Raw genomic sequence first — 57,671 nt, 5'->3', positions numbered from 1 at the left:
CCGCAAGCTCGACTGCAACGTGTCAACAAGCCAGTTATTATATCGCTGCATATGTTGATGGAGATATTGGGAAATTTCATCAATCGGTGATGTCACCAGTGAAATATACGCATCCGTTCCTTGCATATCCCCAGTATGGTGGGATACAATCCCATGAATCATTTCCGTAAAAATCTGTTTCACCGGCTTGTCCTGATTTTCATGGAAAATGCTCTCCATTTTCTGAAAGTGACGGTCTAACAGCTGTTGAAAAGCAGCGATAAATAACTCTTCCTTATTTTTATAAAAAAAATAAATCGACGCCGGCTTAATCCCAACTTCATCCGCGATTTTTTTCATCGTTGCCCCATGATATCCATATAAGGCATAGTTTTTCAGAGCGGCACTAATCAATTTTTTATGCAATATATCACCACCTAATGAATGTTAGCTTTGATTATATTCCTTATTTTTCGACATGTCAACAATTTTTTTGATAATTTACGTTAAATAAATTATTTTTACTATAAAAAGAAAGGGGCTGTCCAAAAATTCATTAATTTTGACTTTTTGGACAGCCCCAGTTTTTACTTAGACCATAAGAAGTTTTATTCGATTACCTTTTAACCGCCCGAATCACGGTAAAAAATGTCCGTCACTTTCCTGTAATGGAGTTGATTATGTTTCGCTTTTTTTACTTTTCTCAATGCCAACCACCAAAGAAACACCATAAACGGAATAATGATCATTAACCAAACCTTTTCTTTTAACAAAATATAGTCGTATAAACTGTGCAATAAAATTGGAAAAACTAATGAATAGAACATCCATGGATGATGTTCGTCCTGTTTCATAAACTTTGCTTTTCCAATATAATATCCCATGATTACGCCAAATAATGCATGACTGGATACCGGTAAAATAGCTCTGCCTATCGCATATTTGATGCCATTTCCTAACAAATATAATATGTTTTCAGCTGTAGCAAACCCCAGTGAAATGGACACCCCATAAACAATCCCGTCATAATGCTCATCAAATTCCATAGATTTATAGATAGTAAAATAAATGATAAACCATTTAAAAAACTCTTCTAAAAAACCGGTGGTAAATGCTTTTACGGAATCGAGCGGCAACACTTGCTCTTTTTCCAGTACATATTGTATAAACATAATAGGGAATACCATAATCATGCCAAGTAAAAATATGCGAAATACTTCTTTGAGAGGTTCCTTCTCGTATTCATCTTTTAAGTAAAAATAGGATAGAAGGGCAAAACCAGGTGCAATACCGGCTGAAATGATTGTAAACATGACCCGCCTCATTTCAATTCTTTTTTACCATCGTATCATGAATAAAAAAAATTGAAAATATGTAAAAGACTGTTCACTTGGAGGATTTTATGAAGAAAATAGTTGTTATTCTTACTGGTGGAACGATATCAATGTATGAAGATGCGAATTCAAAATCTGTTAAGCCACATTTATCCAATCCATTATTAGATAAAGCTGATGAAATGGAAAAAATGGCCGATATCATTTTCGAAACTCCATTCAATCTTCCATCACCACATATTACACCAAAAGAGATGTTACAAATAAAGAAAATCATCGATCGTTATCTTGAAAAAGGTGGTGTTGACGGATTTGTCATTACCCACGGAACAGATACTTTGGAAGAGACAGCATACTTCTTAAATTTGACCATTGAAACCGATGTTCCGATCATTATTACCGGTGCAATGCGGTCAAGCAATGAAATTGGTACGGACGGATTTTATAACTTTTTAACATCGATTCGCACGGCGGTTCACGATCAAGCAAAAAGTAAAGGTGTTCTTGTCGTATTAAATGATGAAATCCATACCGCAAAAAATGTAACAAAAACACACACGAGTAATTTATCAACTTTCCAAAGTCCGCAATATGGACCGATAGGCATTGTTACAAAAAAAGAAATTGTTTTCCATTATCAGCCAAAATTGGAATCAAAGCTGACAATTAAAGAGCTGACAAAGCGAGTTGAACTTGTCAAGGCATACGCCGGCATGGATGCATCACTTTTTTACTATCTAAGTCAAATGAATATTGACGGTTTGGTTATCGAAGCACTTGGACAAGGCAATTTACCGCCGATGTGTTTGCCGGGGGTTAAAGCATTATTGGATAAAAAAATTCCAATTGTCCTAGTCTCCCGCTGTTTCAACGGTATTGTCGAGGATATTTATGCATATGAAGGCGGCGGCGTTCAATTAAAACAAATGGGAATCATATTTTCAAACGGATTAAACGGTCAAAAAGCAAGAATCAAATTACAAATAGCTTTAGAAAAAACAAATGATCTTAAAAAAATTGAATCTTGGTTTCATGAATAGTTGTTTTCCTTTACTGATCAAGTCGAAACTATATTTATACAACGTAAACTAAGAGGATAGCATACTTTTCCTATCCTCTTCTCATTATCGTTACTAAGAAAAAGCGATGTTTTGTAAGTTAGTTTTCTTTTGATTTGGTCAATACCACCTATCCAAAAACAAACGCCATTTTTTACACTTAATTTTTCAAAAAGAACTATTGCTTTCGGATCTCTTTTTTTTAAGTAGTTTCTTACAGACAGAGCAGGTCCATTTTCTAAGATATTATGAATTTAATCGTTTTTTTATTTCACTGGCAATTAAGTCCCCGTGAAATCGACCGTTTTCAATAAAAATTTCATTTGCATTGTTTCCGGCAGCAATCACACCGGCAATAAATATACCTTCCACATTAGTTTCCATTGTTTCTTCGTTAAAAAATGGTCGACCGGTTACCGGATCGATGGTTACCCCCATTTTAGTTAGGAAACGATGATCCGGATGGTACCCTGTCATCGCAAAAACAAAATCATTAACTATTTCTTCTCTTTTTCCGTCAACCTCATAGATAACTGAATTTGGAGTTATTTCAATTACATTCGCTTGAAACACCATCGCAATCTTTCCGTTTCTCACCATTGCCTCAAATTCAGGCAACACCCATGGTTTAATATGATTTGAATATTCGGAACCGCGATACAAGACCGTTACTTTCGCTCCTGCTTGCTGAAGTGCCAAAGCCGCATCGACACTTGAGTTTTTACCCCCGATAACAACAACATTTTGGCCAAAGTAAGGATGTGCCTCTTTAAAATAATGGAATACTTTCGATAATTCCTCTCCGGGTATATTCATATCGTTTGGGTGATCATAATACCCGGTTGCGATGATAATAAATTTTGCTTCATATCGATCCTTTGAGGTAGTTACGGTAAAAAGGTCTCCAGTTTTCCCCACCGATTCGACTGCTTCAAACGGTGCAATCCGCAGTTGTTTTATTTTGACCACTTCACGATAATATGCCAAAGCTTGATTGCGAGTCGGTTTGCGGTTTTCCGTAATAAAAGGAACACCGCCAATTTCCAATCGATCACTTGAGCTGAAAAAAGTTTGGTGTGTTGGAAATCGATAAATTGAATGAACAATATTTTCTTTTTCAATAATTAATGGGTTGATCCCAATTTCTTTTAAACGAATAGCTGCAGCTAACCCACAAGGACCGCCGCCAACGATGATGCACTCCTCATAATGCATAGTAAATCCTCCTCAACAAGTTCATCTGATGTGACCGTTAATTTCTTTTAATCTAATGATAGGAGAATAAGGGCATTCTTTCAACATTAATTTAAAGCGAGTTAAGTGGAGGTTTAAACTTAAATTAATGGAATAAGGCAATTCCAGCATCTGGAATTGCCTTATTCAATCAATTTTCGTACTTAAAAAAATACAATAATTAGACCCAACCTCGAAAACGGCATGCTTCTGCTAATTTACGAACACCAACCATATAAGCAGCTAACCGCATATTTATTTTTCTGGTGGCAGCGGTATTGTAAACATTATTGAACGCTCGGACTATAATTTTTTCTAATTTCTCTTCTACTTCTTCTTCTGACCAGTAATATCCTTGATTATTTTGTACCCACTCAAAATAGGAAACGGTCACGCCCCCCGCTGAAGCTAACACATCAGGGACGATTAATTTTCCGCGTTCCGTTAAAATTTTTGTTGCTTCTAAAGTTGTCGGACCATTTGCGGCCTCAACAATAATATTTGCTTTAATACGATGTGCATTTTCTTCGGTGATCTGATTTTCGATTGCAGCCGGAATAAGTATATCGCAATCTAATTCCAGTAATTCCTGATTGGAAATCGTATTTTTAAATAAATTCGTTACCGTTCCAAAACTGTCTCTTTTATCCAGTAAATAATCTATATCCAAACCATCCGGATCATACAACGCACCGTAAGCATCAGAAATCCCGATTACTTTGGCACCGGCATCATGCATGAATTTTGATAAAAAGCCGCCAGCATTACCGAATCCTTGAACGACAACACGGGCTCCTTCTAATTGAAATCCCTGCTTTTTGGCTGCTTCACGGATACAAATCGTAACACCTTTAGCCGTTGCAGAATCTCGTCCATGTGAACCGCCTAAAACTAACGGTTTCCCGGTAATAAATCCCGGTGAGTTAAATTCATCAATCCGGCTATATTCATCCATCATCCACGCCATGATTTGCGAATTAGTAAAAACATCCGGTGCCGGAATATCTTTTGTCGGACCGACCAACTGACTGATCGCTCTTACATAGCCGCGACTTAAAGCTTCCAACTCTCGAAACGACATTGTCCGTGGATCACAAACAATCCCGCCCTTTCCTCCACCATAAGGCAGGTCGACAATCCCACATTTTAAACTCATCCAAATGGACAGTGCCTTGACTTCCCGCTCAGTAACATTAGGATGAAAGCGGATTCCTCCCTTTGTCGGACCGACCGCATCATTATGTTGTGCCCGATAACCGGTAAAAACTTTCGTTGTACCGTCATCCATCCGAACCGGAATCTTTACTGTAATCATCCGGAGAGGTTCTTTTAACAATTCATATACGTCTTCTGAGTAACCTAATTTATCAAGTGCTTCACGTATTATCGTTTGCGTTGATGCTAATACATCATTTTTTTCTTCAGTATCGAAATGCTCTGAACCCTTTTGGGTGGTCATTTGTAAACCTCCTAATACACCGACAAATATTTGTTATTCAAAACTAAGTATACACAGAATTTAATATAATGCAAGGAAAATGACAGGGTTTGCAGGACTAAAGCAACATGAATCGATATGAGTCTCTTTTCATAAGAGACTCATAGATTTTGGAAATGTTTCATCAAGATTTGAATGGCAGATTCATTGATTAAACATCGACCGTATTCTTCAAGAAATGCATATGTGATGGGGGAATTGTCCCCGTATTCAGAGAGGATTGAGGAGATTTGGTCAATTTTTGTTTCATCGTTAATCAGTAAATATAAATAGTAATGATTTTTATAGGTAAAAAGCGAGCCTCCCTGCCAAACCGGATAAATCCGGTGGGCAAATTGGAGCAAGTTTTCTATATCTGTAAAAAGATATAAGAACTCTGCATTTACTTGAGTGGAGTCATTCCAATCTTGAGATTGAAATAGATCATTTTCAAAACTAAAATCATCATCCTCTTTTAACGTGAACGAAATAACCAACCCTTGAGTTTGAAGAGAATATACCTCTGTAATAATTGTCCCTTCCATAAATTGTTCAAATTCCTCATAGGCTTCGTTTATCATATTGAAAAAGAGTTGATGCCATTTTAAAGAATTTTTATCCACATCATCCTCTGAAAGTCCAAGTTCCACCAATTCATCATATGTCAAAAAAATTTTTATTTGGTTTCCATCAATTCGCTCTAACCGCATAAGTTCGGCCTCCTGACTGTTGCAACTCCTATTGTATCGTATGAAAAATTTAATTATTTGTTCTTGGTACAGTCATAATTTCAGGAAACCGCTCCTCATTTATTTTCATGATACAAATTTATATCATATTTATTTTTCATCATTTCAAATACAAGATGGCGTTTTTCCCATCCTTCACCTTTCCATAAATCCGCACTTTTATCAATAATTTCGCAACGCAGCGCATGATATTCCTTTTCATATTTATCCATCTGCTTTTTCAAGACATTCATATATCCAAATAATCCAAACAAGGCGAATAAATAATACCCATTCTGTGAATTTGATACAAAAGTATTGAACATCTCAGCAGCCGAGTATGAATTTGGTTGGTAAACCGATATATATAAATAAATTCCGTACATAATAAATCCAAACACTGTTAACCAAACAACAATCAGATGACGTTTTTCATATTTATCAAACTTTCTTTTTCGCTTAACAACATTTTGCAACATTTCTTTTGTTGCTTCATCGGTCCAATCTTCCAAATTTTTAATAGCATCTTCCACAACAACCCAGCTCCCCCATACATAATATCTATATATTAAAAATATGGGCAAGCTGTACAACATATTCCTTGAGTTTTCCATTAAAAATCAGAGGGATGGAAAAATTCCCTCTGCTTGAACTCTCTATTCAAATTCAACTTGTTCAAAATGATCATCGTCTTTAACCGGATCTTCCTCTGAATGAAGAACATGATAATAGTAGATAAGACCTATCGTAATCGGTAATAGCAAAAAAATAAACGCTAAAATTTTTATTAAAGGATTTTGCATTTTCCTTTTTTTCTTTTTCTTCTTTTTGGCAGCTTCCCGTTTTTTCTTATGATACTCGCTCCGTGACGGCAAATGGGAAGCCATGATCGTCTCTTCTTGTTGTTGTTGAGACAATTTCCTCAATCGTTCTGCCTGATCCTGTTGCACCATTATCAGCCACTCCCTTTAATTAAACATCCCAACCTTTTATTTCTGTTTGGGGAGGTTTTTAAAATAAATAAACAGCCCTAATAAACAATCGATAACAAAGTGCATAAAGAACGAAACGGCCAGATTTCCTGTCCACTCATATATGAAACCGATAAAAAAACTTAATACCATGACATCAAAAAATAAAAATTTATTGAATAAATAACGGAAATGAACGAGTGCAAAAATAACACTTGCCGTGACAAGACCAAATTTCGTTTGCAAGACACCGCGAAACAATAATTCTTCACAAAACGCAACGAGCAGAGTCATGAAAATAATCGGAACAACACCACGATTTGTAAATAATCGTTCATTAATTCCCCCATCATCAAAATACGCTAAGGGTAAAAATTTCATTAGTAAAAAATCAATGAAGACAACAAGCGTCCCTGCTCCTCCGCCAATTATGAGGATGGATTTGATGTTACTGAAATCGAATAATTGAAAGACGTCTAGGAAATCCGGAAAAAGGAAAAAGGCAAGGAGGACCGCAATAAAAAAAATTAGTGCTTGAGAAATGTAAAAATTTAATAAAAGTTCCTGATCGGACAATTGGTCAATCATTTGTTTTTGTCGATTTTTCACTTCATATCTCCATTTCTATCGAAAATAGTTCCGCCAGTCTATGTCGCCAATTAATCGGAAGAACCTGTTTCTTTAGTGCATTTGCTTGTTGATAACATGATAAATCGAGTCCACAATTATCGCAACAATTATCGTGTCTTTCTCTTTTTGTTTCCTGGAAGCTCATCAGCAATCGCTCTCGCCGACAACCTTCATATTCAATCCAATCTGTTATTTCTTGCAGTTTCACCTTTTTAATTGCCAGCCTTTCGTCAATAAATGAACGCAATTTCCTTTTAAAATCATTTTCGTCTTTACTATTTATATAAAACTTCCATAACAGTCGCCATTGTACTTCGGTATAACCTTCAGGGACTGCTGTTTTCTCCGGGACATTCCCGTCTATATTGTTGAGAAAATTTTTCAATCGTTGAATCCGTGAAAAATGGTCGATTTGAATATCGCTTGGATATTCGGATTCTAACAATTGTTGTTGGAGAAAGATATCGTCGTCCGCATAAAGCATAACAGCAATACTTTTTTCTCCATCTCGTCCGGCACGACCAATTTCCTGTAAATAAGATTCGAGATTGATCGGTGGATGAAAATGAATAATATAACGGACATTTTCTTTATTTACACCCATGCCAAATGCACTTGTTGCACACATTATTTTTAATTCATCATATAGAAATTGTTGTTGAAGTAATATCCGCATTTCTTGATCGATCCCGGAATGGTAAGCTGCCGCCGGGCCAAGAGAACGTTCATTCAACTCTTTTGCAACTTCATTTGCCAATTTTTTACTGGAAAAATATAAAATACCGGGGCCTGTTAATTGCTTGACCAGTTCAAACAAATGTTGTTTTTTTGTCTGATAATCTCGGACTTTGATTACTTGTAAAGCGATATTTGGCCGATCTACAGAATTAATATATTCCTCGGCATTTTCCATATGTAAGAACTTTTTAATATCATTTTGAACATCTTCCCGGGCAGTCGCTGTTAGTGCTAAGGTAACAGGATTTCCCAACTCGCGGCGAATCCGTCCCAGTTCAAGGTAATCAGGACGAAAATCATATCCCCACTGGGAAATACAGTGAGCTTCGTCAATAACTAATAAAGAAACTGGAACGGACTTTATTTTTTTAAAAATAAAATCGTTTTGGATTAATTCAGGCGAAATATATATAAATTTGTACTTGTGAACGTTCTGCAAAACCGATCGCCTTTCCTCCCTTGTTAAAAACGAATTGATGGCAACAACCCGTTTTTCACCGCGTATTTTCATCTGCTCAACTTGATCCTGCATGAGTGAAAGCAACGGGGAAATAATTAAGACCATCCCTTTCATTAAGTAACCCGGCAGTTGGTAGCATAATGATTTCCCTGTTCCGGTTGGTAAAAGCGCCAACGTATCCTTTCCGTTCAAAATGGATTGAATAATTTCCTTTTGTCCTTTTCGAAACTGAGTATAAGAAAATTTTTCATATAAAATCTTTTCTAACTCCATTTTCCCACCTATTTTTTCCTAATCATAATTAAACATCATTTTTGTCATTCATTTTGGATAAGACTAAGCGAATTGAAAAATAATCAATATCCGTCAAATAGTCTTTAATCGTTTTTAATTTTCTCGTTTGTAAAAGGTTTACCGCTTCGGTTATTCGTTTTTGTGTTTCTGGTTTTACATAAGTTTCAATTGAAAATGTCGGATCCAGTAAAGCAATTTCAATGATATGGTCTTCAATGGTACTTTTCTTTAGTTTACGAAATTTTGCAATTTCCTCAACGTTCTTTCCATATTTTAAAAATTTATATGTTTCCCAACTTGAACTGGTTAAAGTCCACGGTGACTTTCGATCAGCGAGCAATGAAGAAAGGATTGGAAATTCACCTCTTTCATGCCAAATGGTTTTGATCATAAAATGAAGGCAGCTGCGAAATGCTAATAGGTAATATGTCTCGTCTACAGCAGCTTGTTTGGCAATTTGCGTTGAGGTGTAGCCCGGTTTTTGATAGCCGGTAAATCTCGCTACGATATAATCAGGATTTTCTCGGTTCTGTTCACAAATTTCAAAAATTGTAAAAAGTTCATGATATAAGCGTAGTGATAATTGTTTTTTGTTATAAATTTGCCGCTTCTCTCCAAGCCAACGTTTCACCCAGTTTTGGATTGGATAGTCTCTAACAACCGGAATAAATTTCGTTTCACTATAGGCCCAATTAGTAAGTATTTGAATGAGTAGGGTTAGTCTTTGCCAAAAAAGTTGTTCAATTTTGTGAAATTGCCAACCATTTAAGTGGTCCGGTATCGGATATCCCGACATCAACTCGGAAAGTACTTTTTTGCCTGAATCAGTCAGCGTGACCGTTTTATCGGAAATAACTATTGACCCGGTTTTTTCTAATTTTTTCACTGTATCAATAAAAGCATCAGCGTCCATTTCCGGGTATACTGAGTAAAGATGTTGTAATGAATACCAAACTGCATCTTGTAATGTTTGTGTCGATTTTTTTCCGGTTAACAAATATTGGACAGCTTTAATTGATCGCTCATCTTTAAATTGGTATATACAGTACAAAATTAAAGCATAAAAGTAGTTCACAGGTATCACCACCTTTATTTTACCATGAATTCGTTGCAACGAATGGTTTTCTTTTCTCCAGGTAGATTTTCAACTAATTGTCAATAATCAACAAGGTTGGATCATTTCCAGCTACAAATCTATTGAAAAGTCTTTGCCCGAGTTTTACAATAAAAGATGTCTTCCCTTCGTTCATGTAAAGAGAGACGAATAAATAAAGGAGGCTATAATGGAATGGGCAAATATACAATCGTTGACAAAGAAACATGTATCGCATGTGGTGCCTGTGGTGCTGCTGCTCCAGATATTTATGATTATGATGATGAAGGTATTGCATATGTAATACTTGACGATAATACCGGTACGAGTGAAGTACCTGAAATATTAGAAGACGATATGATGGATGCTTTCGAAGGCTGTCCGACTGATTCCATTCGTGTCAGTGATGAACCTTTTGATGGGGACCCGGACAAATTTGAGTAATGTGTAAAAGGACCGATACTATTCATATCGGTCCCTTTATACTAATGTTTAATATCTATACCTGGTTAAATGCAGACTGTTGTTTTTGAATCCAACTTTGCATCCTGATATATAATCCAAAGAAAACAGCGGATATTAATATTCCTTTTAGTAAATTAAACGGCAAAATCGCTTGAACAACTACTTCATTCGGCAAGTGGAAATTTAAAAAGTAGCCATACATCGGGATAAATACAAAATAATTCAGTACACTCATCACAAGTGCCGTAATCACACTGGCAGTTGCTAAAGCAATGGTTAAGCCTTTTGTCGTTTTAATTTTTAGATAAACAAAATACGTTGGCAAAATAAAACAGATTCCGGTGACAAAATTGGCAATATGACCAACTGGGACACCTGTTTCACTGCCGGTTGAAATTAAATCCAATAAATTTTTAATTAACTCGATTAGTATTCCTGCTGCCGGTCCCATAATCATGGCCCCTATCAACGCAGGAATATCACTAAAATCAATTTTTAACCACGTTGGGAAACCCGGGAGTGGAAAGTTCAGGAGCATTAAAACATACGCGACTCCACTAAGCATTCCAATGGTTACAAAAGCTTTGACATTAAATTTTTTCATTTCTACCTCTCCTTTTTTGTGATTCATCACAAAAGAAAGAAGAAGAATTGGTTTCGATTTCTTCCTCACAATAAAACCCCGAGAAAAATTCCTCGGGGAGATTGTTTAATAGCAGGTTAAATAAACGTCCTGAAATGAAAACAGAACAAACCGAAACCTCCATCTTCTCCCATCCAGACTATACTGTCGGCTTTGGAATCTCACCAAATCCTGTCTAAAAATTAGACTCGCGGGCTTAAAGGATACACCTTATTACCGCCGGTCGGGAATTTCACCCAGCCCCGAAGATGAACCATATTTTTTATTTAATATACTATATAAAAACAAAATTGTAAAGTAGAAAAACCTACATCCTGCGTATTTTTAGTAAAAAGATAAAATGAAATGGATCTAAAACCTCCGAATGGCCGGGCATGCTTTTCTACTGTTCCACCACTAATTGTTGGCCGGGTACAATGATTTCACTCTGTAAATCATTTAATTGTTTTATATCATGAACTGTTGTTTCGTACTTATTGGCAATTCCCCAAAGCGTATCACCGGATTTAACTGTGTACTTATCGGATAGCGTTTTACCCACCTCTACAGCTTTGGTAGGCATTGAACCGGCACTAACATGCTGGCCGATTTCCCCGATACCGAAAATTTTTGTCGGGTCTATGGAGTTCTCTTTCGTTTCCGTCCATTCATTTTGATGTATTTCAAAATGCAAATGGGGGCCCGATGATTCACCAGTACTGCCCATCAATCCGATCTTCTGCCCTTTAGCAACCATTTGTCCTTCTTGAACTTCTCTTTTAAACAAATGGGCATAGACCGTTTCATAACCTGTTTCATGTTTAATAAACACAACATGACCATATGTATCAGAATAATATGATTTACTTACACGACCGTCATCGACAGATAATACCGGAGTCCCTGTTACATCGGCGATATCAATTCCTTTATGTTGACCATTCCTTGTGCCAAATACATCGGTAATAACACCGTCTGCAGGCCAAATCCATGACAGTTCCATCCCCTCGGCCCTTGCGATTGATTGCTTACTTCCGATAATAAGAATGGTGATAATTACCATCATAATTATGCCAAGCAGCAGTCTTTTTATATATTCAACCATTATTTTCCTCCTAAAATTAATCATACCTTCGAACATTCTCAAATAGTGCTTGTCCAAAAAATGACAATAAAACCACATTACATTATTATGATTATTTCACCTAAGTTTATTCGGAAAAAATGAAAAAAATGTGAATGTCGATGGAAAAAATTGTTTTTGAATCATTTAACAATGATTAATATGGCAACTCATTTATGGTGTCACTGCATGTAAATCAATTAAATTTGGCGCAACAGGAACATCAGGCGTGCCATCAACAGAAAGCATCACGGTCTTGAAACGATGAAAAACGTTTTTTCGGATTATTTTTCGACGATCCTTCACGACCTAATGACCCGGCTTTTTCGGTTGCCATCTCCATCTTTGAATTTGCCTAGTCATCTAGATAATCTGGATTAAATAATTTTCCAGCGAAAAAAATGACGAAAAGCAGACCGACGACCTTTGAGGTGGGGGTCTTACTTCCCGTTAAGGTGATAAAGTGAAACTTCCCGGAAATTTATACCCAAAACGTATAAAAAAAGGGCGCCCATACATTCTAACTACTTTTATGATGGGAAAGCCCTTGTATTTAAGTGTAATGCATAAAAACTGGCTGCTAACTGGCCGCCGCCGCTTTTCTATGTTCCGTATGAAACAAGATTTATCGGCAAATATTTACAACTTTCTTTAATTTTCTTGTGGTAAAACGAAAACAAATGTCGTACCTTGGCCGATTTTACTTTTTACATAAATCGTTCCTTGATGGGCATCAATAATGTTTTTAACAATGGCCAGCCCAAGACCGGTTCCGGATCTACCTCTCGTTCTCGCTTTATCGGCTTTATAAAATCGTTCAAAGACAAACGGAAGATCTTCTTCAGGAATGCCGGACCCATTATCGGACACTTCAACTTGGAGCCCTTTTTCGCTATCTTTAACAATGATTCGGACCAGACCGTCTTCATGTGTATGGCGAATTGCATTATCCACTAAATTCGTCAGTACTTGCTCGATACGATCCGGATCAAACGTATAAACTTTTTTCAATGTTTCTACTTGTATTTCTAATCGGACATTACTAACCTTTGCAACCCCCATAAACTTTTTAGAGATTCGCTCAATGAATGGTTTTATTTCAACATTTTCTTTGTACAGGCGCATTTGACCCGATTCTAACCTCGCCAAGTCGAGCAACTCATTAACTAGCCGCCCCATACGCTGAGATTCCTCATTAATAACCGTGGTAATTTCTTTTCGCTCTTGTTCACTGGCGGCAATATCATCCATCAGCGCCTCACTGTACCCTTGCAACATGGCAATAGGGGTTCTTAATTCATGAGAGACATTTGCAATAAAATCTTTCCTGAGTTTATCCAGTTTTCTTTCTTCAGTCATATCACGCAATACTGCAACTGCACCACGAATCGATTGTTCATCAAATTGAGGCGTAACAATAACTGTCCAATATTTCCCTTGAAAAGAAATTTCTCCTGTTTGTTCTGTTTCATTCGCAACCGCATCGTTAATCAGGTTGATTAATTTTTGAGGTATTTTGGAAGTATCATTATTAATTTCTTGTTCTTTTTCCCATGCTTTAATAAATTGTTGTGCCGGCGGATTCGTAACGATGATTTCCCCTGCTTTATTAAAGGTAATCACTCCGTCAGCCATACTGCTTAAAATACTTGATAATTGCTCTTTTTCCTGTTTTAATGCGGTCACATTAATCTTCAATTGTTTCCGCATTTGATTAAATGTTTTCGCCAATTCACCGATCTCATCACGTGTTAAAATCGGTACTTTTACATCAAATTTTCCTTTCGCGACTTCGGCAGCAGATTCACGCATTTTCCGAAGCGGGGCAGTAATTCTCGTTGACAAGAAAAACGCAAAAACGGTTGTTAAGATAAAGGCAATTAAAGCAGACCACATAATAATTTTATTAGTGGCTTTCATTGTATCATTCATGACATCTAATGACTGGTATATAAATACAGCACCTTTTTGATTGGAAAATTTATCCAGCGGTACGCCAATCATTAATGCTTGATCGACATTGCCCGTTTCCGAGGATAATTGTATTTCTTTTTTGACTGTTTTGTTACCAGTGAAAACCTTTTTAAATACAGGATCATTGTAAAAATAGTTTAAAGTAAATTTTTCAGCATCATCTTGTTGTGAATAGTATATATGATCCTCATCGGTAATAATAATTGCGTTTGTTACATCATCCAACAATTCCCAGGCAACTTCCAAACCAAATTCCAAATCGTCATGCCTCTCAAGATTAACCGCAATCCTATAAGCCGTATTCGTCAAAGAATCTGTTGCTCGTTCACCAACAAAATCATTGAAAAATTGAATGATTAAAACTAATAACACAAATAAAACAACGAAAACGAGCAATAATATCGTTGCCCAAAGTTTTAAGACAACACTATTCCATTTCATTCATGAACGACCTCGAACTTATATCCCACGCCCCAAACCGTTACAATCATTTTTGCCGCTTCTTCCGACACTTTACTTAATTTTTCCCGTAAACGCTTGACATGGGTGTCGACGGTGCGCAAGTCCCCGAAAAATTCATAATGCCAAACTTCCTTTAATAATTGCTCTCGGTCAAATACTTTATCAGGGGTTTTGGCCAAAAAATACAGCAAATCATATTCCTTAGGAGTTAAACTTACTTCTTTTCCGTTTGCCAATACACGATGCGCATCATGATCTATTGTTAAATGTGGGAATACCAGGACATTCTTTGCTGTTGTATCTGTTTGTAAAAAGCCTGTTACAGACGATCTTCTTAAAAGTGCCTTTACGCGAAGAACAACTTCTCGTGGACTAAACGGTTTGACAATGTAATCATCTGTACCGACTTCAAAGCCTTGAACCCGGTTTGCCTCCTCACCTTTTGCCGTCAACATAATGATTGGTGTTGCTTTCTTATCTCGGATTTCCCGACAAACGTCTATGCCGTCTCTTCCGGGTAGCATTAGATCAAGTATGATCAAATCATAATCATTTGCCAGTGCTTTTTCTAAAGCTTCGTTTCCTTCTTGTGCTTCATCGATCAAATAATTTTCCCGCTCTAAATACATTTTCAATAATCTTCTAATCCGTTCTTCATCATCAACAATTAAAATTTTCACTTCTTGTTCCATAAGGTTAACCCTCCTTACCAATATTGTACAAAAATCGACAACTTTTTTCTATATTTATTTCACGATTACAAAAGTGACCAAAAAACTTTTTGTCACTACTAGTATAAATGTTCCCATAAAAAAAGTCTCCAATAATGAATAATGGAGACCGCCAAAATGTGACAAATACGTCACATTTCACTTATTTCATTCAAAAAACTTTTACATATAGAGTCAAAATTCACTGTTCTTATCAATAATTTTTAATAGGACGATCACACATAGGAATGTAATCCGGCAATAATCAGGTTGACAAAAACAAGATTAAACATAATGATGCCAAATCCGATGACCGCAAGCCAGGCTGATTTTTCACCATGCCAACCTTTAGAAAGGCGTAAATGAAGAAAAGCAGCGTAGAAGAGCCAAGTGATCAATGCCCATACTTCTTTTGGATCCCATGCCCAAAACCTGGTCCACGCAATTTGGGCCCAAATCATCGCAAAAACGAGTCCGCCGAGTGTAAATACAGGAAATCCGATCAATACTGATCGATAGCTGATTTCATCGAGAAAATCGGCATTAATTTTTTTCACAAACGGATGAAATAGCCGGGCTGCCTTTTTCCTTGTTATTAAGCGAATCAATATATAAAGAACCGTGCCTGCAATAAAGGACCAAATAACTGTATTAAATTTTTGTGCTTCAAGGATTGCAGGCATTTCCAAGATTGGTTCCATTCTTCCTGCTGTTAACAAGTTCCATTCATTGGGTCCCAAAATTGCAGGTAAAGTATATTTTAATGTGGAGGTATTTCCTTCTTTATCCACCCATTCAAAAACGGCTTGATAGTTCATTATTGAAAAAACCAATTTAATCATGATAAATCCAATAACGGCATTGATACAGTATAAGATCATTTCCAAAAAAAATTGTTTCTTTGGAGGTGCTGATGCGTCAATCGTTTTGATTAAATAAATTAATCCGGCAATAAAACTAATCGACAAAATTGCTTGTCCGGCTGCGGTTGTCATCACATGAATGGGCAGCCAATAACTTTGTAATGCCGGGATAAGCGGCGTTACATCTTTCGTAAACATGCTGCCATAAGCGATGATGATTAAAACAATCGGCAGGGTAAACAAACCGAGAACGGTGGATCGATAAATTGAATAAATGATAATAAAGGCTCCCACCATCATAATGCTAAAAAACGTAATAAATTCAAACATATTGCTAACAGGTGCATGTCCTGCCGCAATCCACCTTGTAATAAAATAACCGAGTTGAGAAATAAATCCCAAAATCGTGAGCGTCATAGCGATTTTTCCGCTTCGAACCGGTTTATTCTGATAAGGACTGCCTTCTAACCCTTTTTTCTGTCTAATCGCTCCCCCAAAAAATAAAATTGCTACCAAATAGAAAACAAAAGCTGCAAATAATAAATTGCCGCTCAGTTCAACCAACTGACTTCCCCCCTTGTCCTTCCATGGCTTTCTTTTCTTTTAACAAAGTTTGATCAACGGGAACTGGAATTTTTGTTCCGTGAACGATCGTTTCAATCTCCTTTGCAAAACCGTACCAATTTTTATTTGTATGACCGGCTAACAAAATGACTCCGTTTTCTTGTTTCAACCAGATCCTGCGATGGTACCAGAACGAACCCTGCGCAACACCAATCAAAAATATTACGCCGCCCAACGCAATAATCGGCAAAGTTAAATCTTTTCTGACCGTCAATCCACTATAATTCACAGTATCTACTGATTTGAAAGTCATTTTATATTTATTTTCACCTATCGGTTCGATCGTCTGTTGAATGGCAGCAAAACTAACTTCTCCTTGTGGTTTGTCCGGTGTAACCATTTTAAAAGCAAAAGCCGGATTTACCGGTTTACTCGATTTTGTTGAAGGTTCACCATCTACTATTTGAAAATCAGGAAAATAGCTCATTAACTCAACGTGATAACCGTTACCTAAATCATAGTTTTCCTCAGGATTTGTTAAATCAATCGTAATGTCCCCAAATGTTTGTCCGCTTTGTTTATCGGTTAATGAAAATGTCATTTTTGCAATTTCGTTCAAGCGATAACTTGATTGATAGATAGCATATTGATCAAATTTTAATGGTTTATTCACTTGAATCTGGTAATCTTCCAATTTATGTAATTTCGGTTTCTCCCCGGGTAATGACGCTTCTGCTTTATACAACGTAATATTAGACTGGTAGTTTTTGACAACCCCACCTTTTTGGTTAAGCGCTTCCTTATATACTTCACCATCGGATTCATCATATAGTTCCAAAATAAATTGGTGATTCGTAAGATAGTATTCTTTATTTGTACCGGGGATTGCTAACGTATCGCCTTCTTTAATCCATAGCGCTTCATTCACATAAAATCCCGGTGCAAAACGAAGCATAGCTCCAATGAGAAAAATAATTAATCCAATATGATTGATATAAGGGCCCCATCTGGAAAACCTGCCCTTTTCCGCCAGCAAATTCCCGTTTTCTTCCATCACGTTATAACGTTTTTTCGTTAATCTTTCTTTTACTATCGCAATATCTCCAACGGTATTATCAATCTGTTTTTCACTATATAGTCGTTGCCGTTTTAAAAACCCGGAATTGCGAGTGACTTTTTGATTTTTCAATGCTTTGTACAGAGGGATAACCCGGTCCAGACTACAAATGACTAACGAAACACCAATGGAAGCAATCAGTAATAAGTACCACCAAGATCCGTATAAATCATGGAAACCAAGCGTATAATAAATTTTCCCAAACCAGCCATATCTTTCCTCATAATATTGATTCACCGGTATTTGTATCGACAAATTTCCTTCCTGCGGTAAAACGGTTCCGATAATTGAAGCAATTAGCGTAACGACGATTAAGGTTACTCCGACTTTCACTGATGAAAAAAAATTCCACACTTTATCAATAATCGTTTTGTTATATGTTTGGGATCTTCTTGCACTCCCTTCATATCTCATATCCAGCAGTTCATTTTGATTCATCTTTTCGTCTAATATTTTTCCGCATGCTTCACAAAGAATGGTTCCATGGGGGTTGATATGACCGCATTCACACTTTACTTTTTCCATGAACTTCCCCCCCTCATTTTACGGTTTAATCCGCTCCATATAGTTTTTTATCATGTCTTCTGTTAAGGATTGTTCAATATAATCGACTATTTTACCATCAGGACTAATTAGAAAAGTTGCCGGTAAAGGATAGATACCGTATGCTTTTTGAACTTCACCCGTGTGATCAACGACAATTGGAAATGATAATTGATATTGTTTGGCAAATGTTTCAATCGCTAAATTCGTTTCTCCTGCATTAACAGCGATAATCTCTACCCCTTGGTCCTTATATTGCTGATATTGATTTTCCATGTAGGGCATTTCTGTTTTACACGGCTTACACCAAGTTCCCCAAAAATTTAAAAATACACCTTTGCCACGATAATCAGACAAACGATGTTCATTTCCCTCTAAATCTTTTAACACAAAATCCGGTGCTTCTTCTCCTACAGCTGCCGTTTTTCGTGTATCTTTCGTTAAATTGGCATACAATGTATAAAAAATTGCTGCTAATAGCACCGTTAGGATGATTGTTCTGAGAGCGAGTCTTCGCTTTTTTTTCATATGAAACCCCTCCCATTTTTTATATGATTATACCATTTTTGCAGAATAATATTATCCTATAAATATGAACTTTTTGTGACATGGCTAAAATAAATATTCAAAGACTATTCAACATTTCTGCCGTTTTTTACATTTTTTTGACAGGAAGACATCCTACAGGTTGGCTTCAACTTTCGGATGTCCCAATTTCGCTGGAATATGATTCCTTCATGATTAATAAGACGGTCCGCTTTTCGCTAAGGCAATTAATTGTTTTACTTCATGGGGCGTCAGCGGTCGATATTCCCCGGCTGTTAATCCGTGTAAAGTTAAAAAGGCGAAACTTTCCCGCTTTAATTTCATTACCGGATAGCCAATTTGCTCAAACATTCTTCTGACTTGGCGATTTCTTCCTTCATGAATGGTGATTTCAATGATTGCACTGTTCTTTTTCCGATCCCCGGATAAAAATTTTACTTTTGCCGGACGAGTTAATCCATCTGCCAACCGAACCCCTTTTTGCAGTTTTTTTAAATCTTCCCGGCTCGGTATGCCTTTTACTTTGGCAATATATGTTTTATCAATTTCGTATTTTGGATGTGTCAAAAGATTTGCAAACCCGCCATCATTGGTCAACAGTAATAAACCGGAAGTATCGTAATCAAGTCTGCCAACCGGATAAATTCGTTTATTTATCTCCGGGAAAAAATCGAGTACAGTTTTTCGGTTTTTATCGTCACTAACTGCCGAAATAACCCCTCTAGGTTTATAAAGTAAAAAGTAAACGGGTTCCTCTTGTTCAATTTTAATTCCATTTACTTCAATATAATCTTTTGAACTAACCTTTAAACCCAATTCCGTTACCACTTTCCCATTAACAGTTACTTTCCCTTGTTTTATGAGTTCTTCAGCTTTTCTTCTTGATGCAACACCTGCGTGGGCAATAACTTTTTGTAGTCTTTCCAAATAGTGGACACTCCTTTAATTTATTGTAAACATTTTGGTTTATATGGTAAAAGATAATGCATATCCATTATACCTATATATGTACAAATACGATAATATTATCCTGCCAGAATTATGCCATAAATATAATTGAAAAACAAAGAAAATACAAATGGGGCCATAAATAGAAATAAGACCGGATAATCATGATCCGGTCTCGTTCGCATCTTTTTATTGCATTCCGAAAAAAATAGTAACAACAATTATGCTGGCAATATATCCGATTAAATCTGCCATCAGTCCGATTTTTAAAGCATCGCCCATTTTCTTGATTCCCACGGCACCGAAATAAACGGTTAAAATATAAATAGTCGTATCTGTACTGCCTTGCATAACTGATGCAAGTCTGCCAATAAAAGAATCCGGCCCATAGGTAGCAATTAAGTCACTCGTTACACCGAGAGCAGCATTTCCGGAGATCGGACGCAAAATAGCCAGCGGGATGATTTCCGGCGGGACTCCGATTCGCTCGAGAACCGGACGGAGTAGCCCGACAAAAAATTCCAATGCACCGGAGGCACGAAAAATGGAAATAGCGACCAACATGCCGACTAAAAAAGGAATGATGGAAATCGCTATTTTAATCCCTTCTTTGCCGCCTTCAACAAATGTTTCATATGTTGGCACTTTTTTCCATGTGCCGTGTATTAAAATAAAGCCAATCAAGATTGGTATCATCCATAATGAGATCGTGGAAATGATTGCCATTATTTCACCCGATTTCTCTTTTTTCGATTATACATAAACCGGTCAATAAAAATTGCACAAACTGTTGCGAAAACAGATGCAATAATAGTGGGAAGAACAATTTCTGCCGGTGATGTGGAGTCATAATTCATTCGAATCGATAATACGGTTGTCGGAATAATTGTAATACTTGCCGTATTAATGACTAAAAAGGTAATCATGGAACGGGATGCCTCGCTTTTCCCGCCATTCAATTCTTTTAACTCCTCCATTGCTTTAATTCCCAGTGGAGTTGCGGCATTCCCCAGTCCGAACATATTCGCTATCATATTTGATAAAATATAGCCCATGACCGGGTGATCATCCGGTATATCAGGAAAAATTTTTTTAATGATTGGGCGAAAAACATTAGCGAGCTTGTCTAGTAATCCGGACGCTTGGGCAATGCGCATCAAACCGAGCCAAAATACAAGAATACTAATAAAACCAATACATAATGTTACTGCCTCCCCGGCCCCTTGAAAAATCGCTTTATTCACTTCATCCATGGTCCCGTTAAACATGGCAAAAACAATGCCAATGACAATCATCAACACCCAAATTAAGTTAATCATAATTTTACTCCTACCACAGAACTGAACAATTGTTTAAAAGAGTCAAAGAAAGACGGCGCTTGTTTGTTTTCATGTTCATAATAAATTGGCATGGTATGAATGAGTTCATCATGAAAATAAATTTCGGTTTTCCCAATGACTTCCGGAATTTTATCTGTATTCTTTTTCCATTCTTTTTTCGGTTTTATAAGACGGTAATGAACTTTAAACGACTCCTTTTCGTCCTCGTTAATCGGATAGACATATTCATGTGCGATATATGCATGTTTTTTATAGATTTTTTTTGTTATCTTATCAATCGTTCCATCCGGTACAATGACTTGATAACCATAATGATCAAATACATATTCAAACATTTGAATGTGCTCGGTCCAATCCGTTTGCGATGGAGTATTTAATGTGACAGCGATCAGATCCATTCCATTTTTTGAAGCAGTGGATACTAATGTTCTATGTGCTTTTTTTGTATACCCGGTTTTCCCGCCTGTCGAATATTTGTACAATTCAGTTAATAACCGATTTTTATTTGTCCATTTTCGCTTCCATTCACTATCCGGGTTCGGTGCGTAGTGGACTTTTGTACCGGATATTTTTCGAAATTCTTCATTTTCCATGGCATATTTTGTTAAAATAGCCATATCATAGGCACTTGAATAATGGTCTTGATCTTCTAGACCATGAGGATTGGCAAAATGCGTGTTCTCCATTCCGATTTGGGCCGCTTTTTCATTCATCATAAAAACAAATCCGTCCACACTTCCCCCCACATGTTCAGCAATTGCAACTGCAGCATCATTCCCGGAACGCAACATTAAGCCATAAACGAGGTCTCTTAATTTGATTTTTTCACCCGGTTTTAAGTAGACGGAGGATCCTTCCGCTCTTGTCGCTTTTTTACTGACAGTTACTGTTTCTCCCATTTTATTAGATTCAATTGCCAGAATAGCCGTCATGATTTTTGTAATACTGGCGATTTTCCTTTTTTCATGCGCATTCTTTTCAAAAAAGACGCGACCTGTTTTCTGGTCCATCACAATCGCACTATATGAACTGACATTTATTTCATTCGCATACGTATGTATAGGAGGAGTTACATTTACGATCAACGTGATGAAAATTACCAAAATCAGGAACCGTCTGCAGCGTACCCACATACTTGTCCATCGACTCCTTTTACGTTTTGTACAAGTTTATGGCCGAATGGTACAAGTTATGATAAAAAGTTAAAAAATGGGCAAATGCTACTTTTTCTTTAAAATATAAAAGGCCGGAGCTCTTATGAGTTCGTCCGGCCATTCACTGTTTTTAATCTTTACTCAATTTTTCAAAAAACAAATCCGCTTCCTCCTGTGTTATATCGTTTTCTTCCGTCTCAGGGAGCGGTGGAAGTTCCTTCAAGTCTTTTAAACCGAAATAATCTAAAAACTCCTTTGTCGTTCCATAGAGAATGGCTCTGCCCGTTCCTTCCGCACGTCCCACTTCTTGAATTAACCCTTTTGCCACTAATGTTTGAATAGGCCTTTCTGTTTTTACACCACGAATTTCCTCGATTTCTGCACGGGTAATTGGCTGTTTATAGGCGATAATTGTTAACGTCTCCAGTGCCGCTTGGGATAAGGTGGAAGCGTTTGGAACTTCCACTAATCGCTTTAAGTAAATGGCATATTCCTTCTTAGTTGCCAATTGATATGTACCGGCAATTTGGATAAGTGATATCCCACGATTTTCATTATGATCATAGTCATTTTTTAATAACCGGATCATCTCTTCAACTTCAAATTCCGGAAGTTCCATTACTTTGGCAATTTGTTTCAAAGTTAATCCTTCGTCACCCGCTGCAAACAATAGACTTTCCAGGATTCCAAGCCAATTTTCACTGCTCAACATCGTCACCTTCTTCATACATTGCCTTTTGTAGTCAACCAAATATCGGCAAAATTATCGCGCTGCTCGATTAAAATCTGATTCCGTTTCATCAATTCGAGAATGGCCAAAAAGGTTGTCACAATATAATTTTTATCCGGGTAAGGAAACAGGTCATTAAAATTTACCCAACTAACTGAGTGCTCTAACACCTGGTAAACTTCTTCCATTCGTTTCTCAATGGAGATCTCTTCACGAGTAATTTTGGTGTGGAGCGGTTTCTGCAATCTTCGTCTGCGCATTAATTTATGGAAGGCACCCAACATATCATAGACAGTCACCGCTTTTTCGCCAGCGGTAACCGGAATCCCGGAAGAATACTCCGAGAGATCACTGGGCGGTTTCGTATAAATTAACAATCGGTCTGCCTCTTTTTCTTTTAATTTAGCCGAGGCCTCTTTATATTTTCGATATTCAATAAGTCTTAAAACCAGTTCATCCCTTGGGTCCTCACCAAAACCTTCTTCATATGGCATGTCTTCATCGATGGAGTCATTATATTTTGGCAGTAACATTTGACTTTTTATCGCCAATAATGTAGCCGCCATGACCAAGTACTCACTGGCAACATCGAGTTCCAATTCCTGCATGGTATGAATATATAACAAATATTGTTCAGTGATTTCCTGCATCGGGATATCATATATATCGACTTCCATCGTTTTGATTAAATGCAAAAGCAGGTCGAGAGGGCCCTCAAATACAGCCGTTTTAAAATTCATCAACATCATCGTATTACCCCAATAGTTTTTTTTCAATTTTATTGGCAACATAAAAGGGCTGTCCAAAAACCTGTGAGAATTCATGTCACTATCACCATTTGTGAGTTGGGACAGTTATTGGTTGGACAGCCCTAAATACTATTATTGATCACAATGTTCAAAAAAGCCGGCCAATTCTTCGTTAGGGACGATTTCCTTATCCGGAAACATGTCTTTTAAGGCCTTAACCATCCCCTTGCCAATTCCTTGACCACGATGGGAAGGGTTAACGGAGAGATGTTGTACTTCCATAATCTGATTTTCTCTCTCTAAAACTCCAATAATGGCAACAAAGTCATCATCTAACTTCCATAGAAATAAATGCCATTTGTCATTTGTTTCATACTCTTTAATGGTTTGTTGTAATTTCTTCAAATCTTTTTCCGTGGGCATAAATGATAATAAGCCCATTGCAATTTTTTCAAATGCTTTTTTATATCGAATTAACATTTTGATCCCTCATTATATTAAACTATTCCATTGTTATTTTTTCCATAATGAGATTAAGTTATACAGCGACAATAAAATTGCAATTGCAGATACAGTCGGTTCAGGCAGTTTGAATATAAACGATTGATTTAGTAAAACTTTCGTCAGTAGGGGTTTTCCCCGCTAATGGTAGTTGAACCAATCAGGCGCACTTGCGGTCACTGGGCTTCCACCTTTAGGAGGAGCCTTAGGGCCGGTTAATGCCGGAAAAACTCATCAATCCCTCCTATACGAATACCAAGTTTAGTATACGCGGTATTATTTTACAACATTTTAAGCTATTTTTCTATTATCTCTTTTCAAGTGCCTTTCCACGACAAAAGGAAAATCATTTAACATATTGATAAAAATTACAACAGGCTTCTCTATTTTTTTACGACTTCATATAAGGGGCGATCAAGCTTTATTAAGTCTTGATAGCTTTCTCTTTCAACAACAAGTGTTGCCTGCCCGTTTTCGACAAATACAACAGCAGGTCGCGGCAGCCGATTATAATTGCTTGCCATCGAATACCCGTAAGCACCGGTACAAAAAACAGCTAAAATATCTCCCGGTTGTGTTTTTGCCAAAGGGATATTCCAGATCAACATATCACCTGATTCACAGGCTTTACCGGCAATGGAAACAACTTCTTTATCAGAATGGATTGCTTTATTGGCAACAAGGGCTTCATATTTTGCCTGATATAAAGCCGGACGAATATTGTCGCTCATCCCACCGTCGACAGCTACATATTTTCTTACACCAATGACCTCTTTTGTAGAACCAATTGAATATAATGTCGTTCCTGCATCGCCAACTAATGATCTTCCCGGCTCAATCCATACTTCGGGTAAAGTAATATGATTTTCAGCAGCCTGCTTTTTAACTTCTGTCAGTATTGCAGAAACGTAATCTTCCGGTTCAAGCGGTGCATCCGTTTCAGTATAGCGAATGCCAAATCCCCCGCCGACATTCACTACAGTCGGTTCATACTGAAATTCTTCTTTCCATTGTGTAATATGAGTAAATAATTTGTCAATAGCTAATAAGAAACCGGTTGTTTCGAATATTTGTGATCCGATATGGCAATGAATGCCCAAAACGCTAAAAGAGGAGGACAATGCTTTATCCAACGCTTGTTTTGCTTGACCGCTATTTAAATCAAATCCGAATTTTGAATCTTCCTGACCGGTTAAAATATAATCATGTGTATGAGCTTCAATACCCGGTGTGACCCGAAGCAAAATATTCACTTTTACATTTTTTTCCCGACAAAGCTGATCAAGGATATCCAATTCATAAAAATTATCAACAACAAAACAGCCGACCCGATAATCTAATGCCATCTCAATTTCTGCCGGGCTTTTATTATTCCCGTGAAAATGAATTTTTTCCGGAGGGAAACCGGCCATCATTGCTGTATATAATTCTCCACCGGATACAACATCCAGTGCAAGTCCTTCTTCATTTATCACTTGTAAAATTGCTAAAGACGAAAAAGCTTTACTTGCATAAGCTACTTGGCCCGGCATACCAGCTTTTTGAAAAGCACCGACAAAGCTTCTCGCCCGCTTCCGAATCAATTCTACATCATATACATAAAGCGGTGTTCCAAATTGGTTTGCCAACTCCACTGTGTCACAACCACCAATTTCCAAATGACCGTACTGATTCACACACATTGTCCCGTGTAACATTCCAACTCACCTCAGCTACATTATTAACTCACATTGATCCGAACTGAATCTAATCTATAATAGGAAAACTTTATCATATTCGTATTTGCATTGCAATGGATACTGTTTCATCTCAAAACATATTTTTCCGATAAATAGAAAACAGCCGTATCTATTATGACGGCTGCTTTACCCGATTTCTCGGATGGACGATACTCGGTCTGATTTTCGACCCGGGTGTGGACCTTCTTAATAAAATTTGCATGAATGCTTTCGGTTGAAACGGGATAAACGGCCATAAGTACGGGGTATTTAATGAACGAATTTGTGCTAAATATAAGATAAAAAAGGTTGTTCCTATCACAAATCCCGGTACTTTAAAAATAGCAACCAAAATTAAAATAACTAATCTGGCAATTTTATTGGCCACACTTAATTCATAACTTGGTGTAGCAAATGTGCCAATTGCAGAAACGGCAACGTATAAAATCACTTCGGTAATAAATAATCCGACGTCCACGGCAATTTCCCCAATTAAAACAGCGGCGATAATGCCCATTGCTGTGGATAATGGTGTCGGCGTGTGAATGGCTGCCAACCTAAGAAATTCAATCCCCAAATCACAAATAAACAACTGCAAAATGACGGGAACATGTGATTTTTTATTTGGTCCAATATAATTAATAGTTTCAGGTAGTAAATCCGGTTGGATAACAAAAAGTAACCAAAGAGGCAAAAGAAATAAAGATGCAAAAATACCGATAAATCGCGTCCAGCGTATAAAGGTGCCGACTGCAGCGGATTGACGATATTCTTCGGCATGTTGGACATGATGGAAATAGGTTGTTGGCGTGATTATAACACTTGGTGAAGTATCTGCAATAATCAAAACGTGCCCCTCTAATAAGTGGGTTGCTGCAACATCCGCCCGTTCTGTGTAGCGGACAAGCGGAAAAGGATTATACCCTTGTTTGACTAAAAATTCTTCAATCGCTTTATCTGCCATTGTTAAACCGTCAATTTTAATCTGTTCAATTTCTTTTTTAATGGTTTTGACTAAACCCGGGTTCGTTACATCTTTCAAATAGACGATGGCGATATCGGTTTTCGATCGTTCCCCTACCTTAATCAGTTCCGTCCTCAGCCGTTCATCGCGAATTCGCCTTCTAATTAATGCCGTATTCATAATAATATTTTCTACAAAACCATCTCTTGAGCCGCGAACAACCTTCTCGGTATCCGGTTCTTCCGGTTGTCTTCCGGGATAATCACGAGTATCAACAATAAATGCTTCGGGAAAACCTTCTACCAGAATGGCAATTAACCCTGAAAGCACTTGGTCAACAACTTCATCTAATGTTGTCACTTTTTCTACGGAATTATTATTAATCCGATTATCAACTAAGTCTCCTAATTGTTCAGAAGTGATATCCTGACGATTGTCATTCAAGTGAACCAACTCTTGCAGCGTTCGCAAAATCAATAAAGTATCCGTTAAGCCGTTTACATAATAAAGATGAATTTCTTTATCTAAAACCTTGAATTTCCTTAATCCTAAATCAAAACTGGTCCCTAAACCGACGTTATCTTTCATATACTGTTCAACTTCGGCTAATGATTTCGGAATCGGCTTCTTATTTTGTTTATCCGCCATATTTCCAACACCTTTCTTAGATGTATACAATCGGTTTTGATAAAATTTTGTTACCGGGCTCGCTATGATTATAAATTGACAAAGTAGAGCCAATGAAACAGCGAACCCAGTATTTTCCCAAGCACAAGCGCAGCCAGTAAGTATAGTAACCGATCGTCTAAATGAATTCGTTTAAAAATTAACGGTAAAACATTTATAGCCTCATAAAGAGCTGCCGCCAACATACCGACAAAGACACCATGAAAAAGCCCGATAATCATTACGAAAAACATTGGCAATTCGAGATAAATCTTTTGTAAACCAAAAACGGTTCCAACCAAAACACCTAACGTCACAGCCCATTCATAGAATAAAATCATTTTCATTGATTTCGTTAACTGCATTAATCTCGGAATAATGCCTAAAACAGTGATAAATGCGACAAACCCTGCCCCTACCGCAAAGCCGCAAGCAAGTCCGACTCCGATCACAAAGATAATTTTAATGGCCATTACTCATCCATTCTTTTAATGCTTTCTTTATTTTCATTCATAATGACATATTGATCGAGACTTTGCTGGTAGTTAAACATTTCTACTTCCAGTGGACTAGGCTCATCATTAATCCGCTTTTTAAAAAAATGGTTAAAAAATAAAGTCATCCCTAACCCTAAACCGATCGAATAAGGAATTTGAATGGTTAAAGGTTTTTGATCTTCTATGCCCGTTAATAAGTGAAATAACTTTTGGTGTACTGTTTGCATGCTTACATCTTCATGGAAATTCATGATTGAAACGGCGGATCCGATAAATAATAACAACCAAACAATTACAAATATCGGAATCGACATTTTTACCTTCTTCAAAATGACTTCAACAATCGTTTGTTGAGGACCCACGAGCTGTATATCAGTATCGTTTAATTGTTCTGTAATTACTTGAATTACTTTCATTCCGTCGATGATAATAATATTATTATCTTCTTTCTTCACTTGATGAACGATTAAATTTCCCAATGTATTCATCACAGTTTTGGGTGCAGTGATCAATGCAATATCTTTCAAATAAACGGTCGCACCGGTTTTTACTTGAACCCGGTGACGGAGACGGATATAGATTGTTGTATCCAATTCCATCACTTCCATTTCGATTTTCTCGTACGTTTAGTATTCGTCAAGTGAGAACATTTCATGAAAACCAAAAAAAACCAAATGGATCAAACATCCATTTGGTTCTTTATTTGCTTCAATATTTTCTTTTCCAATCTCGACACTTGCACTTGAGAAATTCCTAATCGGCCGGCAACTTCCGCCTGTGTTTGATCATTATAATACCGCAAAAAGACGATAAGTTTCTCCCGATCATCCAAACCTTCAATGGCCTCTTTTAATGCGATTTTATCAAACCATTTTCCTTCTTCTTGATCCGAGATTTGATCGAGGAGCGTGATCGGGTCTCCGTCGTTTTCATAGACGATTTCATGTATGGATGTCGGAGCCATGACAGCTTCTTGGGCCAATAATATTTCATCTACCGGAATTTCAAGATAGTCGCTTACTTCATAAATAGTCGGGGCACGTCCCAACTCTTTAGCCAGATCATCTTTCGCCCGGCGGATTTTATTACCGACTTCCTTCAAGGATCGACTCACTTTAATTGTGCCATCGTCCCTAATGAAACGTTGGATTTCTCCAATAATCATCGGAACAGCATAGGTTGAAAATTTCACATCATAAGATAAATCAAATTTATCTATCGACTTTAACAAACCGATACATCCTATTTGGAAAAGATCATCAGGATCATAGCCCCGGTTGAGAAACCGTTGCACAACCGACCAGACGAGACGCATATTCCGTTCAACGATCTCATTCCTTGCTTCTTGATCTCCCGCCTGACTTTTCTTAATTAGTTCCTTGATTTCTCCATCCTTTGTAAAAGATTGATCGGAATCTTTTTTAACCTCCACATCCATTGGCACTACCCCTTAATTGAACACTGCTTTTGCATTGGACAATTTTTTTTTCAAACGGACAACCGTTCCGTGATTTGGATCGGATTCAATTGTCATTTCATCAACAAAATTTTCCATAATGGTAAATCCCATACCGGAACGTTCTAATTCCGGTTTTGTTGTAAACAATGGTTGTTTTGCTTCCTCAATATTCGAAATACCAATACCTTCGTCACGGATTTCAAGTTCTACCGTGTCACCATCGAGCCAGGCGGAAATATAAACATAACCTTCCCCTTTATTTTCATAGCCATGGATAATGGCATTCGTGACCGCTTCCGAGACGGCCGTTTTAATTTCCGTCAATTCATCCATGGTCGGATCCAGTTGAGCAACAAATGCTGAAACGGTTACCCGTGCAAACGATTCGTTTCGACTTATGGCACGGAACTTTAAGTGCATTTCATTATTCATATTAGGCTACCCCCAATCTATGTAAAGCTTGTTCTTCTGACGGATCAATGCGGATAATTTTATATAATCCGGACATATCCAACAGTCTTTCGATTGAAGGGGGAACAGAACAAATAATCATTTCACCATTTGCCTGTTTCATTTGTTTGTATCTGCCCAATATGACACCAAGTCCCGAGCTATCCATAAATGATAGGTTTTCAAGATTTAAAATTAAATGTCGAACTTGTTTTTCTTCTATGGCTTGAGAAACTTGTTCACGAACTTGATCAGCCGTATGATGGTCCAGTTCGCCGCTTAATCTCACTACTAAAATATACTTCTCTTTCCATTCAAAATGTACTTGCAGACTCACTATACATGCCTCCTTCTTTCGTATAGTGAGTCAATTCGATATGGATCAATGAAATTCCTTCTTGTTGACAAAACTAGTAAAAATTCGAGTTTTTCTCGTATTTTTATACAAATTTCTCCAATGCCGCTATAGCTGTTATTGCAGTTTTGTAAACATACTGAATGAACGTTTGTACAAAGTCCACCAGCTTGCCGGCTTCACATTCTCAGCAGCGATAGCAGAATTTTCAGAAAGGACTTTGCCGTTTTTTATCAAAACAATTTTACCGATTTCATCCCCTTTTTTAATAGGTGCTTGAATATGTTTATTTAACTTCAAGCTCGTTTTCACATCATCCATCTTTTCACCTTTTTTGGTTAGTAGGGAAATACTTTCACCGGCAGCTATTTTTATGTTTCGCTGCTGACCTTTTTCAACTGTAACTTTACCCAATTCATCGCCCTTTGCATAAAACTGCTTCGTTTCATATTGACTAAATGCATAATCGAACATTTCGGTAATCAGTTTATTTCTCTCTTTAGATGTCGGTGCTCCGAAAACAACAGCAATCACACGCATATCGCCTTTTTTAGCGGTAGCTGTTAAGCAATATTTCGCTTCTTTGGTGAAACCGGTTTTTAGGCCGTCAACCCCGGGATAAAATTTCACTAACCGATTGGTATTGACAAGCCAAAATTTTTTATCCGTACCTTCACGTAAATAGGATTCATATTGACTTGTATAATTTGTAATTTTTTCATGTTTTAATAATTCTTTGGCTAAAATGGCCATATCTCTCGCACTGCTGTAATGATTTTTCGCAGGCAGACCGGTGGCATTTTGAAATTTCGTGTCTTTTAAGCCCAGTTCTTTCGCCTTTTGATTCATCATTTTTACAAATTGCTTTTCTGAACCAGCGATTCTCTCAGCCATCGCAACCGAAGCATCGTTAGCGGAACCGATGGAAATTGCCCGGAGTAGCTCATCGACTGTCATTTCTTCACCTTCTTCAAGGAATACTTGTGAGCCCCCCATAGATGCTGCATATTCACTGGTTCTGACTTTCTCGTTCCATTGAATTTTCCCATCTTCCAATGCTTCCATAATTAAAAGCATCGTCATGATTTTTGTCATACTTGCAGGTGACAGTCTTTCATCGCTATTTTTTTCAAATAATACCGTTCCTGTATCTCTCTCAATAAGAATGGCCGATTTTGCGTTCTCCGCTAAATCTACTTTTACTTCTGAAGCAAAACTTGGAGTGGGAATAATAGTTGCGGATATAATTAGGGCAGTGATTATCATAACTATTGACCGTTTCATGACTTTCCCTCACTTTTAGTTATAAATACGAATCTTTTTCCCATTATTTCCAAGTTAAGGGATTTTATACAAATTTTTCTAAAAAGAAACACGAAATTGTCTTAGTTTTAAAGTTGCCGGAAGGATATACTTTCGCATATAAAGAAAACTCGGCGATTGCCGAGTTTTCTTTAAACTTTATTTTGATATGATTTCATGAATTAAAGGCGGTGGTGATATTTTGGAATGAGAGATTTTGATGCTATGATATAAAAGATTTTTTACTTCCTCGATATTTTCCGAATTCGAGTAGATTGTTAAGATTGATTCACCTTGTTCAATTGGGTCACCAACTTTTTTATTTAGAACAATTCCGACGGCTAAATCAATCTTGGATTCTTTTGTTTCTCGTCCTGCCCCTAATTGCATGGCAGCAAGTCCGATTTTATCCGCCATCATTTTTTCAATCCAGCCGGACGCCTTTGCCGGTAGTTCTATTTTATATTTTGCTTGCGGCAGTTTTTCCGGATCATCAATACATGTTGCATCCCCGCCTTGAGAAGTAATAAATGATTTCATCTTCTCTAATGCTTTTCCTGATTGAATAGCAGAGATAAGCATTTGCCTTGCTTCATCAACGGATTCCGCTTTTTTAGCTAAATAGACCATTTGACTGCCCAAAGTTAAACAGAGCTCTGTCAAATCTTGGGGCCCTGTTCCTTTTAACGTCGCAATTGCCTCTTTCACTTCCAGCGCATTCCCGATTGCAAAGCCGAGCGGTTGATCCATATCTGAAATAACAGCCATCGTTTTTCTGCCGACACTGTTACCAATCTCAACCATCGTCTCAGCAAGCTCTTTTGCATCTGCGACATTTTTCATAAACGCACCGGAGCCAACTTTTACATCCAGTACGATACAATCCGCTCCGGCTGCAATTTTTTTACTCATTATCGAGCTGGCAATTAATGGAATACTATTGACGGTCCCCGTTACATCCCGCAGTGCATACAGTTTTTTATCTGCCGGTGTTAAATTTCCGCTTTGACCAACTACTGCAATTTTTTGCTCGTTAACAAGTTGAATAAATTCATCCTTCGTTAGCTCTACATGAAATCCCGGAAACGATTCCAGTTTATCAATGGTTCCGCCGGTATGACCGAGACCGCGACCGCTCATTTTCGCAACCGGCACACCGACGGAAGCGACAAGCGGCCCTAATACTAAAGTTGTTGTATCTCCTACACCGCCGGTAGAATGTTTATCTACTTTGATTCCTTCAATTTTTGACAGATCGACTTGATCACCTGAATGGACCATTGCCATTGTTAAATCTTTTCGTTCACGATGATTCATCCCTTGAAAATAAATAGCCATTAATAAAGCGCTCGCTTGATAATCGGGAATTGTTCCGTCTGTGTAGCCTTTAATGAAAAACTGAATCTCTTCCGTTGTCAGTTCATAACCATCCCGCTTTTTTTCAATAATATCAATCATTCTCATCAATTTTCACCGTCCTAGCATCTTTTTTCAGCTAATAGGAAAGTATAAATTTTTCGATTTCTACTTTCCTAACGCATAAGTGCACAAGGAATGCTTCGTGGGAATACATCGCAGCCGAAAAAATTTTATATTTTTTCGGTGACTAGAAAGACTTCGGTAGCATTACCTCGCAAGCGAAAATGTTTTTTCGCTGAACTACGGCTCTTTGGTTGCCTAAAGGCTCGGACGCCCGAGTTTTCTTTAAACTTACTAATAAAAAATCTAAGCTTGAATTTCTTTAAGAAAACTTTTTCCATACTCGGGTGCTTTTACTGAAAAGTTTTCGGCAATCGAAGCACCAATATCAGCAAATGTTTCCCGGACCGGTAAAGCTTTGCCTCCGTTCATTCGCGGTGAGTAAATTAATAATGGTACATATTCACGAGTATGGTCGGTCCCCGGGTGGATTGGGTCATTTCCATGATCCGCTGTTATAATTAAAAGGTCGTCATCCGTTAATTTTTCCAATACTTCCGGTAACCGAGCATCGTATTCTTCCAATGCTTTTCCGTAACCAAGCGGATCTCTGCGATGACCATAGAGCGCATCAAAATCGACTAAATTCAAGAAGCTAAGACCGGTAAAGTCCATTTCAAGGGAATCGAGTAATTTATCCATTCCGTCCATATTCGATTTTGTCCGGATGGCTTTTGTTACACCTTCTCCGGCATAAATATCCGAAATCTTTCCAAGAGCGATTACATCAAAGCCGCTGTCCTTCAATTCATTCATGACTGTCCGTCCAAACGGTTTTAATGCATAGTCGTGTCGGTTCGCTGTCCGTGTGAAATTTCCCGGTGTTCCGATAAATGGCCGGGCAATGATTCGTCCCACTTTATACTCATCAGACAAAGTGAGTTCGCGACAAATTTCACATATTTGATAAAGTTCATCTAAAGGAACAATTTCCTCATGAGCGGCGATTTGGAGTACCGGGTCTGCAGAAGTATATACAATCAATGCTCCTGTTTCCATATGTTCCTTTCCTAATTCTTTTATAATTTCGGTACCGCTTGCCGGCTTATTCCCAATGACTTTTCTTCCCGTTCGTTTTTCTATCTCATCAATTAATTCTTTAGGGAATCCATTTGGAAAAACTTTAAATGGTGTTTGAATGTTAAGGCCCATAATTTCCCAATGGCCTGTCATCGTGTCTTTTCCACGTGAAGCCTCTTTCATTTTTGTATAAAAACCTAATGGATTTTCTTGTTTGGGAACTCCTTTAATTTCCCGTATATTACTTAAACCGAGTTTGGCCATATTCGGCATATTTAACCCGTTCATCTTTTCAGCAATATGTCCTAATGTATCCGCACCTTTATCTCCAAATTGCTCGGCATCCGGTGCTTCCCCAATCCCGACAGAATCCATGACAATAAGAAATATGCGTTTGTAGTTTTTTTCCATTTCGTTTCCTCCTTATTTGACAATGCATTATTTATTCAGAAGGTAGTATATGTATTTTTAAACACTACTAATTATTATAGAACATTTTTACCGACATTAATATAATTCTCATAAAAAATAAGGCGCCACATAAAAAGCATTTGAATATTAGCTTAGCCAAAAAAAGGCGCTACCTTATAACACCATTGCTCAGTCGTCCCTCAAAAAATAAGCAGCCTTCTTATCGAAATTTTGCTTGATATTAATATCATCTTCAAAAAAAATAAGCCGCCTCCTTTAGCAGCTTTTCACGTTTTACATCACTTATGCACGGGGATGAAATTGGTTATATACATCCTTTAACCTGGTTTTTGTTACATGTGTGTAGATTTGTGTTGTAGATATATCGGAATGACCTAATAACTCTTGAACAGAGCGTAAATCCGCACCATTTTCTAATAAATGAGTAGCAAAAGAATGTCGTAACGTATGAGGTGTCAATTCCTTTTCAATACCGGCTTTAACCGCTATTTGTTTTAAAATTTTCCAAAATCCTTGTCTCGATAAACGTTGACCATGGTGATTCATAAAAAGCGAATCCGTTTTATTCTTTTGATTAATTAACTTTGGTCTTGCTTTTTCTAAATATTCCTTTAAAGCCTCTGTTGCCATTTTCCCAATTGGAATAATCCGTTCCTTATTCCCTTTTCCGAGACAGCGAACAAAGCCGAGTGACAAATGGACATCGTTTATATTTAAGTTGACTAATTCACTGACGCGCATACCGGTTGCATACATTAGTTCCAACATTGCTTTATCTCGTAAGCCAAGTGTCGTTGTCAAATCCGGTGTATTTAAAAGCGTGTCAACCTCATCGGTATTCAGTACTTTCGGCAACTTTAATTCGGGATGAGGTGTCTCAATATGCACTGTCGGATCATGATCAACGATTTTATCAAGAATCAGAAAATGATGGAATGACCGGATTGAAGCAATATGTCTGGCAATTGTTCGTGCCGATTTTCCCTCGTCTTTTAAACAGCTTAAAAACTGCATAATATGTACCCGTGTCACATGATTTATATCGGTTATTTGTAATTTTGTTTCTATAAAAATAAGATAGGCTGATATATCCCGTCGGTAAGATTGAATGGTATTTTCTGCTAATCCTTTCTCAACGATTAGATAATGCAAAAAATCCTTTAAATAGTCTTTCACATACATTACTCCCCACTCAAATAAAACATAATCAATCTGTCATACCATGAATGATTGCTTTCAATACCATCGGAAGCCACTTTTACCGCTTTTCCCTCCGGCTCTTCGTATCGTTGGTGATTTTGATACTCCTCGTTTATCCACATAATAGCATAATAAAATAAAATCGTACATCCCGTGAATAAAATAAACACTTTTAATGTTTGAAAAAATAATTTAACATATTTCATCGTTCCTCGCACCTTTATCTCCAATGTTTGTCCACTAGTACAACTTATGCCAGGAATGATGAATTTTATACACAAAAATTAATGGCAGTATGATTTTCGTCGCCAGGTTGGTTTCTTATACGAAAAAGAAAGAAAAAAACAATGAGTACATTCCCATTGTTCGACTTTATAAATATAAATTAACTTTTCCCCTTTTTTTGGCAATTTTTACATAAACCGTGAAAGGTGAGACGATGATCTTTTACAATAAAATTCCACTTTTCCTCTACAATCGCTTCAACATCATCAAGTAAATCTTCCTGTATCTCTTCTACTGAACCACATTCAATACATACAAGATGATGATGGAAATGGGCTGCCCCTTCTTTTCGTAAATCATAACGGGAAACGCCATCGCCGAAATTAATCTTATCAACTACCTTTAATTCCGTTAATAATTCTAACGTACGATAAACTGTCGCAAGTCCGATCTCAGGTGACTTTTCTTTAACGAGGAGGTAAACGTCTTCTGCACTTAAGTGATCCTCTTCATTTTCCAGCAATACCCGGACAGTTGCTTCTCTTTGTGGAGTTAATTTATAGCTTGATGTGTGCAACATCTTTTTTATTTTCTCAAGGCGATTTTCCATACATATTGCCCCTCCCTCGCCAATGTATACTCATTATATCAAAAGATGAGAGAGTTGCAAACTAAAATAATTATAAATTGTAATTTATAATCATTATTAATTGATAATCAATTGATGACACCTGTTTCACTAAAAACATATTACAGGGATAATAGGCTTCTCATTAAATACGGCGTAAAATAACCCTCTACAAAAGCAGCCAAACCTAAAAGGAGAATTGCTGCGCCAAAGAACATGCAGTATTTGACTAACATTGGGGCAATCGGCTGGTAAATGGATTTTACAAATAATTTTTTTATTAATTGTAAAGCAAACGAAACGGAAATAACCGCAACAACGATAAATACCGGGATAATAATTAAATTTTGCGGCAATACGGAAACAAATGATAACAAAAATCCTTTCCAACCCATTTGCTGGACAAAAAATCCGATTGTAAAACCGATCACCATGCCTTTAAGAAATAACAGCAAAAGAATAATCGGCAGACCAATCATCGTAATACCTAAGATCCACATCAGCCCGACATATTTGCTGTTATAGCTTAATGAATGTAAAAAAATTTCTTTTGGTGCTAAAACTTCTCCTGATTTCAGCTGGGAGAAAAATTCATTGATAAAGTAAAATAAATCATCTTTTTGAGTCGTGCTCAAACTATTAACAACAATTGCACCAAAAATAACGCCCATAATGAGTAACACGGTATGAAAAATATAAAACGAGGAATATTGTTCAATATGATTTGTTATAAAATTGGACCGCCACCGCTTCTTCATTCTTCTTCCTCCTTCAAAACACTTACTAGATTGTATGAAGGAGGCAAAGGAAGTATTCAAAATTTGATAGAGTATTTTTTTCAAGTAAAATGGTGGAATATTATGAAGACCGTAACGCGGCGATGTTCAAATATTTCAGCCGCATATTAAACGACAACTCCGGGTTCGTTAACAAATAATTTTTTCGAAACTCGGCTATTAACGGTTGAAAAAGAAGTCCTTACTCCTCCTCTTTTATTTTCCCGTAACGACCTCCGCCACCGGCATGTAAAGACAATGTTCCTTCTCTGGCTTTTAATATCAATTGAGCCGTTTTTTCCGGAAGTATTTCTCGTAATTCTTCTAAAGTTGCATCGTGAATGATTACCATTTCGGTACCAAATTTCTTCAGCAATTTTTTTAACGTTTTGGGACCAATCCCGGGTAAAAACTCCAATGGTACTTGATGTATGTACGGCGGCCGGTCGGGATAGCTCTCTGCATCAGATAATTCTTTAATCCGATCGGCCACCCCCTTTGTTACATTCTTGGAGCCGCAACTCGGGCACTGATCGATGCCGGGTTTTACCGGGGTCAGACATTTGGCGCAAGTTGTCTCATGATATTTTCCTAAGAGCGGATCCAGACCGTAATTTGCTAATATTTTTCGTCCGTCTCTAGCAGTTAATGCCTTCTCAAACTCAGAAAAACTCGGATGATCCAATAACAAGGCTTGATACTCCCTTGCGATTTTCGGCAAGGAATGTGCATCGGAATTCGTCACATATGAATAACGATGCAATTGACTTAAGTGATCGGCCATTTCCGTATCACTGCTTAATCCCAGTTCAATCGCATCGATAAGCTCAGGGTCAAATACTTGATCCAGTCGTTGTTTTACACCCTTGCCAAATAAACTTTTAAACGGTGTAAAAACATGTGCGGGAATGAACAAGCCGCCAAGTTCTTTTACTTTTTTTTGCAATTCCCGGCCCTGTGTATAAACCCGCTGTGAACTGAGATGGATATTTTTTAATTGTGTCGTTAACCAACTTGAGAAATCTTTCAATTTTTCTATACTTGGCAAAAAACAGAGCACATGGATCGGGCCATCACATGACAGATCATAGATTTCCAACTCACTGCCGGGAATTAACGTCGTTTTCCCTTGAAATAGCAGACCACCGTCTTCCATCGGTTGCAAATCCCCGATTTCAATGAGAGCTTCCATTTCTTCTATCACTTCGGGGGAGTGGCAGTCAATAACGCCGACCATATCAATTCCCTTTAAATTTTTTGCCACATATAAAATATTCGATAATGTTAAAGTTTTAGACCCGGTAATTTTGACGGCACGACCGGTTTCCGTCCTTCCGATATGAATATGCATATCAGCAAAATAACGCTTCATTCTTATCTCTCCATTGTTTTTATAAGTTGCCAATACTGAACGGCATAAATCGATTTCGCATCATAAATTTTTTGTTCCTTGATTAATTGCTGCACTTCTTCATAAGATACTTCAAGCAGGTTGACAAATTCATCATCATCTAAGTGAAGATGACTATTTTTTTTCAATCCTTTTGCCAGGAAAATATGCAGCAGTTCATCGCTGAAACCTGGTGATGTATAAAATGACGTGACATGTTCAATTTGCTCACATGTGTAGCCGGTTTCTTCTCCCAATTCTCTCTTGGCACACTCGATCGGATCTTCACCTTTTTCCAATTTCCCGGCAGGAATCTCGATAAGTGAACGTTCTAAAGGTTTCCGAAATTGCTCAACCATTATCATTTTATCTTCATCTGTAATGGCGATGACAGCTACCGCCCCCGGGTGTTCGACGATTTCCCTTGTACTTGTATTCCCATTCGGCAATTTCACTTCATCGACATGCAGGGAAATAATTTTCCCTTCAAATATCGTTTCCCGTTTTATCGTTTTTTCTTCATATGTATTCATCTTTTTTCCTCCAGTTCTTTTCAAACAGTATCTTTCATATAGTTTAGCATAGTTTTATTTCTGTGGAAGAAAAATAAACAGACAAAACTAAGAGGTGGTGCAGATGAAAAGAGTAGTTTTATCAGGAAAAATATGGGAAGTTCGTAATTTGCTAAAAGTATATGGTAAAAGATACACATATGTTACTGAATGGATTGACGGAATGGAAAGCAATGGGGAACGCCGGGATTCGGAAGTAACTTATGCGACCATTTATCCGTTTCCAAAAAAACCGATGATGGAAGGTGAAAGAATATAAGATGAACCTTCCATCCGTGGGGGTTTTCTTATCCCCGGATCGTTAGTTGAACCAATCGGATACATACGGGCAGTTCATCCCTACCTTTCTTTTTTGAAAAATTAATAAGGTGGGATAAGGTGAAACTTCCATTTCTTTTTTCACTTTTATTTGTCCTTCCGGTGGTAAAACTCTTTGGCTGTTCTTTTTTTCTCAATCATATTAAAATGGAAAAAAAGAATAGAAAGGTTGATGGGATTGGAAAAATGTTTACTAGGTAAATCTGATTTGGCTGTTTCAAGAATTGCACTTGGCTGCATGTCTTTAGGTACAGATCAGAGAAAAGCTCAAGAGATTATTCAAACTGCACTTGATGCCGGCATTAATTATTTTGATACGGCAGATTTATATGATTACGGGGTGAATGAACAAATTGTCGGAAAAGCACTTGCACCGGTTCGTGATCAAGTAATTATTGCGACAAAAGTTGGTAATCGGTGGCATGATGACAAAAACGGCTGGTATTGGGATGCGTCGAAAACATACATAAAAGAGGCAGTAAAACAAAGTTTACAGAGACTTGGCACCGATTATATCGATTTGTACCAATTACATGGTGGGACAATGGAAGACCGAATCGACGAAACGATTGAGGCCTTTGAAGAATTAGTAGAAGAAGGAATTATCCGTTATTACGGTATTTCTTCCATCCGGCCAACCGTGATTAAAGCGTACGCTGAACGTTCGAATATTGTCTCTTGTATGATGCAATACAGCATATTGGACCGGCGTCCGGAAGAAGAGGCATTCCCGTTATTGGAAAAGCACGGCATAAGTGTTGTAGCCCGCGGACCATTGGCACGAGGTCTGTTAAGCGATGCACTTCTTAATAAAGCTTCCGAATCAGTAAAACAAAACGGGTATGTAAATTATCGTTACCAAGAATTAAAAGAGTTGCTCCCTCTATTGAAAGAGAAATTGACGACTGGACGGGGAATGACTGCGGCAAGCTTACAATTTGTGTTAGCTCAACCGGTTGTTGCAGCCTGTGTCGTCGGGGCGAGCTCTGTCGGGCAATTGGTAGAAAACGTACGAGCTCTCGAACAACCGGCTTTGACCGAGGAAGAACTACACTTTATTAGAAAACTTACCAAATCGAACGGCTATGAACAGCATCGGTTAAGTGAGAAAACTCGGTGAGTGCCGAGTTTTCTTATTAGAAGTTCTTTATTTAAACTTTCGCCAGTCAAGATCACTTTCTTTTAGCAATTCCTCAAAGGATTTATTTTTCTCGCGTTTTTTTCTTTCTTCCCGTATTTTCTGTTCTGCTTCTGCTTTTTGTTTTTGCTCTTGTTCCTCTAACTCTTTCTTTGTTTCTTTCAATTTTTTCAGCAAGTCTTCACCAAGCGCATCTTTTAAGGTCAGTGCTTTATCTTCTTGTTGTTTCTTTTTCATCGTTTGGAACTCCCCCTGCAATTTATTTTCATTCGAACCTATTTTTTCTGTAAATTATTTACTTTGATTTTACCAAAAAATTGTCACGTTGAATAAATTTTTTGGGTTTTCCTTAAAATACGGATGAGTCTTTTTCGGAAAGGAGAATTTTGATGAGTAAGAAAAAGGATAAAGGATACAGCCAAAAAGGAAAGCCCAATGCAGATACCGTAAAACAGCAAATGGCAGCTGAAGATTTAGAAAACGCCATTCACCCGACAAAACGGCAAAATACACCGCAATAATGTCTTTTACGGAGACCATCAGGCAGATTCTTTTCCGGTCTCCGTTATTATTTTCGCAAAACCATCACCAAGTCCCCCCATAATCGTCACTCATAATTCGCATAATTGAATTGAAAAATCACTTAATTTTCACTGAAAATTCCTTTTAAAATTAAAAAATGAGGCTTAAAATAGAGGAGATAATATTTTTGCCAATGAAATTGACATACGCAACTTTAAGGCGATGATGTTTACTTTCCATGGAGGGGTTAGTGTGAAAAAAAGACATATTTTTGGCCTCAGCGCCATACTAGGAACAACGGTTGCTTCTGTAGGGACCTACTTTTCGGAACGGGTACTACATATTAAGAAAAAAGACGAGCAAGCGATTATTGACCGGGATACGAAACTAAAACATATTGATCCGGACAAATTTTCATCTTTACCGAAACAGGAAGTGAGCATTTCTTCCCCGAATGGTTATGAAATTAGTGCAATGGTGATTCGGCCGTATGATTCAAAGCGATTCATCATTTTCAGCCACGGGGTTACGGAAAGCAAAATGAGTTCTCTCAAATATGCGAATCTTTTTCTGAACAGGGGATTTAATGCTGTGATTTATGATCAACGACGGCATGGAAAAACCGGTGGAGACACGACCAGTTACGGATACTATGAAAAATTCGATTTACAAGCAGTGGTCGATTGGCTTTTTATTGAGGAAGGGGAAGACCTTCTTTTAGGAATTCACGGAGAATCGATGGGTGCCGCAACTACCTTACTGTATGCCGGGGAACTGAACGGTCGGGCGCATTTTTATATTGTTGACTGTCCATTCTCTGATTTAGAGGAACTCCTCGCCTATCAAACAAAATGTGAATTTAAGTACATGCCTTCAAAATTGATTCTTCCTATTGGAAATATGTTTGTCAAGGTTCGCGGTGGATTTTCACTGAATGATGTTTCACCGATTGCTGTCGTTAATCGTATTAAACAGCCGGTCCTTTTTATTCATAGTGAAAAAGACGACTATATTTTGCCGTATATGACGAAGGATTTATATGAGCAGAAAAAAGGAGAGAAAATGTTGTTTATGGCGAAAAACGGCGGTCATGCCCAGTCGCTCAATGAAAACCGGGAAGACTATGAAAAAGCAATCGACCAGTTTTTAGAGAAATATGTAAATTTGTAGTCTATAAAGAAAAGCACCTAACTTTTTAAATACGTTACGTGCTTTTACCAAACTTTTCTATTTTTTTATATGCTTTCACTTGTTTTTTATATTAAAAAACGGAGAAGGTGGGATTCGAACCCACGCGACGGTCACCCGCCCTAACGCATTTCGAGTGCGTCCCCTTATAACCACTTGGGTACTTCTCCAAATAATTAACAACATATGATATTATATAGGAAAATCACTTGCTTGTCACTATTTTTCAAAAAAAATTTTGCCAGCCGTTGTCAAAAAATAAAACAATTCATCGCAATAAAAGGGGAACAATGTTAAACTATAGTTAGAAATGCTCCTTATCATATTTCGTTTTATTTTACGGGAGGACTTTAGATGAAATTTCTAAAATTAATACTTCTATTTTTCCTAGCAATTTTCCTTATTAAAATTATGTTTAAACTTGTTTTTGGCATGATTTCTTTTCTATTTACAGCAGTGATATTCATCGTTTTCTTATATATTGGCTGGCGGATTTTAAAAAGCTAAACGATATCTATTCAATGGTTGCCTAGCATTAAGGAGAATCGAGCACTTCCTTTGGCTCTTATCTCCTTTTTTTTGATTAACAAGTCATTCCATATATTCGATGTCAGTAATCGCCGCTAGTGGGATGGAATGGACATCTCCTTCTTCATTTACCACTTGTATATCGTTTTGGAGGGTGTCAAAAGAGCGGATATTTCCGTTAATTGTCTTGTAGTGATGTCCGACATAATATTGGATGATCACCTTTCTATTCATTGCTTTGGCCACTTGTACCTTTTCATTAAATTCTTCCAATTGTTGTTCATCCAATTCCTTTGGTGATTCCCACAAATCCTCTTTTGCCCAATCACGTAACATTTTAACATGCTCCGGCAGCATCATTGCCGTCCATTTGATTCGTCCGCGATCGCGAATCATCTTCATCATCCCTTTCCCGCTTAATGATACAGTAAATACTATAAAGCAGGCCTATCCGATCTTTATAATCAGGTGTCTCGTCGGTACATTTCCCAAAAATGATTACGCTTTATGCCCGCCGACAAGTTTCGCCCTTCTCCGTGCCGTTCCCCCTTCCGTATAGGAAACTGCTCTAAGCAGGGAGGCAGAACCGAACCGTTGACGAATTCTGTCCACGGTATAACCTAATTTCTTTTTCTTCCATAAATTTGGATCAAATAAATCGAGCTGAATGCTTTCATCCGGGACAATATTGGACAGAGCGATGGAAATTTGCCGTACCGTTCGCCCGTCATAATGCTTGTTAAAAAGCTTCAAACAAACCCGGTACAGATCCATTGTAATATTGGTCGGTGATTCAACCGTTTTCGACCGATAAAATCCGCCGCCTAATTCTTCATGACTGTAACCAATACCAAGGCTGATTGTCCGTCCCGCATATTTTCCTGTCCGCGCCCGCCTTGCTACTTCTTCGCACATTTCTAAGATGACATGCTTGATTTCGGTTATGTTTTTATAATCGCGCAACAAAATTTGACTTTTGCCGAAACTGACTTGACCGTCCATGATCGGCGCCCCGATTTCTGATAGATCGACTCCCCAGGCGTGGTAATAAAGCTGATTCCCCATAATGCCAAATTTCTTTTCTAATTTTTCCAAGTCATAATGAGCCAATTGCCCGACTGAAAAAATCCCCATATTATTTAATGTTTTTTCGAGACGGCTGCCAATTCCCCACATTTTTTTCAAGGGTGAGACAGGCCATAACTTTTTTGGTATATCTTCATATGTCCAGTGGGCAATCCCGGATGTTTTCGCATCCAAATCCAGGGCCAGTTTTGCCATGAGCATATTGGGGCCGATTCCAATCGCACAAGTCAGCTGGAATTCTCGCATCAAATCGTCTTTTATCTTTTCGGCAATCTGTCTGACTCCACCCCATAAATGTGCCGTTCCATCAACCTTAATAAAACTCTCATCGACACTGTAAACATGAATAGCTTCTTTTGGCACATAACGATTGAACAGTCGAGTGATTTCCGTTGATACCCGCAAATAAGTCGCCATTTGCGGCTCAACAATTTCTATCCGTGGATCATTTGGCACTTCAAACAAGCGGGATCCTGTTTGAATCCCAAACTCTTTTTTCATCTGCGGGGAGGCAGCCAACACAACACTTCCTTCCCGTTGTTTATCACCGACAACGACCAAATAGCATTCGAGCGGATCAAGCCCATACATCACTGCTGAACAACTGGCATAAAAACTCTTAATATCAACACACAAAATATGTTGATCCGGCAAACGTCTATAATCCACCATTTTTACCATCTCCTTCAAAACCCGGGGCACAATTACAAACGTATGTTTGAAATAAGTATATGCATCATTTTATAAGAATATAAGTTCGTTTTCAATAACAATTTTTTCCAATATCCTCATTGGCAAACTAATATTAAGACAAGCGTTTACAGAGTATTGTATGGACGAGCAGGTTCGTGAAAAGATAAAAAAAGAGTTTACCATAACAAGAGAAATCTACCCTGACTTTTACCAAACAAATGACCAAGAAAAATGAAAAAAGCCGGACCCGCCATGGACCCAGCCTTAGTTTGTACTTTAATTGAATTAGGACGGACAGTAATCCGGATGCAGCATTTTTTCCTGATCTGCCCCAAGCTACTGTCGGCTCGTCTTTGCCCCCCACGTCACGTTTTACTGAAACAATGGAACTCTTTCTTCCCAGGCATTAAGCAATGCGCGGACTTCCTCGGTAGATTTTGTGTTCATCAATTGATTTCTCAATTCACCGGCACCATTAAACCCTTTGACATAAATCTTAAAAAAGCGATGAAGAGGTTTGAAAGAACGCGGTTCTAATTCCGAGTATTTATCAAAGAGATCCAAATGCAACCTTAACAGATCCAACAATTCCTTACTGCTATGTTCTTTCGGCTCTTTTTCAAAAGCAAATGGGTTTTTAAAAACACCGCGGCCAATCATAACTCCGTCAACACCATATTGACGGGCAAGCTTCAAACCGGTTTGCCGGTCGGGAATATCCCCGTTGATTGTCAAAAGTGTGTCTGGTGCCACCTCATCACGAAGTTTCTTAATCTCCGGAATCAGTTCCCAATGGGCATCTACTTTGCTCATTTCCTTTCTTGTACGCAGATGAATAGAAAGATTCACAATGTCTTGTTTCAATACATGTGTCAGCCAGTCCCGCCACTCGTCCACATCAGTGTAGCCAAGCCTTGTCTTTACACTTACAGGTAATCCTCCTGCTTTTGCGGCTTGGATGATATCACTAGCGACTTCCGGACGGCGGATCAGACCGCTTCCTTTCCCTTTGGACGCCACATTTGGTACCGGACAGCCCATATTAATATCCACACCACTAAACCCAAGTTTTGCCACGCCGATACTCGTTTGCCGAAAATATTCCGGCTTATCCCCCCATATATGGGCGACAATCGGCTGTTCATCTTCTGTAAATGTCAAGCGCCCGCGCACACTCATGTTTCCCTCAGGGTGACAAAAACTTTCCGTGTTGGTAAACTCTGTAAAAAACACATCCGGTCTGGCGGCATTACTTATGACATGACGAAAAACAACATCCGTCACATCTTCCATTGGTGCAAGTATAAAAAATGGCCGTGGTAGTTCACGCCAAAAGTTATTTTTCATTTTTCATTTCACATCCTAACATATGAAATAACAGGTCAAACATTTATTTCAAATAAAAAACAAAAATATGCCTTTTACACTTATATCATGCTTCTGCCCTTTTTATCAAACGATAGTATATTTTGAACATTATTAACAGACTGCTGAACAGTATAACAAATACTTTCCTTTTCGAAAGCGGGAGTCTATTTTTTTATCATCATACACAAAAAAGCCTTCTATGATTTCATTTTCACCATAGAAAGCTCACTTATGATACATAATCCCGTTCAATTATTGGAAAAGGCATTCAGCACTTATAAAATATTTTTCAATTCCTCCATCAGACGATTCATCTCTTCATCCGTGCCAATTGTCACGCGCAAAAACTGATCAATTCGCGATTTATTGAAGTAACGTACATAAATCCCTTTCTCTTTCAACGTTTCAAAGATTTGTTTCGCATCTACCCGTCCATGTTTCATAAAAAGGAAATTCGCCTGTGAATCTAGTACCGTGAAATTCAATTGCCTCAGCTCGCCGATTACACGATGACGAGTTTCTATAATTTTTGACCGCGTTTCTTCAAAATATGCTGTATCTTCAATGGCCGCTTTCGCCCCGACCAATGCCAGGCGATCCAATGTATAAGAATTAAATGAATTTTTAATCCGGTTCAGTCCCTCAATTAATTGCTCGTTACCGAATGCAAAGCCGACACGGAGGCCCGCAAGTGATCGGGATTTCGATAATGTTTGGATAACAAGCAAATTTTCATAACGTCGGGTTAAAGGCACAGCAGACTCTCCACCAAAATCAATATACGCTTCATCAACCATAACCACTTTGTCAGGATTGTTTTGCAAGATTTTTTCTATTTGTTCCAACCCTAAACCAATACTTGTCGGCGCATTCGGATTGGGAAAAATGACGCCGCCTTCCGCATGAAAAAATTGCTCAACCGGAATCGTGAAATCTTCATTCAATGGTACTTCTTTATAGTCAAGACGATACAAATTTGCATAGACCGGATAAAAACTGTATGTGATATCCGGAAACAAAATTTGCTCGCCCTGATTGAAGAAAGCCAAAAAGGAAAAGGCAAGCACTTCATCGGAGCCGTTACCGATAAACACCTGACTTTTTGCCACGTCGTATGCCTTTGCAATTGCTTCACATAACTCATCAGCAGTCGGATCGGGATACAAGCGCAGATTTCCATCGACCGCTCCTTTTAACGCTGCCAAAACTTTCGGCGACGGGGGATACGGATTTTCGTTTGTATTTAATTTAATCATATTTTTCACTTTTGGTTGTTCACCCGGCACATAAGGTTCCGTCAGCCGGGTTACCTCGCTCCAAAATTTACTCAACACAAGTCCCCCTTCCCTTACATCGGCAAAATTTTGTCTTTACCCTTTTGTTGCTTTTTCGTCATCCGTTTCATTAGTTCCTTTTTCAATTCTTCTATTCGAATATCCTTTTCAATCATTAACACTAACGAATGATAGATGAGGTCGGCTAATTCAAAAATCAATTCTTCACGGTCCGGATTTTTCGCGCCTATAATCACTTCGGTTGTCTCCTCACCGATTTTCTTTAAAATCTTATCCAACCCTTTTTCAAATAAGTAGTTCGTATAAGAACCTTCAACCGGATTTAATTTACGGTCTTGCAAAAATTGGTATAGCTCCGTAACGATTTCCCGGTTGTAGTCTGCAAATGGATCTTGTGAGTAAACTTCATTATGAAAACAGCTGGCCTCTCCGGTATGACAGGCAACACCAAGTTGTTCTACTTCTACTAAAACCGCATCTCCATCACAATCATAGGACATTCTTTTAACTTGTTGAAAATGACCGGATGTTGCACCTTTATTCCAAAGTTCGTTTCGACTGCGGCTATAAAACCAAGTGGTCCCTGTCTCCAATGTTTTTTCCAATGATTGTTTATTCATATAAGCAAGCATAAGTACTTTTCCGCTGTAGCAATCTTGAACAATTGCGGGAACAAGCCCTTTTTCATCAAATTTGATTTGATCGGTACTAAATTCCATCTTAAACGCTCCTAACTTCGACGTTATTTTCACGTAAATATTGTTTCAATTGTTTTATATCAATTTCACCAAAGTGAAACACGGAGGCAGCCAAAGCGGCATCTGCCTTCCCCTTTGTAAATACTTCGAGGAAATGTTCCATCGTACCTGCCCCGCCGGAAGCTACGACCGGAATGTTTACCCGACCGGCAATTTCAGCGGTTATGTCCAAACTGTAACCGGTCTTCACACCATCTGTATCAATGGCATTTAGCACAATTTCCCCGGCGCCGAGCCGCTCACCTTCTAAAGCCCATTCAACCGCATCCATTCCGGTGTCGATGCGGCCACCATTGATAAAGACTGTCCATTTTCCGTCGTCACGTTTTTTTGCATCAATCGAAAGCACGACACATTGGCTGCCGAACTTTTCAGCCGCTTCACGAATCAAATCCGGATTTTTTACCGCCGCACTGTTGACCGATACTTTATCGGCCCCGGCTTTCAATACTTTACGGAAATCCTCAATCGTCCGAATCCCGCCGCCAACGGTAAACGGGATATGCACTTGTTCAGCCGTTTTTTCAACGACATCGATAAAAATATCCCGTTCTTCATTGGACGCCGTAATATCATAGAATACTAGTTCATCGGCGCCGAGCTCACTATACTTTTCGGCAAGCAGAACCGGGTCATCGACATCCATAATATTTTGGAATTTTGCCCCTTTCACGACACGACCTGCCCGGACATCTAAACAAGGGATAATTCGTTTTGCTAACATATCGTCACTTCCTTTAATGCCTGTTCAAGATTGATTTTACCCGTATAAATCGCCTTTCCGATAATCGCACCATACATATTCAATGCTTTTAATTTTCGCAAGTCTTCCAAGGAACTTACCCCGCCGGATGCAATGACATCCATCGTTGTTTCCCGATTTATTTTTTCAAGTTCGGAAAAATTGGGGCCGGAAAGCATGCCGTCCTTGGCGATATCTGTATAAACAATCGTTTGACATCCTTTTTCTTCTAATTTTTTGGCAAATGCAAGGGCTTCAACCTCACTCGTCTTTGTCCATCCGTCCGTAGCGACAAAACCGTTTTTCGCATCAATCGACACAGCAATTGCCGGACCGTATGTTTCGAGGGCTTCATCTAAAAATTGTTCATCACGTAAAGCGGCACTGCCTAAAATGACGCGGCTGACTCCCATCTCCATCAGTCGTTCGACCTTTTCAAGCGAACGGATTCCCCCGCCTAATTGGATTGGAATATGGATGATTTCTAAGATTAATTGAATAGCAGACAAATTTTTTGTTTCACCAAATAATGCACCGTCTAAATCGACGATATGTAAAAATTCGGCCCCCGCCTCTTCCCATTTTTTGGCCATTTCGACCGGATCACCAAAGGTTTGTTGCTTGCCATAATCCCCTTGAATAAGGCGGACACATTTTCCGTCACGAATATCGATTGCAGGAAATAAAATCATTTGATCATCGCTCCAAACGCTTGTAATAATGTTATCCCAGTCTCCGCACTTTTTTCCGGGTGGAATTGCATACCGATCAGATTGCCTTTTTGAACCATAGCGGGGAATTTCACGCCGTAATCCGTCCAAAAGACAACTTCTTCCGGATGTTTTGGTACAACATAATACGAATGAACAAAGTATACATACTCATTCTCACCTAAATTATCGGTAAGCGCGCTATCCGTTCCTTTCATTAATTGATTCCAGCCCATATGCGGTACTTTGAAATCATGTTTGAAGCGGACAACTTCTCCTTCCAGTAAACCGAGACCTTCCCATTGACCATGTTCATAACTTTTTTCATAAAATAATTGCATTCCTAAGCAAATCCCTAAGATCAGTTTGCCGTTCCGCGCATTTTCTTTTATCGCTTCAACTAAGTTTAATCTTTCCAATTCAATCATGGCATCACGGAAAGCACCAACCCCCGGCAAAATTAAGGCATCGGCTGAATACAACCGTTCCGGGTTACTTGTTATATCCGTTTCTAAACCAAGTCCCTTTAATGCATGATTGACGCTTTTCAAATTTCCTGCACCATAATCAATGATTGCAATCAAGCCCATCGCTCCCTTCCGTTATGGAATCGTTCATTCGACTCTTGGTGTATGATGATTCGTCGTAATATCCGTTCTTCGCTCCTTTGCGTTGTGCAGCCATTAAATCGATTCTTGACATTCAAATGATCCGTCTTTAATATCCGCACATCGCTCCGTAGTGTCATTGGTAATTGTACCCGAAACACTAAAGCATTCCTTTTGTCGACCGAACACCTTTAATTCTTTCGTCAATGGCGGTCGCTTCATCCAACACCCGGCCAAACCCTTTAAATATGGATTCAATGATATGGTGGGTGTTTTTCCCGTGCAGCAATTGGATATGGAGGGTAACCCCCGATTGATTAACAAAAGCCCGGAAAAATTCTTCCACTAACTCCGTATCGAATGTACCCACTTTTTCTGTTGGGATTTCGACATCAAAATATAGGAATGGACGACCGGAAATATCAATGGAAACTTGGGAAAGCGACTCATCCATCGGGGTAAAGACAGAAGCATAGCGACGAATCCCTGCTTTATCACCCAATGCTTGTAAAAATGCCTGCCCGAGAACAATCCCGACATCTTCCACTGAATGATGGTCATCCACATCGGAATCACCGTCACATTTGACTGCCAAATCCATAAATCCGTGTTTCGTCATGAGTGTCAACATATGGTTAAAAAAACCAACACCGGTATCAATCGAGCTATTTCCTTTGCCATCGATATTCAACTGCAATTCAATCTTTGTTTCTGCTGTTTTTCTGACTATTTCCGCACTACGCATACTATCACCTCATTATTTAAATCGGACGCGAATCGAATTGGCGTGGGCAGTTAACCCTTCTTCATTCGCAAATTGGATGATTTGATCCTTTACATTTTTTAATTCTTGTTCACTATAATAAATGACACTGGACCGTTTTAAAAAGTCATAGGTTCCAAGCGGTGACGAAAATTTCGCGGTTCCGCTCGTCGGCAAGGTATGGTTTGGACCGGCAAAATAATCACCGAGTGGTTCCGGTGAGTAGGCACCTAAGAAAATAGCTCCGGCATTGCGCACTTTTGGCAATTGATCAAACGGATTATCGAGGAGCAACTCTAAATGTTCCGGAGCAATTTCATTCACCACTTCAAACGCGTCATCAAGTGTATCCACTACAAAAATATGGCCAAAGTTTTCAATTGAAGCCCGGGTAATTTTATTTCTTTCCAGTGCTTTTAACTGTTTTTCCACTTCTCCTTGTACATCAAGGGCCAGTTGCTCGGAATCGGTGACAAGAATCGATGCCGCCATTTCATCATGTTCCGCCTGTGATAATAAATCAGCGGCGATATACGCTGGATTCTGGGTACCGTCCGCAATTATACAAACCTCGCTTGGACCGGCAATCATATCGATATCCACTGTGCCGAACACATATTTTTTCGCACGGGCCACATAAATATTGCCAGGACCGACAATCTTATCGACCGGACGGATTGATTTTGTTCCATAAGCAAGGGCAGCAATTGATTGAGCACCCCCGACTTTATAAATTTCGGTCACCCCGGCTATTGATGCGGCAGCGAGAACAGCCGGATTTACTTTTCCTTCTTTATTTGGCGGTGAAACGATAACAATTTCTTCCACACCCGCCACAATTGCCGGGATCACGTCCATTAAAACCGTTGACGGGTAAGCAGCCTTCCCGCCCGGAACATAAACACCAACCCGTTTCAGCGGGGTAATTTTTTGCCCAAGGATAATGCCGTTTCCTTTTTTGACAAACCATGATTTTTCAAGCTGATGTTGGTGAAATTCCCGAATATTGTCTTTAGCGTTTTTTAAAATGGTCAAAAAGCTTGGTTCAATGGTTTCAAGTGCCTCTGTTATTTCTTCTTCAGACACTTTCAAAGACGCGAGCGAGACACCATCAAAGGTTTTTGTATACGCAAGGAGCGCCTCGTCCCCATTTTGCCTGACATTTGCAATAATTGCTTTTACCGCTATATCAATTTCTTCAAATGAATCATCACCCCGAGCCATTTTCTCATCAATGACAGACAATTCATTTTTACTGATTTTTGTCAAGTTGATCATTTCCCAACCGCTCCTTTTTCATTTACTACTGATTGAATGTGATTAATAAAATCATCTATCCGACTATGTTTTGTTTTAAAACTTGCTTTATTGGCAATGAGACGGGCACTGATTTCAAAAATTTCCGCAAGCACCTTTAACCCGTTGTCTTGCAAAGTCCTGCCTGTTTCGACAATATCAACAATACAATCGGAAAGACCGACAAGCGGAGCCAATTCCACCGATCCGTTTAAATGAATGGTTTCCACGGTTTGCCCCCTTTCGGTAAAAAATTGGTTGGTCACTTTCGGGTATTTTGTGGCAACAATAAATTTATGCTTTTGTAAAACGGTTGCTTCAAGCCCGGCGACAACAAAACGACAGCGGCCAAAACCTAAATCGACGACTTCAAATACATTGGCACCGGATTCAATCAAGGAATCTTTGCCGATCACGCCTAAATCGGTTGCTCCCCGTTCGACATAGGTAGCGACATCGCTTGCTTTTACGAGAACGATGCGAATTTTTTTCACCGGGTCCTCAAAAATTAATTTTCGACTTTTTTCATGATAGTCCGGAAAATTAATGCCGATTGCATGTAATATGTCTATCGTGTGATCTACAAGCCTTCCTTTTGCTATGGCAATATTTAAATATTCCACGAACGGGTTCCTCCCTCTTGTGCTTTTAAAGCGGTAATTAAATGATCGGCATAAATGGCAAAACCAATCGCTTTTGTGTCATAACCAAATTGTTTTGTTAATCCGTCATACCGCCCGCCTAATAAAACCGGTTGCCCGTATCCGGCAATATATCCATGGAAAACAATACCGGAATAATAGTTCAAGTGGTTAATCAGCCCTAAGTCAACGGTTAAAAAGTTGCCAAAACCAGCCGCTTCCAATTCACGAACAACCTTTTCTAAATGTTCAATTTCCATTTTCATTTCATCATTGACGGCAATCTGATTCGCCCGCGCAAATACCTTTTCCGGTTCCCCGTAAAGCGTCGGAATGGCGGCAAGGGCTTCTTTATAAGGGGCCGGTATCATCAATTCTTTAACATAGGACTCCAATTCAGGGAAATTTTTATTTTCAATCAACCGTTGGATAAATTGTATTTCGTATTCCGCTAACTCAATTTGTTCAATTAATTTTTTGTAAAAATTGGCCTTCCCGATATCGATCGTAAAGGCATCAACCCCTGCCTCGATTAAAGAAAGAATCGCCAAGGTAATAATTTCTGCATCCGCCTGTACACCATCACTGCCGAACCATTCAATGCCTGCCTGAGTAAATTCTCTGGATTGAATATTTTGCGGATCATTGTTCATTCGGAATATACTGGTAACATAGGAATATTTTTGAACCGGTTTTCCATCCTTGGTTTCCTTGGCTTCTGCGACCATCCTCGCAATGGGAATGGTGGCATCCGGTCGTAAAACTAAAATTTTTCCATCGGTGTCAATAAGTTTAATCATTTGATCCTTATCGATCGTTCCTTTAATTTCGTTAAAAAGGTCATAATATTCAAATATCGGTGTTTGAACTTGGTGGAATCCTTTTTTCTTGAAAAGTTGTTTTATTCGTGACAGGACTTCCTCTTTAACTTCAAACTCACTTGGTTCCATACCGGTTACACCTTTCGGAACAAATTGGGTAAGTTTTTGCATCATATCCATTCCCTTTTCTTTATCATATTATTAATTTAATTAATTAGTTATTTAGTAGTTTATCACTTTATTAAAATAAAGTCATGTAGTAATATTAAATTATTAAAAAATTTTTTAGTAGGTGACGCGAGATGTTTGATTTTCATGTACATAGTTCGTTCAGTGAAGATTGTGAAGTAGCAATGGAAGATATGGTCAAAGCAGCCATTGAAAAAGGAATTCAGGAGCTTTGTTTTACAGAGCATATTGATAAAGATTATCCCGACCGTGACTGGACATTTGACCTAGATTTGAATACGTATCGTTTAAAAATACGGGAGATGCAGTCGGCTTTTGGGCATAAAATCAAAGTTCGCAAAGGGGTGGAACTCGGGGTTCAACCACATGTGCTGGATGATTATCGAAGGATTGTCGATGAAGAACCGTTTGATTTTATCATTTGTTCCATGCATGCGACAAAGGGATTCGACCTTCATTCCGGCAAATTTTTTGAAGGGAAAAGTTTGGATCAAGCTTATGAAGAATATTATTCAGAGTTACTGGCATGTATTCGTGATTTTGATCGGTTTAGCATCCTTGGTCACCTTGATTTAGTGACTCGATATAAATATGAACCCGGCGTAAAATCGCTTTTGGATATTATTGAAGAAATTTTTAAATTGATTATTCCAAACGGGCAAGGAATTGAAATCAATACATCGGGATTTTATTACGGTATTGGACGGGTGTTGCCGAGTGTCGATATTTTGAAGTTGTATAAGGAGATGGGCGGAGAAATTTTGACGATCGGCTCGGATGCGCATAAACCCGAACGCCTCGGAGAATATTACGATCACGCTGTTGATGTATTGAAAACCATTGGCTTCCATTATGTGGCAACTTTTGAAAACCAAAAACCGGTTTTTCATAAAATTTAGTATAGACATGCCGGCTTTCATCGGGGAGCCGGCATTGTTATTTTAAAATATGTATGTAAATCTATTTTTTAAAGAACGCATTTTTCCCGACTTTTTCAACAAGACCGGGAAAAAGATTGTAAATGGTACTGCCGGCATTCATGAGCCGCGGCAAATTAATTTCACGGGTTGACGTAAACATTTTCTTAACAATTTGAGCGGCAACTTCTTCCGGTTTCAATACCCATCTGCCGACATTTTTTAAATATTCCCCCGATTCATCGGCAATATGAAAGAAATTCGTTTCAATCGGTCCTGGATTAACAGCAGTGACAAATATACCTTCATCACGAACTTCCATTCTCAGGGCGTCAGTAAAGCCCAATACGGCCTTTTTTGTCGCTGAATAAATGCTTGATTTCGGGGTGGCAATTTTCCCTGCTTGAGAAGCGATATTGATAATATGACCGGAATTTTGCGCAACCATTTTCGGTAACACCATTTTTGTCATCGCAATTAATCCAAGGACATTGACACGAAGCATGTTTTCGGCCTCATCCATCGTTGCATCCAGCACGGTTTTAAAGATGCCGAACCCTGCATTATTAATTAACACATCAATTCTTTGCTTATCGCCGAGTTGCTCAAAAAAATTTAAAATTTCATCCGTATTTCCAACATCAAGTTTATGGACAGAGACGGAAGTGCGGTGTTTTTTTCTAATTTTTTCTTGAATCTTTACTAATTTATCGTAACTGCGGGCAACGAGGATGAGATGGGCACCACTTTCTGCACATTGATAGGCCAATTGTTCCCCTAACCCCCCGGAAGCACCGGTAATCAAGATGGTTTTGCCATGTAAACGTGGATTCATATTTCTGCCTCCAATATAGTTTTAACGATTCGTATGATGATCACTTACCTGTCTCTCTTAATTTAATGTTTCACTTCAATCTTTTTAAAATCCTCAGCAATAATTGTGTTTGGAAATATTTCTTGCGCCTGTTTTTCTAAAAACGGTAAATCTCCTTTTTCAAAACGCGAACTAATATGGGTAATGCATAATTTTTTTACATTTGCCTGTACCGCTATTCGTGCTGCCTGATGGGTCGTTGAATGGAAATATTGGTGAGCGATATCTTCCGCTTCCTTATCAAATGTTGCTTCATGAATGAGCAAGTCCGCATTCCTTGCCAACGCTACACTCACTTGAGTCGGTCTTGTATCCCCTAAAATAGTAACGACCCTTCCCTTTTTGGCCGGTCCTAAAAAATCCGCTCCGTTAATAATCGTTCCATCCTCCAGCTGGATCGTTGCCCCGGTTTTCAATTGTTTAAAAATAGGTCCCGGTTTTACGCCGATTTTTTTTAATTCATCGGCCATTAATGAACCCGGCTTATCTTTTTCAACAATTCGGTAACCATAGGACGGGATGCCATGGTCAAGCAATTTTGCTTCAATTATAAAATCACCTTCATCTAAATAAAGTTCATCCTCAAACTCAACATAATGAATGTCATATTTCAAATGAGACTGACTGATTGACAGGCTCATTTCAACAAAATCGCGAATGCCTTTGGGACCATAAATAGTAACCGGCTCTATCCCGCCTAAAAAGGAACGACTCCCGAGTAAGCCGGGTAAGCCGAAAATATGATCACCGTGAAGATGGGTAATAAAAATCTTTTCTATCTTTCGCGGTTTTAATGATGTATGTAAAATCTGATGCTGTGTAGCTTCACCGCAGTCAAACAACCAGATCGCTCCATCTTGTAAATGTTTTAAGGCAATCGCCGTCACATTTCTATATTTTGCAGGCATTCCTGCACCGGTTCCGAGAAAAGTAATTTCCAAAATAATTCCTCCAATATCAACAACGCTTAATCTATATATTTATTATCAGGTTTTACCAACTTTTTTTCAATATCAATCGTTTTGATAAAGAAAATGCAGGCGGCCGGGGTTAATCCATCAACCTTATCAAAAGGCTGTTTATCATTATTTTTATACTAAATGAAAGACCATTAACAAAAACTAAATAAGATGATCAACCCCACATTTCGCACGTCTTAAGTAAAATTCATCCTAATTTTTGAATGAACTTTATCTAAATGGCTCGATGGGATGATATCTTCATTTTTTGATGGATTTTCGACAAATTTCTATTGAATTCGACATTTTTTTCGAGGTTTCCTCCTGTTATGTGTTATTTACCTTGATTTTCGACATTTTTTGACACGTATATCGATAGATCATACCCGCATAATTCAATGATTTTTTTGGCTTGTGAATCAATATTGTCGGGTAGGAGTCTTATTTTTTGCTGATTTTGATTGATAAGGATCACGGTAATATCTTCTAATTGCTCTAACAATGCTTGACCTGTGGGTTGATGGAGCTTTCTTTTTCCCTTCAAGATTAGAGAAAGGTTCCTTTCTTTCAGTTCTTTTCTAACTCGATATTCCAAAATTCCATAGATTAATAGAGCCATCACATATACAATCCCTAAGGCTTCAACCCTTTCCGGGGTTTTCAAGTAAATGGCATCAATCATTTGTGAATCTTTGATTAATCGGAAACGGGTCTCAGC

Annotated in this window: 64 protein-coding genes, 1 tRNA gene, 1 pseudogene and 1 riboswitch (1 of these 67 running past the window's edge); of the genes and pseudogenes, 8 read left to right on the top strand and 58 right to left on the bottom strand. The window is 38.3% G+C overall.

Annotated elements, in window-relative coordinates; genetic code table 11:
- Both LIZ98_RS03600 and prsW read right to left on the bottom strand, forming a co-directional pair.
- Positions 1-405, bottom strand: partial view of a TetR/AcrR family transcriptional regulator gene (locus LIZ98_RS03600; RefSeq protein ID WP_216407387.1) — the 5' portion only. Its footprint begins 198 nt before the window's first position; the window shows 405 of its 603 coding nt (coding positions 1-405); it begins with the start codon at positions 403-405; its stop codon lies off the left edge, out of view.
- A 197-nt stretch (positions 406-602) separates the two neighbouring features.
- A complete protein-coding gene (gene prsW, locus LIZ98_RS03595; RefSeq protein WP_041846355.1) occupies positions 603-1,292 on the bottom strand; it encodes a glutamic-type intramembrane protease PrsW in 690 nt (229 codons plus the stop codon).
- An 89-nt stretch (positions 1,293-1,381) separates the two neighbouring features.
- Here prsW and LIZ98_RS03590 point away from each other — a divergent pair, with 89 nt between their 5' ends.
- Positions 1,382-2,353: an asparaginase gene (locus LIZ98_RS03590; protein ID WP_041846354.1), complete on the top strand. Its 972-nt coding sequence runs from the start codon at positions 1,382-1,384 to the stop codon at positions 2,351-2,353.
- A gap of 264 nt (positions 2,354-2,617) precedes the next feature.
- On the opposite strand, the gene LIZ98_RS03585 is transcribed toward LIZ98_RS03590, so the two are convergent.
- The 8 genes from LIZ98_RS03585 to LIZ98_RS18080 form a co-directional block, all read right to left on the bottom strand.
- Positions 2,618-3,586: a YpdA family putative bacillithiol disulfide reductase gene (locus LIZ98_RS03585; protein WP_227138990.1), complete on the bottom strand. Its 969-nt coding sequence runs from the start codon at positions 3,584-3,586 to the stop codon at positions 2,618-2,620.
- 199 nt (positions 3,587-3,785) lie between these two features.
- Positions 3,786-5,063 carry a Glu/Leu/Phe/Val family dehydrogenase gene (locus LIZ98_RS03580; protein ID WP_041846352.1) on the bottom strand — a complete coding sequence of 426 codons (1,278 nt, stop codon included), beginning with the start codon at positions 5,061-5,063 and terminating at the stop codon, positions 3,786-3,788.
- 140 nt (positions 5,064-5,203) lie between these two features.
- Complete coding sequence (locus tag LIZ98_RS03575) at positions 5,204-5,791, bottom strand: adaptor protein MecA (protein WP_227138991.1); 588 nt, start codon at positions 5,789-5,791, stop codon at positions 5,204-5,206.
- 95 nt (positions 5,792-5,886) lie between these two features.
- Positions 5,887-6,342 carry a YpbF family protein gene (locus LIZ98_RS03570; protein ID WP_041846351.1) on the bottom strand — a complete coding sequence of 152 codons (456 nt, stop codon included), beginning with the start codon at positions 6,340-6,342 and terminating at the stop codon, positions 5,887-5,889.
- A 123-nt stretch (positions 6,343-6,465) separates the two neighbouring features.
- Positions 6,466-6,762 carry a hypothetical protein gene (locus tag LIZ98_RS03565; protein WP_108898214.1) on the bottom strand — a complete coding sequence of 99 codons (297 nt, stop codon included), beginning with the start codon at positions 6,760-6,762 and terminating at the stop codon, positions 6,466-6,468.
- Positions 6,763-6,798: 36 nt separating this feature from the next.
- Entirely contained in the window at positions 6,799-7,389 is a 591-nt protein-coding gene (locus tag LIZ98_RS03560) for a CPBP family intramembrane glutamic endopeptidase (RefSeq protein WP_227090993.1), read from the bottom strand.
- A 1-nt stretch (position 7,390) separates the two neighbouring features.
- Positions 7,391-8,881 carry a RecQ family ATP-dependent DNA helicase gene (locus LIZ98_RS03555; protein ID WP_227138992.1) on the bottom strand — a complete coding sequence of 497 codons (1,491 nt, stop codon included), beginning with the start codon at positions 8,879-8,881 and terminating at the stop codon, positions 7,391-7,393.
- 28 nt (positions 8,882-8,909) lie between these two features.
- Positions 8,910-9,977, bottom strand: coding sequence for a YpbB family protein (locus LIZ98_RS18080; RefSeq protein WP_227138993.1), 1,068 nt, complete (start codon positions 9,975-9,977; stop codon positions 8,910-8,912).
- Positions 9,978-10,190: 213 nt separating this feature from the next.
- Between LIZ98_RS18080 and LIZ98_RS03545 the strand changes: the two genes are divergently transcribed.
- Positions 10,191-10,439, top strand: a complete 249-nt coding sequence (locus LIZ98_RS03545) for a ferredoxin (RefSeq protein WP_034770710.1) — start codon at positions 10,191-10,193, stop codon at positions 10,437-10,439.
- A 55-nt stretch (positions 10,440-10,494) separates the two neighbouring features.
- Here the strand turns inward: LIZ98_RS03545 and LIZ98_RS03540 are convergent, their stop codons facing one another.
- The 31 genes from LIZ98_RS03540 to LIZ98_RS03395 all read right to left on the bottom strand — a co-directional run bounded on the left by LIZ98_RS03540 (position 10,495) and on the right by LIZ98_RS03395 (position 39,500).
- Positions 10,495-11,064 (bottom strand): ECF transporter S component, encoded by a 570-nt coding sequence (locus LIZ98_RS03540; protein WP_034770713.1) that lies wholly within the window; start codon positions 11,062-11,064, stop codon positions 10,495-10,497.
- Positions 11,065-11,221: 157 nt separating this feature from the next.
- A riboswitch (FMN riboswitch) is annotated at positions 11,222-11,357 on the bottom strand.
- A gap of 128 nt (positions 11,358-11,485) precedes the next feature.
- The gene (locus tag LIZ98_RS03535) at positions 11,486-12,187 is read right to left on the bottom strand and encodes a peptidoglycan DD-metalloendopeptidase family protein (protein ID WP_227138994.1); all 702 of its coding nucleotides are present in this window, start codon (positions 12,185-12,187) and stop codon (positions 11,486-11,488) included.
- 192 nt (positions 12,188-12,379) lie between these two features.
- On the bottom strand, positions 12,380-12,511 hold the full coding sequence (locus LIZ98_RS17920; RefSeq protein ID WP_255601990.1) for a hypothetical protein: 132 nt from the start codon (positions 12,509-12,511) through the stop codon (positions 12,380-12,382).
- A gap of 345 nt (positions 12,512-12,856) precedes the next feature.
- A complete protein-coding gene (locus tag LIZ98_RS03530) occupies positions 12,857-14,620 on the bottom strand; it encodes an ATP-binding protein (RefSeq protein WP_216405817.1) in 1,764 nt (587 codons plus the stop codon).
- The gene (locus LIZ98_RS03525) at positions 14,617-15,333 is read right to left on the bottom strand and encodes a response regulator transcription factor (protein ID WP_034770721.1); all 717 of its coding nucleotides are present in this window, start codon (positions 15,331-15,333) and stop codon (positions 14,617-14,619) included. The genes LIZ98_RS03530 and LIZ98_RS03525 overlap by 4 nt, the downstream gene beginning before the upstream one ends.
- A gap of 254 nt (positions 15,334-15,587) precedes the next feature.
- A complete protein-coding gene (gene ccsB / locus LIZ98_RS03520) occupies positions 15,588-16,778 on the bottom strand; it encodes a c-type cytochrome biogenesis protein CcsB (protein WP_108898220.1) in 1,191 nt (396 codons plus the stop codon).
- Positions 16,771-18,420 carry a cytochrome c biogenesis protein ResB gene (resB, locus tag LIZ98_RS03515; protein ID WP_227138995.1) on the bottom strand — a complete coding sequence of 550 codons (1,650 nt, stop codon included), beginning with the start codon at positions 18,418-18,420 and terminating at the stop codon, positions 16,771-16,773. Before resB ends, ccsB begins: the two co-directional genes overlap by 8 nt.
- 18 nt (positions 18,421-18,438) lie before the next feature.
- Complete coding sequence (gene resA, locus LIZ98_RS03510; RefSeq protein ID WP_034770729.1) at positions 18,439-18,966, bottom strand: thiol-disulfide oxidoreductase ResA; 528 nt, start codon at positions 18,964-18,966, stop codon at positions 18,439-18,441.
- Positions 18,967-19,179: 213 nt separating this feature from the next.
- A complete protein-coding gene (locus tag LIZ98_RS03505) occupies positions 19,180-19,911 on the bottom strand; it encodes a pseudouridine synthase (protein ID WP_034770731.1) in 732 nt (243 codons plus the stop codon).
- 210 nt (positions 19,912-20,121) lie between these two features.
- Positions 20,122-20,658 (bottom strand): spore maturation protein, encoded by a 537-nt coding sequence (locus LIZ98_RS03500; RefSeq protein ID WP_034770733.1) that lies wholly within the window; start codon positions 20,656-20,658, stop codon positions 20,122-20,124.
- Entirely contained in the window at positions 20,658-21,251 is a 594-nt protein-coding gene (locus LIZ98_RS03495) for a nucleoside recognition domain-containing protein (protein WP_227138996.1), read from the bottom strand. The genes LIZ98_RS03500 and LIZ98_RS03495 overlap by 1 nt, the downstream gene beginning before the upstream one ends.
- Positions 21,248-22,405, bottom strand: a complete 1,158-nt coding sequence (locus LIZ98_RS03490) for a D-alanyl-D-alanine carboxypeptidase family protein (RefSeq protein WP_216405813.1) — start codon at positions 22,403-22,405, stop codon at positions 21,248-21,250. Before LIZ98_RS03490 ends, LIZ98_RS03495 begins: the two co-directional genes overlap by 4 nt.
- 151 nt (positions 22,406-22,556) lie before the next feature.
- Positions 22,557-23,135, bottom strand: coding sequence for an SMC-Scp complex subunit ScpB (scpB, locus tag LIZ98_RS03485; RefSeq protein WP_095141215.1), 579 nt, complete (start codon positions 23,133-23,135; stop codon positions 22,557-22,559).
- Positions 23,136-23,149: 14 nt separating this feature from the next.
- Positions 23,150-23,905, bottom strand: coding sequence for a segregation/condensation protein A (locus LIZ98_RS03480; protein ID WP_034770833.1), 756 nt, complete (start codon positions 23,903-23,905; stop codon positions 23,150-23,152).
- Between the two features lie 132 nt (positions 23,906-24,037).
- On the bottom strand, positions 24,038-24,385 hold the full coding sequence (locus LIZ98_RS03475) for a GNAT family N-acetyltransferase (protein WP_034770742.1): 348 nt from the start codon (positions 24,383-24,385) through the stop codon (positions 24,038-24,040).
- A gap of 404 nt (positions 24,386-24,789) precedes the next feature.
- Entirely contained in the window at positions 24,790-26,103 is a 1,314-nt protein-coding gene (lysA, locus tag LIZ98_RS03470) for a diaminopimelate decarboxylase (protein ID WP_216405811.1), read from the bottom strand.
- Positions 26,104-26,257: 154 nt separating this feature from the next.
- Positions 26,258-27,736 carry a spore germination protein gene (locus tag LIZ98_RS03465; RefSeq protein ID WP_227138997.1) on the bottom strand — a complete coding sequence of 493 codons (1,479 nt, stop codon included), beginning with the start codon at positions 27,734-27,736 and terminating at the stop codon, positions 26,258-26,260.
- Between the two features lie 68 nt (positions 27,737-27,804).
- Positions 27,805-28,227 (bottom strand): stage V sporulation protein AB, encoded by a 423-nt coding sequence (locus LIZ98_RS03460; RefSeq protein ID WP_034770751.1) that lies wholly within the window; start codon positions 28,225-28,227, stop codon positions 27,805-27,807.
- Positions 28,227-28,844 carry a stage V sporulation protein AA gene (locus LIZ98_RS03455; RefSeq protein WP_034770834.1) on the bottom strand — a complete coding sequence of 206 codons (618 nt, stop codon included), beginning with the start codon at positions 28,842-28,844 and terminating at the stop codon, positions 28,227-28,229. The genes LIZ98_RS03460 and LIZ98_RS03455 overlap by 1 nt, the downstream gene beginning before the upstream one ends.
- 86 nt (positions 28,845-28,930) lie before the next feature.
- Complete coding sequence (sigF, locus tag LIZ98_RS03450; RefSeq protein WP_227138998.1) at positions 28,931-29,689, bottom strand: RNA polymerase sporulation sigma factor SigF; 759 nt, start codon at positions 29,687-29,689, stop codon at positions 28,931-28,933.
- A 12-nt stretch (positions 29,690-29,701) separates the two neighbouring features.
- On the bottom strand, positions 29,702-30,142 hold the full coding sequence (gene spoIIAB, locus LIZ98_RS03445) for an anti-sigma F factor (protein ID WP_041846339.1): 441 nt from the start codon (positions 30,140-30,142) through the stop codon (positions 29,702-29,704).
- A gap of 1 nt (position 30,143) precedes the next feature.
- Positions 30,144-30,497, bottom strand: a complete 354-nt coding sequence (gene spoIIAA / locus LIZ98_RS03440; protein ID WP_034770760.1) for an anti-sigma F factor antagonist — start codon at positions 30,495-30,497, stop codon at positions 30,144-30,146.
- Positions 30,498-30,632: 135 nt separating this feature from the next.
- Positions 30,633-31,799, bottom strand: coding sequence for a D-alanyl-D-alanine carboxypeptidase family protein (locus tag LIZ98_RS03435; RefSeq protein ID WP_227138999.1), 1,167 nt, complete (start codon positions 31,797-31,799; stop codon positions 30,633-30,635).
- 177 nt (positions 31,800-31,976) lie between these two features.
- Entirely contained in the window at positions 31,977-33,281 is a 1,305-nt protein-coding gene (locus LIZ98_RS03430) for a pyrimidine-nucleoside phosphorylase (protein ID WP_227139015.1), read from the bottom strand.
- Between the two features lie 261 nt (positions 33,282-33,542).
- Positions 33,543-34,727, bottom strand: a complete 1,185-nt coding sequence (gene deoB / locus LIZ98_RS03425) for a phosphopentomutase (RefSeq protein ID WP_034770765.1) — start codon at positions 34,725-34,727, stop codon at positions 33,543-33,545.
- Between the two features lie 303 nt (positions 34,728-35,030).
- Positions 35,031-35,924, bottom strand: a complete 894-nt coding sequence (gene xerD, locus LIZ98_RS03420) for a site-specific tyrosine recombinase XerD (RefSeq protein ID WP_227139000.1) — start codon at positions 35,922-35,924, stop codon at positions 35,031-35,033.
- Between the two features lie 5 nt (positions 35,925-35,929).
- Entirely contained in the window at positions 35,930-36,154 is a 225-nt protein-coding gene (locus LIZ98_RS03415) for a YqzK family protein (protein ID WP_216405801.1), read from the bottom strand.
- Positions 36,155-36,333: 179 nt separating this feature from the next.
- Positions 36,334-36,783, bottom strand: coding sequence for a ferric iron uptake transcriptional regulator (fur, locus tag LIZ98_RS03410; RefSeq protein WP_216405799.1), 450 nt, complete (start codon positions 36,781-36,783; stop codon positions 36,334-36,336).
- A gap of 140 nt (positions 36,784-36,923) precedes the next feature.
- Complete coding sequence (gene spoIIM, locus LIZ98_RS03405) at positions 36,924-37,559, bottom strand: stage II sporulation protein M (protein ID WP_095141201.1); 636 nt, start codon at positions 37,557-37,559, stop codon at positions 36,924-36,926.
- 220 nt (positions 37,560-37,779) lie between these two features.
- A complete protein-coding gene (locus tag LIZ98_RS03400) occupies positions 37,780-38,949 on the bottom strand; it encodes an endonuclease Q family protein (RefSeq protein ID WP_034770778.1) in 1,170 nt (389 codons plus the stop codon).
- Positions 38,950-38,951: 2 nt separating this feature from the next.
- The gene (locus LIZ98_RS03395; RefSeq protein ID WP_041846332.1) at positions 38,952-39,500 is read right to left on the bottom strand and encodes an NUDIX hydrolase; all 549 of its coding nucleotides are present in this window, start codon (positions 39,498-39,500) and stop codon (positions 38,952-38,954) included.
- A gap of 103 nt (positions 39,501-39,603) precedes the next feature.
- On the opposite strand from LIZ98_RS03395, the gene mciZ reads away from it, so the two are divergent.
- Both mciZ and LIZ98_RS03385 read left to right on the top strand, forming a co-directional pair.
- A complete protein-coding gene (gene mciZ / locus LIZ98_RS18180) occupies positions 39,604-39,798 on the top strand; it encodes a Z-ring formation inhibitor MciZ (protein ID WP_041847775.1) in 195 nt (64 codons plus the stop codon).
- Between the two features lie 237 nt (positions 39,799-40,035).
- Positions 40,036-40,977 carry an aldo/keto reductase gene (locus LIZ98_RS03385; RefSeq protein ID WP_227139016.1) on the top strand — a complete coding sequence of 314 codons (942 nt, stop codon included), beginning with the start codon at positions 40,036-40,038 and terminating at the stop codon, positions 40,975-40,977.
- Positions 40,978-41,004: 27 nt separating this feature from the next.
- Here the strand turns inward: LIZ98_RS03385 and LIZ98_RS03380 are convergent, their stop codons facing one another.
- Positions 41,005-41,232, bottom strand: coding sequence for a YqkE family protein (locus LIZ98_RS03380; RefSeq protein ID WP_227139001.1), 228 nt, complete (start codon positions 41,230-41,232; stop codon positions 41,005-41,007).
- A gap of 152 nt (positions 41,233-41,384) precedes the next feature.
- Between LIZ98_RS03380 and LIZ98_RS17915 the strand changes: the two genes are divergently transcribed.
- Together LIZ98_RS17915 and LIZ98_RS03375 are read left to right on the top strand one after the other, a co-directional pair.
- Positions 41,385-41,516 carry a hypothetical protein gene (locus LIZ98_RS17915; RefSeq protein WP_255601993.1) on the top strand — a complete coding sequence of 44 codons (132 nt, stop codon included), beginning with the start codon at positions 41,385-41,387 and terminating at the stop codon, positions 41,514-41,516.
- 253 nt (positions 41,517-41,769) lie between these two features.
- Positions 41,770-42,687 (top strand): alpha/beta hydrolase, encoded by a 918-nt coding sequence (locus LIZ98_RS03375; RefSeq protein ID WP_227139002.1) that lies wholly within the window; start codon positions 41,770-41,772, stop codon positions 42,685-42,687.
- A 99-nt stretch (positions 42,688-42,786) separates the two neighbouring features.
- On the opposite strand, the gene LIZ98_RS03370 is transcribed toward LIZ98_RS03375, so the two are convergent.
- Positions 42,787-42,875, bottom strand: a tRNA-Ser gene (locus LIZ98_RS03370).
- Positions 42,876-43,059: 184 nt separating this feature from the next.
- Here LIZ98_RS03370 and LIZ98_RS03365 point away from each other — a divergent pair.
- On the top strand, positions 43,060-43,212 hold the full coding sequence (locus tag LIZ98_RS03365; protein ID WP_161792864.1) for a hypothetical protein: 153 nt from the start codon (positions 43,060-43,062) through the stop codon (positions 43,210-43,212).
- Positions 43,213-43,296: 84 nt separating this feature from the next.
- Here the strand turns inward: LIZ98_RS03365 and LIZ98_RS03360 are convergent, their stop codons facing one another.
- The 12 genes from LIZ98_RS03360 to hisZ form a co-directional block, all read right to left on the bottom strand.
- On the bottom strand, positions 43,297-43,638 hold the full coding sequence (locus tag LIZ98_RS03360; protein WP_227202934.1) for a YolD-like family protein: 342 nt from the start codon (positions 43,636-43,638) through the stop codon (positions 43,297-43,299).
- 93 nt (positions 43,639-43,731) lie between these two features.
- Entirely contained in the window at positions 43,732-44,991 is a 1,260-nt protein-coding gene (locus tag LIZ98_RS03355; protein ID WP_227139004.1) for a Y-family DNA polymerase, read from the bottom strand.
- 393 nt (positions 44,992-45,384) lie between these two features.
- Positions 45,385-46,359: a tRNA dihydrouridine synthase gene (locus LIZ98_RS03350; protein ID WP_227139005.1), complete on the bottom strand. Its 975-nt coding sequence runs from the start codon at positions 46,357-46,359 to the stop codon at positions 45,385-45,387.
- Between the two features lie 296 nt (positions 46,360-46,655).
- Entirely contained in the window at positions 46,656-47,714 is a 1,059-nt protein-coding gene (gene hisC, locus LIZ98_RS03345; protein ID WP_309240444.1) for a histidinol-phosphate transaminase, read from the bottom strand.
- Between the two features lie 14 nt (positions 47,715-47,728).
- Positions 47,729-48,394 carry a bifunctional phosphoribosyl-AMP cyclohydrolase/phosphoribosyl-ATP diphosphatase HisIE gene (hisIE, locus tag LIZ98_RS03340; protein WP_034770858.1) on the bottom strand — a complete coding sequence of 222 codons (666 nt, stop codon included), beginning with the start codon at positions 48,392-48,394 and terminating at the stop codon, positions 47,729-47,731.
- A 1-nt stretch (position 48,395) separates the two neighbouring features.
- Positions 48,396-49,157, bottom strand: a complete 762-nt coding sequence (gene hisF / locus LIZ98_RS03335; RefSeq protein WP_034770859.1) for an imidazole glycerol phosphate synthase subunit HisF — start codon at positions 49,155-49,157, stop codon at positions 48,396-48,398.
- Positions 49,151-49,867, bottom strand: a complete 717-nt coding sequence (gene hisA, locus LIZ98_RS03330) for a 1-(5-phosphoribosyl)-5-[(5-phosphoribosylamino)methylideneamino]imidazole-4-carboxamide isomerase (protein ID WP_227139007.1) — start codon at positions 49,865-49,867, stop codon at positions 49,151-49,153. The genes hisF and hisA overlap by 7 nt, the downstream gene beginning before the upstream one ends.
- Positions 49,864-50,475, bottom strand: a complete 612-nt coding sequence (gene hisH / locus LIZ98_RS03325; protein ID WP_309244558.1) for an imidazole glycerol phosphate synthase subunit HisH — start codon at positions 50,473-50,475, stop codon at positions 49,864-49,866. Before hisH ends, hisA begins: the two co-directional genes overlap by 4 nt.
- A 178-nt stretch (positions 50,476-50,653) precedes the next feature.
- On the bottom strand, positions 50,654-51,238 hold the full coding sequence (gene hisB, locus LIZ98_RS03320; RefSeq protein ID WP_227139009.1) for an imidazoleglycerol-phosphate dehydratase HisB: 585 nt from the start codon (positions 51,236-51,238) through the stop codon (positions 50,654-50,656).
- 12 nt (positions 51,239-51,250) lie between these two features.
- Positions 51,251-52,531, bottom strand: coding sequence for a histidinol dehydrogenase (gene hisD, locus LIZ98_RS03315; protein WP_375293565.1), 1,281 nt, complete (start codon positions 52,529-52,531; stop codon positions 51,251-51,253).
- Positions 52,531-53,175: an ATP phosphoribosyltransferase gene (gene hisG / locus LIZ98_RS03310; RefSeq protein ID WP_227139010.1), complete on the bottom strand. Its 645-nt coding sequence runs from the start codon at positions 53,173-53,175 to the stop codon at positions 52,531-52,533. Before hisG ends, hisD begins: the two co-directional genes overlap by 1 nt.
- On the bottom strand, positions 53,163-54,188 hold the full coding sequence (gene hisZ / locus LIZ98_RS03305) for an ATP phosphoribosyltransferase regulatory subunit (RefSeq protein WP_227202931.1): 1,026 nt from the start codon (positions 54,186-54,188) through the stop codon (positions 53,163-53,165). The genes hisG and hisZ overlap by 13 nt, the downstream gene beginning before the upstream one ends.
- A 128-nt stretch (positions 54,189-54,316) precedes the next feature.
- Between hisZ and LIZ98_RS03300 the strand changes: the two genes are divergently transcribed.
- The gene (locus tag LIZ98_RS03300; RefSeq protein WP_227139012.1) at positions 54,317-55,102 is read left to right on the top strand and encodes a histidinol-phosphatase HisJ family protein; all 786 of its coding nucleotides are present in this window, start codon (positions 54,317-54,319) and stop codon (positions 55,100-55,102) included.
- Positions 55,103-55,163: 61 nt separating this feature from the next.
- Here LIZ98_RS03300 and LIZ98_RS03295 read toward each other — a convergent pair whose 3' ends face one another.
- The 3 genes and pseudogenes from LIZ98_RS03295 to LIZ98_RS03285 form a co-directional block, all read right to left on the bottom strand.
- Positions 55,164-55,955: an SDR family NAD(P)-dependent oxidoreductase gene (locus LIZ98_RS03295; RefSeq protein WP_227139013.1), complete on the bottom strand. Its 792-nt coding sequence runs from the start codon at positions 55,953-55,955 to the stop codon at positions 55,164-55,166.
- A 62-nt stretch (positions 55,956-56,017) separates the two neighbouring features.
- Positions 56,018-56,935 (bottom strand): ribonuclease Z, encoded by a 918-nt coding sequence (gene rnz, locus LIZ98_RS03290; protein ID WP_227139014.1) that lies wholly within the window; start codon positions 56,933-56,935, stop codon positions 56,018-56,020.
- A gap of 352 nt (positions 56,936-57,287) precedes the next feature.
- Positions 57,288-57,671: pseudogene (locus LIZ98_RS03285) on the bottom strand (IS1634 family transposase); the annotation flags it as partial.

The sequence above is a fragment of the Caldibacillus sp. 210928-DFI.2.18 genome (assembly GCF_020554505.1).
GTDB lineage: Bacteria > Bacillota > Bacilli > Bacillales > Caldibacillaceae > Caldifermentibacillus > Caldifermentibacillus hisashii.
The sequence above is the reverse complement of the archived record's forward strand: the minus strand, read 5'-3'. Positions and strand labels throughout refer to the sequence as shown.

Excerpts from the sequence above, each read along its gene's own strand:
- prsW (WP_041846355.1), bottom strand. The coding sequence starts at position 1,292 with ATGTTTACAATCATTTCAGCCGGTATTGCACCTGGTTTTGCCCTTCTA.
- LIZ98_RS03590 (WP_041846354.1), top strand. The coding sequence starts at position 1,382 with ATGAAGAAAATAGTTGTTATTCTTACTGGTGGAACGATATCAATGTAT.
- LIZ98_RS03585 (WP_227138990.1), bottom strand. The coding sequence starts at position 3,586 with ATGCATTATGAGGAGTGCATCATCGTTGGCGGCGGTCCTTGTGGGTTA.
- LIZ98_RS03580 (WP_041846352.1), bottom strand. The coding sequence starts at position 5,063 with ATGACCACCCAAAAGGGTTCAGAGCATTTCGATACTGAAGAAAAAAAT.
- LIZ98_RS03575 (WP_227138991.1), bottom strand. The coding sequence starts at position 5,791 with ATGCGGTTAGAGCGAATTGATGGAAACCAAATAAAAATTTTTTTGACA.
- LIZ98_RS03565 (WP_108898214.1), bottom strand. The coding sequence starts at position 6,762 with ATGGTGCAACAGGATCAGGCAGAACGATTGAGGAAATTGTCTCAACAA.
- LIZ98_RS03555 (WP_227138992.1), bottom strand. The coding sequence starts at position 8,881 with ATGGAGTTAGAAAAGATTTTATATGAAAAATTTTCTTATACTCAGTTT.
- LIZ98_RS03545 (WP_034770710.1), top strand. The coding sequence starts at position 10,191 with ATGGGCAAATATACAATCGTTGACAAAGAAACATGTATCGCATGTGGT.
- LIZ98_RS03540 (WP_034770713.1), bottom strand. The coding sequence starts at position 11,064 with ATGAAAAAATTTAATGTCAAAGCTTTTGTAACCATTGGAATGCTTAGT.
- LIZ98_RS03535 (WP_227138994.1), bottom strand. The coding sequence starts at position 12,187 with ATGGTTGAATATATAAAAAGACTGCTGCTTGGCATAATTATGATGGTA.
- LIZ98_RS03530 (WP_216405817.1), bottom strand. The coding sequence starts at position 14,620 with ATGAAATGGAATAGTGTTGTCTTAAAACTTTGGGCAACGATATTATTG.
- LIZ98_RS03525 (WP_034770721.1), bottom strand. The coding sequence starts at position 15,333 with ATGGAACAAGAAGTGAAAATTTTAATTGTTGATGATGAAGAACGGATT.
- resB (WP_227138995.1), bottom strand. The coding sequence starts at position 18,420 with ATGGAAAAAGTAAAGTGTGAATGCGGTCATATCAACCCCCATGGAACC.
- resA (WP_034770729.1), bottom strand. The coding sequence starts at position 18,966 with ATGAAAAAAAAGCGAAGACTCGCTCTCAGAACAATCATCCTAACGGTG.
- LIZ98_RS03500 (WP_034770733.1), bottom strand. The coding sequence starts at position 20,658 with ATGGCAATCATTTCCACGATCTCATTATGGATGATACCAATCTTGATT.
- LIZ98_RS03495 (WP_227138996.1), bottom strand. The coding sequence starts at position 21,251 with ATGATTAACTTAATTTGGGTGTTGATGATTGTCATTGGCATTGTTTTT.
- LIZ98_RS03490 (WP_216405813.1), bottom strand. The coding sequence starts at position 22,405 with ATGTGGGTACGCTGCAGACGGTTCCTGATTTTGGTAATTTTCATCACG.
- LIZ98_RS03480 (WP_034770833.1), bottom strand. The coding sequence starts at position 23,905 with ATGATGTTGATGAATTTTAAAACGGCTGTATTTGAGGGCCCTCTCGAC.
- LIZ98_RS03475 (WP_034770742.1), bottom strand. The coding sequence starts at position 24,385 with ATGTTAATTCGATATAAAAAAGCATTTGAAAAAATTGCAATGGGCTTA.
- lysA (WP_216405811.1), bottom strand. The coding sequence starts at position 26,103 with ATGTTACACGGGACAATGTGTGTGAATCAGTACGGTCATTTGGAAATT.
- LIZ98_RS03465 (WP_227138997.1), bottom strand. The coding sequence starts at position 27,736 with ATGGCGGATAAACAAAATAAGAAGCCGATTCCGAAATCATTAGCCGAA.
- LIZ98_RS03460 (WP_034770751.1), bottom strand. The coding sequence starts at position 28,227 with ATGGCCATTAAAATTATCTTTGTGATCGGAGTCGGACTTGCTTGCGGC.
- sigF (WP_227138998.1), bottom strand. The coding sequence starts at position 29,689 with ATGGATGTGGAGGTTAAAAAAGATTCCGATCAATCTTTTACAAAGGAT.
- spoIIAB (WP_041846339.1), bottom strand. The coding sequence starts at position 30,142 with ATGAATAATGAAATGCACTTAAAGTTCCGTGCCATAAGTCGAAACGAA.
- LIZ98_RS03435 (WP_227138999.1), bottom strand. The coding sequence starts at position 31,799 with ATGAAACGGTCAATAGTTATGATAATCACTGCCCTAATTATATCCGCA.
- LIZ98_RS03430 (WP_227139015.1), bottom strand. The coding sequence starts at position 33,281 with ATGAGAATGATTGATATTATTGAAAAAAAGCGGGATGGTTATGAACTG.
- deoB (WP_034770765.1), bottom strand. The coding sequence starts at position 34,727 with ATGGAAAAAAACTACAAACGCATATTTCTTATTGTCATGGATTCTGTC.
- LIZ98_RS03415 (WP_216405801.1), bottom strand. The coding sequence starts at position 36,154 with ATGAAATATGTTAAATTATTTTTTCAAACATTAAAAGTGTTTATTTTA.
- fur (WP_216405799.1), bottom strand. The coding sequence starts at position 36,783 with ATGGAAAATCGCCTTGAGAAAATAAAAAAGATGTTGCACACATCAAGC.
- spoIIM (WP_095141201.1), bottom strand. The coding sequence starts at position 37,559 with ATGAAGAAGCGGTGGCGGTCCAATTTTATAACAAATCATATTGAACAA.
- LIZ98_RS03400 (WP_034770778.1), bottom strand. The coding sequence starts at position 38,949 with ATGAAGCGTTATTTTGCTGATATGCATATTCATATCGGAAGGACGGAA.
- LIZ98_RS03395 (WP_041846332.1), bottom strand. The coding sequence starts at position 39,500 with ATGAATACATATGAAGAAAAAACGATAAAACGGGAAACGATATTTGAA.
- mciZ (WP_041847775.1), top strand. The coding sequence starts at position 39,604 with ATGAAAAGAGTAGTTTTATCAGGAAAAATATGGGAAGTTCGTAATTTG.
- LIZ98_RS03380 (WP_227139001.1), bottom strand. The coding sequence starts at position 41,232 with ATGAAAAAGAAACAACAAGAAGATAAAGCACTGACCTTAAAAGATGCG.
- LIZ98_RS17915 (WP_255601993.1), top strand. The coding sequence starts at position 41,385 with ATGAGTAAGAAAAAGGATAAAGGATACAGCCAAAAAGGAAAGCCCAAT.
- LIZ98_RS03365 (WP_161792864.1), top strand. The coding sequence starts at position 43,060 with ATGAAATTTCTAAAATTAATACTTCTATTTTTCCTAGCAATTTTCCTT.
- LIZ98_RS03360 (WP_227202934.1), bottom strand. The coding sequence starts at position 43,638 with ATGATGAAGATGATTCGCGATCGCGGACGAATCAAATGGACGGCAATG.
- LIZ98_RS03355 (WP_227139004.1), bottom strand. The coding sequence starts at position 44,991 with ATGGTGGATTATAGACGTTTGCCGGATCAACATATTTTGTGTGTTGAT.
- LIZ98_RS03350 (WP_227139005.1), bottom strand. The coding sequence starts at position 46,359 with ATGAAAAATAACTTTTGGCGTGAACTACCACGGCCATTTTTTATACTT.
- hisIE (WP_034770858.1), bottom strand. The coding sequence starts at position 48,394 with ATGGAATTTAGTACCGATCAAATCAAATTTGATGAAAAAGGGCTTGTT.
- hisF (WP_034770859.1), bottom strand. The coding sequence starts at position 49,157 with ATGTTAGCAAAACGAATTATCCCTTGTTTAGATGTCCGGGCAGGTCGT.
- hisA (WP_227139007.1), bottom strand. The coding sequence starts at position 49,867 with ATGATTTTATTTCCTGCAATCGATATTCGTGACGGAAAATGTGTCCGC.
- hisH (WP_309244558.1), bottom strand. The coding sequence starts at position 50,475 with ATGGGCTTGATTGCAATCATTGATTATGGTGCAGGAAATTTGAAAAGC.
- hisB (WP_227139009.1), bottom strand. The coding sequence starts at position 51,238 with ATGCGTAGTGCGGAAATAGTCAGAAAAACAGCAGAAACAAAGATTGAA.
- hisZ (WP_227202931.1), bottom strand. The coding sequence starts at position 54,188 with ATGATGCAAAAACTTACCCAATTTGTTCCGAAAGGTGTAACCGGTATG.
- LIZ98_RS03300 (WP_227139012.1), top strand. The coding sequence starts at position 54,317 with ATGTTTGATTTTCATGTACATAGTTCGTTCAGTGAAGATTGTGAAGTA.
- LIZ98_RS03295 (WP_227139013.1), bottom strand. The coding sequence starts at position 55,955 with ATGAATCCACGTTTACATGGCAAAACCATCTTGATTACCGGTGCTTCC.